General features: G+C 67.7%; 37 protein-coding genes, 2 tRNA genes and 6 pseudogenes. 16 read left to right on the plus strand and 29 right to left on the minus strand.

The window, feature by feature from the left end:
* The 6 genes and pseudogenes from GJ632_RS03950 to GJ632_RS03970 all read right to left on the minus strand — a co-directional run.
* A pseudogene (locus GJ632_RS03950) lies at window positions 1–183 on the minus strand (hypothetical protein); the annotation flags it as partial.
* A gap of 2 nt (window positions 184–185) precedes the next feature.
* Window positions 186–1220, minus strand: coding sequence for a PAS domain-containing sensor histidine kinase (locus tag GJ632_RS03955; RefSeq protein ID WP_343161011.1), 1035 nt, complete (start codon window positions 1218–1220; stop codon window positions 186–188).
* Between the two features lie 51 nt (window positions 1221–1271).
* On the minus strand, window positions 1272–1988 hold the full coding sequence (locus GJ632_RS03960) for a hypothetical protein (protein WP_191452153.1): 717 nt from the start codon (window positions 1986–1988) through the stop codon (window positions 1272–1274).
* Between the two features lie 93 nt (window positions 1989–2081).
* Window positions 2082–2930: a mechanosensitive ion channel domain-containing protein gene (locus tag GJ632_RS03965; RefSeq protein WP_191452172.1), complete on the minus strand. Its 849-nt coding sequence runs from the start codon at window positions 2928–2930 to the stop codon at window positions 2082–2084.
* Window positions 2907–3709, minus strand: a pseudogene (gene dacZ, locus GJ632_RS24590) (diadenylate cyclase DacZ); the annotation flags it as partial. The gene GJ632_RS03965 and the pseudogene dacZ, both read right to left, overlap by 24 nt.
* Window positions 3710–4034: 325 nt before the next feature.
* A tRNA-Leu gene (locus GJ632_RS03970) sits at window positions 4035–4119 on the minus strand.
* Window positions 4120–4219: 100 nt separating this feature from the next.
* Between GJ632_RS03970 and GJ632_RS03975 the strand changes: the two genes are divergently transcribed.
* Window positions 4220–4528, plus strand: a complete 309-nt coding sequence (locus tag GJ632_RS03975; RefSeq protein ID WP_191452154.1) for a transcription initiation factor IIB family protein — start codon at window positions 4220–4222, stop codon at window positions 4526–4528.
* Between the two features lies 1 nt (window position 4529).
* Here GJ632_RS03975 and GJ632_RS03980 read toward each other — a convergent pair whose 3' ends face one another.
* The 6 genes and pseudogenes from GJ632_RS03980 to GJ632_RS04005 all read right to left on the minus strand — a co-directional run bounded on the left by GJ632_RS03980 (window position 4530) and on the right by GJ632_RS04005 (window position 8750).
* A complete protein-coding gene (locus GJ632_RS03980; protein WP_191452155.1) occupies window positions 4530–5036 on the minus strand; it encodes a phosphopantetheine adenylyltransferase in 507 nt (168 codons plus the stop codon).
* 73 nt (window positions 5037–5109) lie between these two features.
* Entirely contained in the window at window positions 5110–5637 is a 528-nt protein-coding gene (locus GJ632_RS03985; RefSeq protein WP_191452173.1) for a winged helix-turn-helix transcriptional regulator, read from the minus strand.
* Window positions 5638–5688: 51 nt separating this feature from the next.
* Complete coding sequence (locus GJ632_RS03990) at window positions 5689–6765, minus strand: glutamate--cysteine ligase (RefSeq protein ID WP_191452156.1); 1077 nt, start codon at window positions 6763–6765, stop codon at window positions 5689–5691.
* Between the two features lie 113 nt (window positions 6766–6878).
* On the minus strand, window positions 6879–7514 hold the full coding sequence (locus tag GJ632_RS03995) for a fibrillarin-like rRNA/tRNA 2'-O-methyltransferase (RefSeq protein WP_089810727.1): 636 nt from the start codon (window positions 7512–7514) through the stop codon (window positions 6879–6881).
* Window positions 7511–8364 (minus strand): annotated as a pseudogene (locus tag GJ632_RS04000) (NOP5/NOP56 family protein). The gene GJ632_RS03995 and the pseudogene GJ632_RS04000 overlap by 4 nt, the downstream one beginning before the upstream one ends.
* A gap of 155 nt (window positions 8365–8519) precedes the next feature.
* Window positions 8520–8750: a hypothetical protein gene (locus tag GJ632_RS04005; protein ID WP_191452157.1), complete on the minus strand. Its 231-nt coding sequence runs from the start codon at window positions 8748–8750 to the stop codon at window positions 8520–8522.
* Window positions 8751–9037: 287 nt separating this feature from the next.
* Here GJ632_RS04005 and GJ632_RS04010 point away from each other — a divergent pair, with 287 nt between their 5' ends.
* From GJ632_RS04010 to corA, 5 genes are all read left to right on the plus strand, one after another.
* Window positions 9038–9496, plus strand: coding sequence for a hypothetical protein (locus GJ632_RS04010; protein WP_343161012.1), 459 nt, complete (start codon window positions 9038–9040; stop codon window positions 9494–9496).
* A 45-nt stretch (window positions 9497–9541) separates the two neighbouring features.
* Complete coding sequence (locus tag GJ632_RS04015; protein WP_191452158.1) at window positions 9542–9979, plus strand: hypothetical protein; 438 nt, start codon at window positions 9542–9544, stop codon at window positions 9977–9979.
* Window positions 9980–10138: 159 nt separating this feature from the next.
* Window positions 10139–10783 carry a DUF6517 family protein gene (locus GJ632_RS04020; protein WP_191452159.1) on the plus strand — a complete coding sequence of 215 codons (645 nt, stop codon included), beginning with the start codon at window positions 10139–10141 and terminating at the stop codon, window positions 10781–10783.
* A gap of 126 nt (window positions 10784–10909) precedes the next feature.
* On the plus strand, window positions 10910–11071 hold the full coding sequence (locus tag GJ632_RS21895; RefSeq protein ID WP_177232708.1) for a hypothetical protein: 162 nt from the start codon (window positions 10910–10912) through the stop codon (window positions 11069–11071).
* On the plus strand, window positions 11068–12066 hold the full coding sequence (gene corA, locus GJ632_RS04025; protein WP_343161013.1) for a magnesium/cobalt transporter CorA: 999 nt from the start codon (window positions 11068–11070) through the stop codon (window positions 12064–12066). The genes GJ632_RS21895 and corA overlap by 4 nt, the downstream gene beginning before the upstream one ends.
* Before the next feature lie 46 nt (window positions 12067–12112).
* Here corA and GJ632_RS04030 read toward each other — a convergent pair whose 3' ends face one another.
* Entirely contained in the window at window positions 12113–13096 is a 984-nt protein-coding gene (locus GJ632_RS04030; RefSeq protein ID WP_191452160.1) for a hypothetical protein, read from the minus strand.
* A 293-nt stretch (window positions 13097–13389) separates the two neighbouring features.
* Here GJ632_RS04030 and GJ632_RS04035 point away from each other — a divergent pair.
* Together GJ632_RS04035 and GJ632_RS04040 are read left to right on the plus strand one after the other, a co-directional pair.
* Window positions 13390–14392 (plus strand): annotated as a pseudogene (locus GJ632_RS04035) (transcription initiation factor IIB family protein).
* Between the two features lie 68 nt (window positions 14393–14460).
* The gene (locus tag GJ632_RS04040; RefSeq protein ID WP_089810760.1) at window positions 14461–14640 is read left to right on the plus strand and encodes a hypothetical protein; all 180 of its coding nucleotides are present in this window, start codon (window positions 14461–14463) and stop codon (window positions 14638–14640) included.
* A 48-nt stretch (window positions 14641–14688) separates the two neighbouring features.
* Here the strand turns inward: GJ632_RS04040 and GJ632_RS04045 are convergent, their stop codons facing one another.
* Window positions 14689–15096 (minus strand): translation initiation factor IF-2 subunit beta, encoded by a 408-nt coding sequence (locus GJ632_RS04045; protein WP_191452161.1) that lies wholly within the window; start codon window positions 15094–15096, stop codon window positions 14689–14691.
* A 286-nt stretch (window positions 15097–15382) separates the two neighbouring features.
* Between GJ632_RS04045 and GJ632_RS04050 the strand changes: the two genes are divergently transcribed.
* Window positions 15383–15619: a UPF0058 family protein gene (locus GJ632_RS04050; RefSeq protein WP_089810763.1), complete on the plus strand. Its 237-nt coding sequence runs from the start codon at window positions 15383–15385 to the stop codon at window positions 15617–15619.
* A gap of 138 nt (window positions 15620–15757) precedes the next feature.
* Here the strand turns inward: GJ632_RS04050 and GJ632_RS04055 are convergent, their stop codons facing one another.
* From GJ632_RS04055 to GJ632_RS04065, 3 genes are all read right to left on the minus strand, one after another.
* Window positions 15758–16177, minus strand: coding sequence for a DUF555 domain-containing protein (locus tag GJ632_RS04055; RefSeq protein WP_089810765.1), 420 nt, complete (start codon window positions 16175–16177; stop codon window positions 15758–15760).
* 107 nt (window positions 16178–16284) lie between these two features.
* The gene (locus GJ632_RS04060; RefSeq protein ID WP_089810767.1) at window positions 16285–17205 is read right to left on the minus strand and encodes a DNA-3-methyladenine glycosylase; all 921 of its coding nucleotides are present in this window, start codon (window positions 17203–17205) and stop codon (window positions 16285–16287) included.
* 68 nt (window positions 17206–17273) lie between these two features.
* Window positions 17274–18230: a mechanosensitive ion channel family protein gene (locus tag GJ632_RS04065; protein WP_394351780.1), complete on the minus strand. Its 957-nt coding sequence runs from the start codon at window positions 18228–18230 to the stop codon at window positions 17274–17276.
* A gap of 79 nt (window positions 18231–18309) precedes the next feature.
* Between GJ632_RS04065 and GJ632_RS04070 the strand changes: the two genes are divergently transcribed.
* Window positions 18310–18870, plus strand: coding sequence for a DJ-1/PfpI family protein (locus GJ632_RS04070; protein ID WP_089810769.1), 561 nt, complete (start codon window positions 18310–18312; stop codon window positions 18868–18870).
* A gap of 9 nt (window positions 18871–18879) precedes the next feature.
* On the opposite strand, the gene GJ632_RS04075 is transcribed toward GJ632_RS04070, so the two are convergent.
* From GJ632_RS04075 to malQ, 3 genes are all read right to left on the minus strand, one after another.
* Window positions 18880–19203: a hypothetical protein gene (locus GJ632_RS04075; protein WP_197427872.1), complete on the minus strand. Its 324-nt coding sequence runs from the start codon at window positions 19201–19203 to the stop codon at window positions 18880–18882.
* Between the two features lie 68 nt (window positions 19204–19271).
* Window positions 19272–20387, minus strand: coding sequence for a CNNM domain-containing protein (locus tag GJ632_RS04080; RefSeq protein WP_191452162.1), 1116 nt, complete (start codon window positions 20385–20387; stop codon window positions 19272–19274).
* A gap of 250 nt (window positions 20388–20637) precedes the next feature.
* On the minus strand, window positions 20638–22128 hold the full coding sequence (gene malQ, locus GJ632_RS04085) for a 4-alpha-glucanotransferase (RefSeq protein ID WP_191452163.1): 1491 nt from the start codon (window positions 22126–22128) through the stop codon (window positions 20638–20640).
* A gap of 128 nt (window positions 22129–22256) precedes the next feature.
* Here malQ and thrS point away from each other — a divergent pair, with 128 nt between their 5' ends.
* Entirely contained in the window at window positions 22257–24182 is a 1926-nt protein-coding gene (thrS, locus tag GJ632_RS04090; protein WP_191452164.1) for a threonine--tRNA ligase, read from the plus strand.
* A gap of 133 nt (window positions 24183–24315) precedes the next feature.
* Here thrS and GJ632_RS04095 read toward each other — a convergent pair whose 3' ends face one another.
* The 5 genes and pseudogenes from GJ632_RS04095 to GJ632_RS04115 all read right to left on the minus strand — a co-directional run bounded on the left by GJ632_RS04095 (window position 24316) and on the right by GJ632_RS04115 (window position 29534).
* Window positions 24316–24681, minus strand: a complete 366-nt coding sequence (locus tag GJ632_RS04095) for a hypothetical protein (RefSeq protein WP_191452165.1) — start codon at window positions 24679–24681, stop codon at window positions 24316–24318.
* Window positions 24682–24975: 294 nt separating this feature from the next.
* Window positions 24976–26459 (minus strand): annotated as a pseudogene (locus GJ632_RS04100) (alpha/beta hydrolase).
* Window positions 26460–26685: 226 nt separating this feature from the next.
* Window positions 26686–27117, minus strand: coding sequence for a hypothetical protein (locus GJ632_RS04105; protein ID WP_231751328.1), 432 nt, complete (start codon window positions 27115–27117; stop codon window positions 26686–26688).
* Window positions 27118–27216: 99 nt separating this feature from the next.
* Window positions 27217–28497 (minus strand): MFS transporter, encoded by a 1281-nt coding sequence (locus GJ632_RS04110; protein WP_343161014.1) that lies wholly within the window; start codon window positions 28495–28497, stop codon window positions 27217–27219.
* Window positions 28498–28574: 77 nt separating this feature from the next.
* Entirely contained in the window at window positions 28575–29534 is a 960-nt protein-coding gene (locus GJ632_RS04115; protein WP_191452177.1) for a DMT family transporter, read from the minus strand.
* Between the two features lie 196 nt (window positions 29535–29730).
* Here GJ632_RS04115 and GJ632_RS04120 point away from each other — a divergent pair, with 196 nt between their 5' ends.
* Both GJ632_RS04120 and GJ632_RS04125 read left to right on the plus strand, forming a co-directional pair.
* Window positions 29731–30216 carry an Lrp/AsnC family transcriptional regulator gene (locus GJ632_RS04120; RefSeq protein ID WP_191452166.1) on the plus strand — a complete coding sequence of 162 codons (486 nt, stop codon included), beginning with the start codon at window positions 29731–29733 and terminating at the stop codon, window positions 30214–30216.
* Between the two features lie 124 nt (window positions 30217–30340).
* Complete coding sequence (locus tag GJ632_RS04125) at window positions 30341–30697, plus strand: hypothetical protein (RefSeq protein ID WP_191452167.1); 357 nt, start codon at window positions 30341–30343, stop codon at window positions 30695–30697.
* A gap of 350 nt (window positions 30698–31047) precedes the next feature.
* On the opposite strand, the gene GJ632_RS04130 is transcribed toward GJ632_RS04125, so the two are convergent.
* Window positions 31048–31121, minus strand: a tRNA-Lys gene (locus GJ632_RS04130).
* 213 nt (window positions 31122–31334) lie between these two features.
* Here GJ632_RS04130 and GJ632_RS04135 point away from each other — a divergent pair.
* Window positions 31335–32788 (plus strand): annotated as a pseudogene (locus tag GJ632_RS04135) (DHH family phosphoesterase).
* 49 nt (window positions 32789–32837) lie between these two features.
* On the opposite strand, the gene GJ632_RS04140 reads toward GJ632_RS04135, so the two are convergent.
* The 3 genes from GJ632_RS04140 to GJ632_RS04150 all read right to left on the minus strand — a co-directional run bounded on the left by GJ632_RS04140 (window position 32838) and on the right by GJ632_RS04150 (window position 35874).
* Window positions 32838–33134, minus strand: a complete 297-nt coding sequence (locus tag GJ632_RS04140; protein ID WP_089810803.1) for a PRC-barrel domain-containing protein — start codon at window positions 33132–33134, stop codon at window positions 32838–32840.
* A 184-nt stretch (window positions 33135–33318) separates the two neighbouring features.
* Entirely contained in the window at window positions 33319–35154 is a 1836-nt protein-coding gene (locus GJ632_RS04145; RefSeq protein ID WP_191452168.1) for an Nramp family divalent metal transporter, read from the minus strand.
* A gap of 93 nt (window positions 35155–35247) precedes the next feature.
* Window positions 35248–35874 carry an HTH domain-containing protein gene (locus tag GJ632_RS04150; protein ID WP_191452169.1) on the minus strand — a complete coding sequence of 209 codons (627 nt, stop codon included), beginning with the start codon at window positions 35872–35874 and terminating at the stop codon, window positions 35248–35250.
* A 351-nt stretch (window positions 35875–36225) separates the two neighbouring features.
* Here GJ632_RS04150 and GJ632_RS04155 point away from each other — a divergent pair, with 351 nt between their 5' ends.
* Window positions 36226–37986 (plus strand): L-lactate permease, encoded by a 1761-nt coding sequence (locus GJ632_RS04155; protein WP_191452170.1) that lies wholly within the window; start codon window positions 36226–36228, stop codon window positions 37984–37986.
* Window positions 37987–38132: 146 nt separating this feature from the next.
* Complete coding sequence (locus GJ632_RS04160) at window positions 38133–41267, plus strand: FAD-binding and (Fe-S)-binding domain-containing protein (protein ID WP_191452171.1); 3135 nt, start codon at window positions 38133–38135, stop codon at window positions 41265–41267.
* Window positions 41268–41395 lie beyond the last annotated feature (128 nt).

A 41395-nucleotide genomic window follows, 5' to 3' on the forward strand; every position in this document is an offset into this window, starting at 1 on the left:
GAGGAGGTAGACGAGGACGAACGGCGAGACGGCGCAGACGACGGCCCAGAACCGCGCGTGGTCGCTCCCTCGGGCCGCCGCGTCGGCGAAGACGGCGTACGCGAGTGCGACGCCGCCGGCGGCGGCCGTGACGGCCGCGAGACCGAACCCGACGAACGCGAGCGGTCCGGGTTGGAGGAACATCCTCAGGGGCGCGTGAGCCGAATCTTGAAGACGGCGCCGCGGGGGTCGTTGTCCTCGACCCAGATGTCGCCGCCGTAGCTATCGAAGACGCTGTCGGCGAAGAAGAGGCTGATGCCCGTCCCGTGGTGCAGTTGGTCGTACTCCTCGCGCCCGAAGATGAGGTCGCGTTGCGACTCGGGGACGCCGGGGCCGTTGTCCGCGACGGCGAGGACGACGCGGTCGTCGCGTACCTCGACGGAGACTTCGACGACCGGGTCGTCGGCGTCGTTGTGCGCGACGGCGTTCTCCAGAACCGCCTCGACGGCGGCCGACAGCAGGTCGTCGGCGCGGACGACGACTTCGGGGAACACCTCGAAGTTGAACTCGGCCTCGGGGAACTCCTGCATCACCTCGACCAGCGTGTTGTTGAGGACGATGTCGAGGCGGACCGGGCGGTTCGACGCGTCGTGGGACCGTTCCAAGAGGTCCCGCAGGTCGCGGGCCCGTTCGGTCTTGTGGACGATTTGGAGTATCTTCTCCTGCGCTCGCTCCAGACTCTCGGCGGCCTCGTCGCTGGACGTCTCCGACTGCGCTCGCTGGACGTGGCCGTACATCACGTTGAGTTCGTTGCGCAGGTCGTGTCGGAGCAGTCGGTTCAGCACCTCCGAGGCGTTCTCGTACTGCTGCTGTTTCGTCGTGTCGACGAAGATGGCGACGGTGCCTTCGACGGTGCCGTCGACGACGATGGGCGCCGCGGAACCGCGGCCGTACACCTTCTCGCCCGACCTCGTCTCCGCGACGAACTTCCCGGACCACGTCTCGCCGCGCGAGAGGTGGTCGACGATGTCCTCGTAGATGCGGTCGTCGCCGGAGATGACCGCCGCCGACTCGCCGACGAGGTCACCGGGGTCGTAGCCCAGAAACTGCAGACCGCTGGCGTTGACGTCGCGGATGACGAAATTCGTGTCGGCGATGAGAACCGGAGCCCCGGTGCTCCGGAACGCCTCGCGGTAGACGTTCCCGCCGAGACGGTGTTCGTCGTCGGAACTCCAATCCACAGCACTACCTCGTACTCGGAGTATTTCATTCTCCGGGTTTGACCGGTCGGATCAGAGACGGGGTATCTTGCCGCGCAACTCGAAGATGTGCTGGTAGTACGCGGCGACGACGCCGCGAATCTCGCCGAAGTCCCGGTCGCGGTCGGTCCGACTCCACTCGTCGTGTAACTCGACGCCCAGAACGAACTGCCGCGCGAGTCGCTCCGCCTCCTCGTCGGAGCATCCCGGAACCATCGCCCGCACCTTCAGGCGGTGGGCCGCCAGCGCCGTCCGTCGCCACCCGGCCTCACGCTGACCGTGTCGCCGCCAGAACTCCGTCTGTCGGCGCGCGTACGTCTCGTCGATGCCCGCGTCCGAGCAGACAGCGGACAACAGGTCGCGAACGTCGTCCCACCGCGGGTCGTCGAGAACGTCGGTCCCGCGCGGTGCCGGGCCGCACGTCAGGACGAGGTCCGACGGCAACTGGGACCGGTCGGCTTCGACCGCCGCCCAGTTCTCTATCTCGTCCTGCAGAAAGAGGGCCTGGACGAACGTCTCGCCGGCGCGTTCGGCGTGCCGCCGGGGGCGGCCCGGAAACTCCGCACAGAACACGGTCGACATCGCCGCCGTCGCGGTTTCGGCCGCGGTCCGCGCGCCGTCGACGTCGCCGCACAGCAGACAGTCCTCTCGGAGGTCCTGGTGGAAGAACGCGTCGAGCAGTCGCTCGCTGACTTCGCGGGCGGTCGGCGAGACGTCTGCGGCGTCTCCGAGCGGGAGGTTTCGGCTCATGGCGATATCGGGGACCGTAGCACGACTATTCATCAGTCTATACGGGTCTCGTATCAAAACAGTTTCGGGGAGTGATGTGTCACCGCGCCAACGTCATCGGAAGCGGACGAGCCCCACCTCGAACACCTTCCGGTTGGGGACGATGTACTCCTCGCCGTCGTCTTCGATGTGCGTGACGAACAGGTCCACCTCCTGGACGATGCCGCCCGTGTCGCCGACGCGAACCTCGTCGCCGATGGCGTACGGTTGCGTCAAGAGGAGGTACGTCCCCGCCGCACCCGACTTGAGCAGGTCCGCGAAGGCGATGCCGCCGAGGAAGACGATTGCGAACAGGTAGGCCGCAAGGAGGACGACCAGCGCCAACGTCGCCACCCCGAGTTGCGAGAGGGCGATGAGGAACGCGAGGAAGAACACGGTGTACTTCGCGGCGGCGGGGATGACGCCGACCTGCGGGAGTTTGACGCCGCGCAGTCGCTCTTGGACCAGCAGTCCGACCTTGTCGCCGACGACGATACCGACGATGAGGATGACCACCGCGAAGAACAGCATCGGCAGGAACTCGACGACCTGACTCCAGAACCGGTCGGCGTAGTTCACGTTGGCGATGGACAACGCGGCGAGGACGGCGACGCCGACGACGAAGTAGCGGACCAGCCAGCCGAGGAGTTCGACCGTCGAGGTGTCGAAGTTCCGCGCCGTCCGCTCGAACGCCGTCCCCTCGATGGCGTCGGGGACGCCGAGTCCGTCCAGAACGCGGCGGGTGAGCGTGCCGAGGACGATGGCGACGACGAAACCGGCGACGAGGACGACCAGTGCGAACCAGACGTCTCTGGGCAGCAGGTCGGTGAGTTCGGCGAAGAACGAATCCGCGGGGTCGCTCTCCGCCTGCAGCAGTGTCGCCGCGGGCGCATCAGTAGTCTCCGGGTCGATCTCCAGAATCATCTTCCACCTTGAACGCGCGGACCAACCCGTCGGACTCGGAGAGGACGATGGTCGTCGAGTTCGTGTCGCGAGTGATAGCCGCACCGGCCATGTGCCGCGCACCGAGTCCCTTCGGAATGTCGACGCCCTCGGCGGCGGGTTCGAGGTATCGGTAGGCGCTGACTATCTTCCCCGAGTCGGAGATGATGAACGCGCCGTCCAGTCGGGAGAACTCCTTGAGCATCACGTTCACGATGGGGTCGCCGACGTGGACGTGGGACTTCTCGAACGGGTTGTACGACAGCGGTCGGGACTTGTTCATCACCTTCCCGGCGTCGCCGACGACGAACAGGGCGCCGACGGGCTTGCCCTTCTGGCCCTTCTTTCCGAGTTCGATGGCCACCTCGAACACGTCGCGGATGACGCTCGGGTCCGCCCGCGAGTTGGCGAACAGGTCGTAGATGCCCGAGCGCATCTCTTCGGTGACGCGGACGCGAATCACGGCGTCGTGGTCACCGCCGAACACGGCGACGTGCAGGCGACGACGTCGTCCTCCTCGACGACGCCGTTCCCCATCGCCCCCTCGATGCCGAAACGGATGCGGTCCCGGACGTGTCGAACTCCAGGGGGAGTTCGATGTACTCCGCCGCGTCCACGGTGTTCTCGGGGGCGACCACCACCACCGGGGTGTCGAGGCTCTCGTCCTCGAACTGTTCGTAGTACGAACTACTCGGCGAGAAGACGAACAGTGCGTCCACGTCCGCCACGACATCATCGAGGAGGTCCGATAGCGCCACCATCAGTCAATGCTCTCCTGCAGTGAGAAAAAGACTTGTGGGACGTTTTCGGGGGGTGATAATGGCTGACGCACGTCGGACAACTGTGGTCGCGTTGGGGCGGGACGGCGGCGAGAGCTGTCAGCGAAGGCGAACGTGAGGGTCGGCTTCGTGTCGGGCGTCGAAGTTTCGGGGGGCGGGGTTCGAGCGACGGCGACGACAGGCGATGCCCGGGACCGGATTCGAACCGGAGCGAGAAATGCTCGCTCACTCCGTTCGCGGCGCGTTCCTTGCAGGGTTCGCATCCGCTCGTACCGATGGCTCTCCTCACTGACGTTCGGAGAAGCCATGCGCGGGACCGGATTCGAACCGGCGGACTCCTACGAGACAGCGTCCTAAGCGCTGCGCCGTTGGCCAGGCTTGGCTACCCGCGCGCACTACAGCGTATCAGGAATCGAGGTAAGAAGCTGTCGTTCGCGGCCGACAGCGACCGAACTGAGCAAGCGTCAAGTGCGTCCGCGCGGTGCTTCAGGTATGTATCGCGCCCGGGACAGAGTGGACAACGAGGAGTGGTTGACGCGCATCGAGGAGGCGGCCGACCGCCTCGAACTCGGGTCCGAAGCCCGGTCGTACGCCGGCGACATGTTCCTCTCGGAGGTGCCCGAGGAGGACCGGTCGAAGCGCGCCGTCGCGGCGGCGAGCCTCTACGCCGGCGCACTCATCGCGGGCGAGGAACGGTCGCAGTCGCGCGTCGCCGACGCCATGGACGTGACGCGACTCAGCATCCAACAGCGCTGGAAGGAGATTCTCGAGACCAACGGGTTCCGGCCGCCGACCTGGTGAGTCAGGCGTCGTCGGCGTCGGGACGGGTCGCCTCGCGACCCTCGCGTTCGGGCGTCCGGTTGCCGTGGCGGTCTATCTCGCCGCGGACGATGCGCGTCGAAGAGATGCGCTGGCCGTCCTCGGCGGGGACGTGGTCGACGACTTCGATGTCCAGCGGCGGCAGGTCGCGTTCCTCGCGTATCTCGTTGATGCGCGCGCCGCCGTCCTTCGTCTCCGGAGAGACGATGAGCACGTCGAAGCCGGGTTCGGTGGCGATGCCGGTCGGTTCGGTCAGCGTCCGAATCTCGAACTCGCGGTCGTGCTCCGCCGCGAACGGCTCCAGTTCCTCGACGAGGTCGCGCTTTCGCTCCTCGAACGGGCGGACGTACCGGTCGACGTGGCGGGTCCGCGGCGCGAGTTCGTCGCTCGTGAGACCGACGGTCACGTCACCGAGTTCGAAGGCCCGCTCGAACAACGCGAGGTGGCCGTCGTGGACCGGGTCGAAGGTCCCGCCCAGCGCGACGTTCATATCCGGGCGTCGGCGGCTCGCAACTTAAAAAGGTCGGCTTCGGGACCGCCCCGCGTCGGGGCGGACGCCCCCGTCACTCCTCCGGTTCGTCCCGGACGGTGATTCGGACCGGTTCCACGTCGCCCGCCTCGTCGTCGCCGAGGAGTCGCCGGTCGAGGTTGAACACGGTGTTCAGTTGCGACTGGACCTGACCGACCGCGCTCCGGACGAGTTCGCTCGGCGCGATAGCCGTGTACTCGTAGGGGTTGTTGCCCGCGCCGGAGTTCTTCCGCTTGCGTCGGTCCACCATCTCCTCGTCGTGGAGTTCGGCGAGTGCCTCCCGGACGGTACTCGGGTAGAGGCCGGTGCCGTCGGCCACCTCGTCGCTGGTGGAGTGGGGGTTCTGTCGGAGGAAGACGAAGATGCGGGCGCGCGTCTCCGTGTCGAGCAGCCACGCCAACAGGTCCACGACGTTGTCGTCGAACTCCGAGACGGCGCGGTCGGCCTCCGCTTCGAGTCGGTCGCGCGTCGACGCGCCGTCCGCGTCGTCCGCGGGGTCCGTCACCGGCGCGTCGGCGGACCCGCTCTCTCCGGGGTCGTCTGTGGGGTCGTCCGTAGACATATGTTCTATCACACAGGTCAAAACGGGACGGTGAAAAACCTTTCCGAACGCTCAGTCGAGGCAGAGCGCTTCGCAGAGGGCGTCGAGTCCCTCCTCCTCGTGAATCCGCCGCTGTCGCTCGGTGCCGCTCTCGGCGTCGAACAGGCTTCGGAGTCCGTCCACGCCGAGTCGGTCGCACTCGTCCGCGACGAACCGCTCGAGCGTGACCGTCGATTCGCCGTCCGTGCCGACGAAACTCGCGTCGTGACCGTGCCGCGTGGCGCGCCACTTGTTCTCGTCGAGGAGTTCCCGGCGAATCTCCGTCCCCGTCTCGCCGTCCTCGTACCGGGCGGCCAAGTCGAGGACGAGTGCGTGGACGTACTCCACGAACGCCACCGTCACCGCGGGGTCGACCTGCGCGTCGGGCGTCCGGACCTCGACGGTGCCGTGACCCGTGTGAGGGCGCACGTCGTACCAGAGTTCGCCGCGGTCCTCGATGGAGCCGTGTTCGACCATCCGACGCTCGAACGTCCGGTACGCCTCGAAGTCCTCGAACCGAGAGGGCATGCCGGTGTTCGGCAGGTTCTCGAAAATCTTCGCGCGGGCCGAAGAGAGACCGGTGTCGAAGCCGTTCCAGAACGGCGAGTTCGCCGACAGCGCCAACAGCGGCGGGAGGTACCAGCGTATCTCGTTGGCTATCCACGTCGCCTTGTCCGGGTCGTCGACGCCGACGTGGACGTGCAACCCGGCCGTCGTGTTGCGGTGTTGCGGGTACTGGATGCGGTCGAGTTGCGACTTGTAGCGCGGCTTCGTGGCGTGGTCGAGTTCGCGCCACTTCGCGGCCGGGTGGAGGCCCGCGGCGGCGACGCGGTAGCCGTGGTCTGCCGCGTGGTCGACGAGTGCCTCGCGGACGGCCCGGACGAGTTCGTCCACGTCCGTGGGGTCGTCGATGAGCGGCGTCTGCGTCTCGACGGTGAACTTGAACAGTTCGTGGTCGATGCGGTCACCGAGAAGCCCCCCGGGCGGGTCGTCGTAGACGAGTTCGGAGATGCCCGAGGCCGGGTAGCCGTCGCTGTCCACGATGTAGAACTCCTCCTCGACGCCGAGGGTACCCATTCGGTCGAAGGCGTCGGCCGACCCTAGTTCCATCGCAGGGTCGTTCGCGGCGGTCGATTAAATAGGTCGTGGACCCCGGCGACCCGTGCAGCAACCGCGAAATCGGCGGACAGGACGCCTGCCGCGGCGACTCTCCGATGCAGCGCTCACTTCGGACGGGCCACGACGCCGAGGTGGTCGTCGTGGAACCGGTCGAGTCGCGTCGTCTCCAGCACCTCGTACGAATCGCGCAACTCCGCGAGGACGTCCTCGAACACGTCGTCGGGGTCGGCGGTCACGTCTTCGCTCCGCGCCTTTACCACCGCGAGGAGTCGGCCGTCGTCCCGGAGGAACCGCCGGTTCCGGTTGGCGACGGTCGCCTGCCCCCGCGTCGCCACGTCCTGCACGATGCAGTCGAGGTCCGCCTCGACGACGTGCGCGTACGTCTCGGGCTTTCGCGCGTCCTTGAGGAGGGGAAACAGGTTCTCCCGGTCCTCGGCGACGCCGAGAAGGTCGCGGACCGGCCGCGCCGCGAACTCGACGGCGTACGTCGGCCCCGCGAAGTCGGCGACGTGCGAGACGGTCGTTCCCGACGCCGCACCGAGGTACAGCACCGTCTCCCCCCCGACGAGACCGGTGTCCATCCCGTACTCGAACATCGCGCCGAGTTTCGACCGCCCGGCGTCCCACGCGCGCCATCCCTCGGCGTCCCGCGGTTCGCCGTACACCGTCTCGCCGCGCGTCGAGAGTCGCTCCCGACCGTCGAACGGCCGTCGCTCGACGCCGTCGGGCAGGTCGGTCATTCGCCCACCTCCCGCGCTCGAATCGTCTCCATCCGCTCTCTGAGTTCCTCGTGAACCTCCGGCTTGTACTCCCCGGAGTAGTGGTCGATGCGCGCCGCGATGGCGAGTTTCCCCGCGACGCGCGCGCCGCCGACCCGCGGTGGTCGGGGTGGGTGCCGCGGACGTAGTCGTGGACGTAGATGACGCCGTGTTTCGGCGACGACGCCCGACCCTCCAGATGCGCGAACAGGGCGTCCTCGGCTCCCAGCACCTGAACGGTGCCGGACGGCATCTTCGCCAACCGCTCCAACCCGCCCGCGAGGGCGACGAGGCGGGCCGCGAGGACCGGGCCGGCCATCTCCGCGAGATTCGGGGCCACGGCGGGCGCGCGCGCCTCGACGAACGCTCGCAGGTCGTCGCGTTCGTCCGCGAGGTCAGCGACGCGGCGGGCGTACGAGACGACGCGCTCCTCGACGGGCGTCTGCGGCTCTCTGTCCGCTACCTCGCGCGCGCCGTCGACGCCGGCGCCCGCGTCGTCGTACAAAGTTCCGGCCCACTCGGCGAGGCGTTCGGCCAGTTCGTTCGCGGTGCGTTCGGCGTCGTCCATCGCGCGGACGGCGTGCACGAGTTGCCTGTCGTCGGCCCGTTCGCGTTCGCGGACCGCCTCGGTCGCGGCCCGGAGCGTCGCCTCGCGGAGGCAGTCGTAGTACGCCGCCTCGGAGTCCGCGTACCCCGATTCGACGGCGAGTGCGGGCCAATTCCGCGGTTCCTCACTCTCGCCGTCGGCGACGGCCTCGCTCGCGCCCTCGACGTCGTCCGGCTCGATTCCCTCGAACCAGCCCGTCCCTTCCGGGGCGGTTCCGTCGTTCATACGTTCACGCTCGCCTTCGACCGGTATATCCGTCCCGGTACGGCGAGTCGAGGCCGTCCCGACGACGGAGTGCGACTGGAGACTGGAAGTCCGCGTCGTCGACTGAGTGGCCGAACGCGAACGGTTGGTCGCGGTCCGGCGGAGCGCGGTCCGGCCTATCGTCCGGTTCCTGAGGTACTGTGTCGCTCGTGGTACTCGCGGAGTCCCCGCCGCGCCGCGCGTCGAGACTCGAACCCGAATCCGACGGCCCGACAGCCCGTTCGCGGGCAGACCCAGCCGTACGTGTCAGTCGCGTCGTCCGCGAACACCTCGGTGTCGCCCCCACAGCGGGGACAGTCGAACCCCCACAGGAACGTATAGTCGACGTCGCGGCGTCTGCCTGGCATCGTCACGCTCGTCTCCCGGGCTCCCGGAACGGAAAGCGTCGTAGCTATGCGGATAGCGCGTCGGGAAACGCGGCGCTAGATAGCGAAGTGCGCGGAGCCGCGACGGTCCGTCTTGCGGTAACGTTTAACATGGCGGCACCCCAACAGTGCGTCGTCAACGATGAGTGAGCGGACACCTTTCGTCTGTCGCGACTGTGGCAACCGGGTCTCGGCGGGGTCGTTCCGGTCGACGTGCCCGGAGTGCGATGGGGAACTCGGCCCGCAACACGGTCCGACGCGCGTGACCAGTGACTGACGACGGGCGCTCCGAGGCGGGCGACCCGCATCGGTCCGAGGCGCGCCGGATACGGTCGCTCGCCGTGACGACCGACGACGTGCTCACCGCGCTCGAAGCCAACGAGCGACGCGACCGGAGCGCCGTCCTGCGGGTGACGCCGCCGTTCGCGGGGCGGATGCGTGCTCGTCTCCACCTCGACGGCGCAGAGGGCGAGTACGACGGCGACGTGCGACCGATTCACGTCCCGCCGGAACGACTGCTGCGCGAGACGCCGGGGTTTCCGACCGTGGACGAGACGGGCGACGAACTCCGAGCGTCCGAGGAACCGTACACGCCGGAGCGACACCGCGAGCGTCACGCGGAGGCCGTCGCGGCGTGGCGCGAGGCCGTTCGCGACGCCCTCGCCGACCGAGTGACGCTGTCGACGCCGGAGGGACCGCACGACGTGACGGTGAACTACCTGGGGTGAGGACGCCGCGACGGGCTTTTACTCCGGGCGGCGGACGGGACTGACATGAGCGGTCAGCACGGCGACGGTTATCGTCGCGGCCGACAGGTCGAAGAGCAACGGGAGCCGAGAGTTGGGAGCGTCTACCGCCGCCTCCTGCTCATCATCTGGGGACTCGGCGCGGTCATCCTCCTCGTCGTCCCCGCGTTCGGCGTCGGCTGGACGGGAATCTTCGCCGTCGTCCTCGTGATGCACGCCTTCTTCGCGGGCCTCATCTTCCTCGACATCCGGTCGCTGCGGCAACAGGGCGTCGAGTGGGGATACTCCCGCCACCTGTGGTTCTCGTCGGCGCTCGTCTTCCCGTTCGTCACGCTCGTCTACTGCTGGTACGTCGCGCGCGTCGTCCGCCGGGAGAACGAACGGCGCGGCTACACCGACGACGAGGCGGCAGAGGCCGACTCCGACTCCGACGACGAGACGAGAGAGGAGACGGCCGACCGGTAGCGCGTCGCAAGGCGTCGAGGTGCGCGTGACGGTGCAAAGGTGCGCGTGACGGTGCAAAGGTGCGCGTGACGGCGACGAGCGCGGGACGTGACGGACGTCTGACGCGCTGAACGGCCAGCCCACGGGTTTATTCGTGTGGCCGAAATAGCCATCGTCGCTATGAGCACCCGTCGTATCGTCGCCGTGACCCTCGCGGTGGCGGTACTCACGACGACGACAGGCTGTATCGGCTTTCTGACCGGCGAGGAATCGCTCACGTTCGCCGCCGAACCCGCCGCCGTGGACGAGTCCGCGGCGCAGAGCGCGGGGTACGCGACGGACGGGCCCCGCGTCGTCGAGGTGAACGAGACGTTCACCGTCGCCGGGGAGGAACGCCGCGTCGTCGCGAAGAACCAGGTGAACACGTACGAGAAGACGCTGGACCTCGGTATCTTCGAGGCGAAACTGGGCGTGTTCACCGTCATCTCCTCGCCCGCCGTCGAGATAGCGGGCCGGACGCTGAACCCCATCGGCGACTACTCGAACCGCGAACTCGTCGGGTTGGTGCAGAGCCGATACCAGGGCCTCAGCGACGTCGACGAGGTGAGTTCGCAGACCATCACCGTGCAGGGACAGGAGACGCAGGTGACGAAGTACGCCGCGGTGGCGAACGTCGAGGGACAGGAGGTGGACGTCTACGTCCACGTCACGAAGTACCGCGACGGTGAGGACTTCATCGTCGCCGTCGGCGTCTACCCGCAGCAACTCGGCGGCGAGGAGGGCAACGTGCTGTCGATGATGCGCGCCATCGAACACCCGGTCTGAGCGGTCACCGGCCCGGGCGGGCACGACCGAACGGCTCTGACCGCCATCCGTCCGCCCGCCATCCGTCCACCCGCAATCCGTCCGACGCCCGAACAACGCTTTTCTCCCCCGCGCGGACGTACGCGCATGAACCGCGAACGGACCGCCGGGGGCGTCCTCACGGCGCTCTCGCTACTCGGGTACGGCGCCGGCGTCGTCGCGCCATATCCGGGTCGGTCGGCGTCCATCGTCGGCCTCATGGTCGGCGTGACGCTGGTGGCCATCGGAACGGGTGGGGACCGAGCGTGATCGCAGCGCACGTGTACGACGCGGGCGGCGTCGAGACGGTGACTGTCGACTCCGAGTCCGACCTCGAAGCGGCCCGGAACGCCGACGGGACGACGTGGGTCCGCGTCGCCGCCGCGACGGCCGAGGAGATGGACGCCATCTCGCGCGTCTTCTCGATTCACGCGCTCGAACTCGAGGACATCCGGAACGACGTGCGACCCAAGACCGAGGAGTTCCCCGACCACACGTTCGTCCTCGTGAAGACGGCGTCGCTCCGGCGCGGTGAGACGACGTTCGACGAGGAGGTGGAGACGCGACCGGTGGGCCTGTTCGTCGGCGAGGACTGGGTGCTCACGCTGACCGTAGAGGAGACGACGGTGCCCGCCGTCGAACGGGTCTGGCGGTCCGTCGAGAACCGCGAGGGGCGCGTCCTCGCCAACGGTCCGGACTTCGCGGCGTACCGCGTCCTCGACCGCATCGTGGACGGCTACTTCGGACTGCTCGACGAGATAGAGACCACCATCGAGGAGATAGAGGACGGCGTACTCGAAGGGCCCGACCCGTCCGTGCTGGACGGTCTCAACGCGGTCCGCCGGGACCTGCTCTCGTTCCGGAAGGTGGCGTGGCCGACCCGGGAGGCCCTCTCGGTCCTCGCACGCGGCGACGCGGCGCACGTTCGCGATCCGACAGAGAAGTACTTCCGCGACGTGTACGACCAGTTGGTGGAGATAGTCGACCTGACGGAGACGTACCGGGACCTGGCGCGCGGGGCGCGGGACATCTACCTGAACACCCTCTCGCAGTCCACGAACGAGGTGATGCGCCAACTCACCGTCGTCGCGACCATCTTCATCCCGCTCACGTTCGTCGTCGGTGTCTACGGGATGAACTTCGCCGGCGGGGCGTGGAACCTCCCCGAACTGTCGTGGCCGTACGCGTACCCGGCGGTGATGGTGGGGATGACGCTCGTCACGCTCGTCCTCGTCGTCCACTTCCAGCGGGAGAGCTGGCTGTAGCGGCGGCCCGCGGGGCCGGTGGCGAGACCCGCAGTCGCGCGGACGGCTACTCGACGTACCCGAGCGCACGCAGTCGCTGTTCGGTCTCCTCCTCGGTCAGCGTCTCGCTCTCGACGGGCGGGTCGGAGACGACGTCGCGGCGGGGCCCGGTCTGGACGACCTGCCACGGGACGATTCGGAGCGGTTCGGTGAGCAGACCGGTCGTATGACCGAACTCCCGCGGGCCGAAGGGGACGAGTCGCTCGCCGAGCATCTCGCCGTGGTCCGCGGAGACGACGACTTTGCCGTCCACCGCCGAGACGAGGCGTTCGACGCTCTCGAGGCCCACCTGCAGGCTCTCGCGGTAGGACTGCAGCATCGTCTCGTGGGCCACCGTGCCGTCCTGCACGAGGTCCCAGATGGACCGCCCCGCGTTCACCTTGCTCTGGCCGTCGTGGACGTGGTAGCGGTCCCACCCGCGGAGTCCGACCCGTTCGCGGATGCGGTCCGCCGTCGGACCCAGGTGGGGCGTGTGCGGTTGCATGTAGTGGACGACGAGTCGCTTGTCGGGGAACTCCGCGGCGGCCTCGACGGCCGACTCGGTCAGCGTGTCCGGGAGGACCGTCCCTCGCGACTCGTCCCACTCGTCGAGAAGCGGCAGGATGGCGTGGAACGAGTCGGGTTGGAGCGTCGGGACGTACGGGTTCGAGGAGACGTAGACGGTGTCGTGGAACGTCTGGTCGCGGAAGTTCTCTCGGAGGAACTCCGGCGTCCCCGACCCGCGGGAGAGTCGGGTCTCCACGTCGCCGGAGAACGGCGTCTCCTCCCGGTAGAAGTCCGCGCGGCAGGCGTCGAGGAGGACGAGCACGTCCCAGTCTTCGGCCATCACGTCGAACGGGTCGCCGTGGGTCGCGCGGAATCGGACGTTGTTCAGGACCCGGGCCGCGGACCGTCGGACGTTGCCGAGTTCCTCCGCGAGCAGAGTGGGGTCTCTGACGAGTCGCCGCAGGTTCGTCGTGTTGTACCGGTCCGGAAGGACGCCAGAGAGCACACTGTCCCGGTCCGAAACAGAAGCATAAATATGTACTCACTTTCCGCCGGCGACGCCCTGTCGTGGCGGCCGGAAGTCCGAAAGCCATAAGTCCAATTTGGTACCGAGTGGCACGTCACGCCGAACCGCCGGTTTTTGACGATTATTCGGTTCCGTACGGCGGTTTTCTGGGGTCCAAATTGGGAAAAGGTTTAAATACTCTCGATGATTACTATGGGTAAGGACTCAGCCCATCCGGAGTCTCTCTCACTTCTCCGCTCTTTACCCGGTTGGCGAGGGGTCCGCATCCCACCATGAGCGACACAAAAATCAGAGAGTACGTGAGTACCGACCGGCGGCGGACGGACGCCACCGAGACGGCGGCGGAGAGCGAGGACGAGAGCGAAACGGAGTCGGAGATACAGACGTGTCCGGAGTGCGGCGGCACGCTGGTGACCGACGAGGCCCACGGCGAGACGGTCTGCGCCGACTGCGGTCTCGTCGTCGAGACGGACGCCGTCGACCGCGGTCCGGAGTGGCGCGCGTTCGACTCGGCCGAGCGCGACTCGAAGTCCCGCGCGCGCGCCGACGACCCGGATGATGCACGACAAGGGGCTGTCGACCAACATCGGCTGGCAGAACAAGGACGCCTACGGCAAGGCGCTCTCTTCGAGCCAGCGCGAGCAGATGCAGCGGCTCCGCACGTGGAACGAGCGCTTCCGCACCCGGAACTCCAAGGAGCGCAACCTGAAGCAGGCGCTCGGCGAAATCGACCGGATGGCGTCGGCGCTCGGCCTGCCGGAGAACGTCCGCGAGACGGCCTCGGTCATCTACCGCCGCGCGCTGGACGACGACCTGCTCCCCGGCCGCTCCATCGAGGGCGTCGCCACCGCGGCGCTGTACGCCGCGGCGCGGCAGGCCGGCACGCCCCGGTCGCTCGACGAACTGGAGACCGTCTCCCGCGTCGACAAGATGGAGCTGACCCGGACGTACCGCTACGTCGTCCGCGAACTGAAGCTCCAGATCGAGCCCGCCGACCCCGAGCAGTACGTCCCGCGGTTCGCCTCGGAACTCGACATCTCCGACGAGGCCGAACGACAGGCGCGCGAACTGCTCCGGAACGCGAAGGAGGCCGGCATCCACTCGGGCAAATCGCCCGTCGGCCTCGCGGCGGCCGCCGTCTACGCGGCCGCGCTGCTCACCAACGAGAAGGTGACGCAGAGCGAGGTGAGCGAGGTGGCCAACATCTCGGAAGTGACCATCCGCAACCGGTACAAGGAGCTGCTCGAAGTGGACGATGCGGGCCTGTTCGCCTGAACGCGGCGCGGGTGGCGAATTTCTCTTTGCGGAAACCTTTATTCGTACACCGGGAGTCAGTTGGAGGCATGGTCGAAGCGTTTGTCCGGCTGCTGTGTCCCGAGTGTGGAAAGGACTGGGAAGCGAGTCCGTCGAATCTCCCCGACCTGAAGCAGAATCAGACGTGCTCCGCGTGCGGCGCGACCCGCCGCCTCGCCGAGTTCATGCGGACGGAACGCGACCTCGAGACGGTAAAGCAGTTCGAGTAGCGGACGGCGCGACGCGCCGGCCACGCGGCGTCTTCCCGCGGTCCCCCTCTACAGGTCCGGAATCGCCGAGAGCGCACCGCACGCGTCGCACTTCAGCACCGTCGCGCCGCGTTCGGTGACCAGGCGCGTGTCCGGCGAGTCGCACTCGCTACAGAGGACGTAGTCGTCGACGTACGCGTCGAGAGCCTCCTGGACGCGTCGCTGATTGAAGTCGCCGGTGAGTCGGAGACGACCCTTCTCGTCTATCTGCGCGCTCGTGCCGAGTTCGGACTGCAGTGCCTTCATGAGGTGAGAGGGTTCGCGCGCGAGGCGGTCGCACGTCTCGTCGAAGTTCTCGTACACCGTCGCGTTGCCCTCTGGACGGACCTGCGGTTCGGGGACCTGGAACCGACTGCCGCCGCCGGCGACGTCCGGTGACTCCTCCAGTGCCTTCTCGAGTTGGTCCTCGTAGTCCATACGTGCCCGAACGGTATCCGTGGGCTAAAACGTTCGTGGGTTTCGGCTCGTCTCCCTGCCGTCGCCGCCGTCGTCCCGAGACGCGCCCGAGCGTCTCCCACCACGGCTGTCAAGCGAATGACTAATGTGGCCCGGGCGCGGTTAGTTCGCGTGTAACAGATATTTCATAACAATCTAAAGTACGAGAAACTGGCCCAAAATCGCGTATTCCGGCGATTTCGACGGAGGCATGCTAACGAGGGTCAAGATAGTAATATAATCCTCCAGTCTCAACTCAGGTTTGCTCATGAAGAAGCAGGAACTCATCCACCTGCACGGCCTGCTCGCGGAAGTACACACACAGATCGAGGAGTGGGACGACGACGAAGTTCCACTCACAGCTTACAACGAACTCGGCGTCCGACCGACGTCGATTCACAAGTCGAAGACCGACCACAAAGCTGCTGTTTTCAAACTCGTGAAGGGAATAACGTCGTCCCTCGACGAGGCCGAGCAAGAAGCCGTCGCACCGCACGCAGACTAAATCGAGAGCCGAACTGCGACTCCTCGACACCCGAACTCCCGAGCGGCAGCGCTCTGCAGTCGTGGCGGATACGGAGCGCGTTAGGTGGCTTCTAACCGGCGCGCGCGAGAAGGGAGTCGACGAGGCGGCCGCGCGCGGTCACCCCTCGTCGACGAGGTCGTCGAACTCCGGGATGAGGTCGTCGTCGGACGCCGCGTCCCGTTCCTCCTCTTCCTCCTCGTCGGACGGGAGCACCTCGACTCGCAACACCTTCAGGGGGACGTTCTCCAGTCGCTGGCCGATTTCCTTGCGCGCGATGCGGGCGGCGTGCTCCTCCTGTTCGACGTTGAACACGGTCATCTCCAGTTCGAGCGCCACCAACGCCTCGTCGGCGGCGACGAACGCGGGCGGGAGGTCCTCGCCCGACGGGGACGTGCGCGAGCCCATGCTAATCTCGACGTAGTTGAGGTCCGGGTTCAGCATCTCACCCGTCTTGGCGATGGCGATGCGAATCGCCTCGTCTGCCGTCTCGACGTCGTAGACGGGAACTGCGGCCTCGACGACGACTCTGCAGTCCATGACAGTATACCGTTACGTCGGACGCCGCAAGAAGGTTAGCCCGAAGGTTTAGGACGGCCAGCGGTCCCCGACGCCGTCGGTCGGACGCCCGGCGACGGCCGGACGGGTCACTCGCCGCCCGCGCGGAGGTAGTAGAACACGTACGTCTGCGCGTACCCGGCGTAGTCGCCGCCGAGGCGGTCCCGGATGGCGCGCGACGTCTCGGCGTAGGTCCCGGCGTCGCACTCGGGGTAGTGGTCGGCGATGGCCGTCTGAATCCACGTGTCCAGCGGGACGGCCTCGAGGAACCCCAGCGAGAACAGCAACACGCAGTCGGCCACCTTGTCACCGACGCCGACGAACCGCTTCAGCGACTCGCGCGCCTCCTCGTACGGCAGTTCGAGGGCCTCCGTCGGGTGCGCCTCGCCGTCGGCGACCATCTCGGCCGTCCGCCGGACGTACGGCGCGCGGTAGCCCAGACTCTGGTCGCGCAGTTCCGACTCGGTCCGCGCCGCCAACTGGTCGGGCGTCGGGAACGCCCGGTACGTCTCGCCCGCGACGGTCACCGCGTCGCCGTACTCCCGCGCGAGGCGCATCTGCATCCCGTGGATGCGCGAGACGCGCATCTGCGCCGAACAGATGAACGAGACGAGGCAGGCGAACGGCGGGTCGCGGACGAGGCGCATCCCCTCGTAGGCGTCGTACGCGCGTTCGAGCAGTGGGTCGTCCGGCGTCGCGTCGAGTATCGCCGTCAGGTCGTCGTCCAGTCGGAGCAGGTGCGTGAGAATCGGCACCGCGTCGGCCGTCGCCTCCCACTCCAACCGACCGTCGGTCTGTCGGACGCGGACGACGACCCGGTCGTCGGAGACGCCCGCGATGGGGGGGACGACCGTCTCGTACCACGCGTCGCCGCCGTGGACGTCCATCGACTCGTACATCCGGCCGTCCGCGCGGTCCCAGAGGTACGACTGCCCGCTCTCCAACGTGGCCTGCAGGTCGAACGGCCCGTCGAGGTCCGCCAGCGGAATCGCCCCGGATTCGAACTCCATCGTCCACGTTCAGGCGGGCGACGAGTATCGGGGTTTCGAAGCCGTCCGAGCGACTGTCGGGGCGACCGTCACCGGTTCCGACCGAGGGGGAACTGCACTCGGTCGGGTTCCTCGTTGAACCGTGCGACGATCTCCTCGTACAGCGCGTTCTGGTTCCGAGTTATCTGCCTGGGGTGTGAGAGAAAGCGGAGTCGGAGCGTCAGCCACGACTCCTCCTGCACGACGTTGACCGTCGGCTCGGCGTTCACGTCGAGGTCGACGGGCGTCTCCGCCAGTTCGTTGCGGTAGCGGTCGACGGCGGCGTTCATCTCGTCGCCCAGCAGGTCGTCGGCCGTCTCGACCATCACCGACCGCGCGAACGCGAGGTCCGTCTCGTAGGCGACCTGAACGCTCACCTCCGCCCAGACGTGCGCGAACAAGGCGGAGTAGTTCATCACCTGCGTGGAAAGCACCTGCGCGTTCGGGACCGTGACGACCCGACCGGACGGTTGCCCCGTGGAGACGAGCGGTCCGTTCACCTCCCACAGCGTCGTCGCCAGAAATCCCACGTCCACGACGTCGCCGCGCGTCTCGTCTATCTCGACTCGGTCGCCGACGGAGAACGGGCGTTTGAGCATGACGTAGAACCAGCCGACGAACGACAGCAACGGCTGTTGGAGCGCGAACGTGACGGCGAATCCGACGATACCGAGCGAGAAGAGGAGTCCGACCCACTGGTCGGTGGCGACGCCGAGGACGGCCACGACGCCGACCAGTCCGAAGGTGAGTCGGAGGACGTTCCGCACGTCGTGCGCCCGCCGCTTGCTGTCGAGTCGGGCGGCGACGGCCCGTTCGACGACGAGGTACGCCCCGGCGACGACGAGTGCAGTGGCGACGACGGTCAGTCCCCGAGAGACGACGTACGTGAGGGCGAACTCGCCGACCGTCGCGTCGCCGAACGCCGAGAGCGTGGAGACGACGCTGGCGGCGACGAGCAACGCGAGGGCGAGTCCGAGCGAGAGGTAGCCGACGCGACGACGGAGCACAGCGCACCGTCTCGGTGCGGCGGCGAAAAGCTACCGGAGCGGCGGTGGGGTTCTTCTCCTCGCCCGCCGAAGCGAGCGCATGCGCACCGCGTTCGTCGCCTTCGACGACATGACCGCGCTCGACTTCGTCGGGGCGTTCGACCCGCTGACCCGGCTGGACACGATGGACCTCGCCCCGTTCCCGTTCGAGTGGGACGTCTGCGCCCGCGCGGAGACGGTGACGGCGACGGCGAACCTCCGGTTCGAGGCCGACAGCGTCGGGGAGTCGCTCGCCGACTACGACCTGGTCGTCGTCCCCGGCGGCGCGGGCACGCGGGAGTTGCAGACGGACGACCACTTCCTCGCGTGGCTTCGGACCGCCGACGCGGACCTCATCGCGTCCGTCTGTACCGGGTCGCTGCTCCTCGGCGCGGCGGGATTCCTCGACGGGAAGACGGCGACGACGCACCCCGCGGCGACCGACGAACTCGCCGCGTACTGCGAGGTGAGCGACGAACGCGTCGCGGACGAGGGTGACGTCGTGACCGCCCGCGGCGTCACCTCGGCGCTGGACCTCGGTCTCCACCTCGTGGAGCGACTGACCGACGCCGAGACGCGAGCCACGGTCGCAGAACAGATGGACTACCCGGAGCGGGTCTGAAGACGCCGTTCAGGCCGACTCGGCGAACGACTCGACCGAGGCGTAGTTGACGGCGACGAACGACGCGAACAGCAGGAAGGCGACGACGGCGAACGACAGCGAGAGCGTGCGTCGCGCGGACGACGAGAGCTCCAGTCGGTCGCCGACCCACGCCGTGGCGAACAGCCCCGAGAGCGCCAGCGCGGCCCCGATAGCCGCTATCCACGCGCCGCCGAGGAGCGACAGGGGAACGAGCAACAGGCCGTAGCCGAAGACGCCGACGCCGACGAGGACGGTGGCGACGGCGAAGACGCCGACGGAACGCTCGACGGAGGATACCGCGGAGGAATTCACGGGGAGGGAACGGCGGGCGGGAAGATAGCCGTTGTGTGAGCGGTGTTACGCCGGTGCTCGCGGGGGCGTTAGCCGGACGTCGGACTTCCTCGTCCGGTTCCGGTTTCGGGGCCGGTTCCGGTCGACTGCCGTCCGTCGCCGAGGGGGTCTTCCAGTTCGCCCATCACGGTCTCCAGCGCGTCCGTGGCGGTGAGGAGACCCACGGTATCGCCGTCTTCGAACACCAGCGCGAGTTCCTGTCGTTCGGCCTGGAACCGGTCGATGGCGTCGCTCACGGTCGTGTCCGCCGAGACGGTCATCGGCGGAGCCGCGATGTCGGCGAAGGTGACGTCGCCCGCTTTCAACTCCTCGATGCGGTCGATGACGCTCGGAACGTAGACGACGCCCTCGACCGTCTCTCGGTCCGCGCCCACGAGCGGATACCGGGTGTGCGGCGTCTCCGACACCCGCCGGAGGTTCTCCTCGGCCGAGGCGTCCGTCGAGAGGAAGACCACGTCGTCCACGGGAACCATCACGTCCCGAACCTCCCTCGTCCCGGCCTCCAGCGCGCCCAGAATCTCGTCGTGGCGCTCCTCGGAGAGTTCGCCTCGGTCCAGCAGAGAACTCATCCGGTTGCGCAGTTGGGCCCGCGTCTCGATGGCGTCCTCCTCGGCTTCCAGCCACGCGCCGGTCATCTCGATGCCGAACAGTTTGAGGGTCCACTTCGCCACGGAGTCGCCGAACGAGATGAGCGGCGAGATGACGACGTAGAACCAGTAGAGCGGCGTCGCGCCGTACCGGCACACCATGCGCGAGCGCTCGACGCCGAGGTACGTCGGCGCCTGTTCGCCGTGCGTCAGGTGGACGAGGTTGATGATGGCGTACGCGATTATCGCCCCCGCACCGACGGTGGCGAGCGGCGTCCCTCCGAACAGCGGTTCGAAGAGCGCCGCCAGCGCGGGTTCGGCGACGATACCGACCGCGATACTCGACGCCGTGATTCCGACCTGACAGGTCGTGAGATACAGTTCGAGGTCCTGCGTCATCTCCCACGCGCGCTCCAGTTTCGGGTTCCCGTCGATGAACTCGTCTTCGGTGAACTGACGCGCACGCGTCAGTGCGAACTCGATGGCGACGAAGAACCCGTTCGCGAGGATGAGTAGAACGCCCGCGACGAGACGGATTCCTATCTCGACTCCGTTCATAGTAGTGAGTGCTCTCCGATTCCCGCTCCACGCCTTAGAACGTGGTGGCTGTCCGCGAGTATATACCAGTCTCTCGAATCGTCCCGCCCGGATTCGACAGGTACCGAACCGACAGCGAACGGCGGGTGAGGTTGACTGCACGCCGCCGACGAGGACCTGATTCGAAGCACACACCGGCGTCCGTACTCCCGCTTCGAGGAGTGACGTCGGCGGGCCGGCGGTCACGGCCGGTACGCCGGGGGCCGCACGCTCAGTTCCGGATGTGCTCGTCGGTCAGACTCGCCAGTCTCGCGGCGACGCTCTCGTCGAACCCGTCTCGCGTCACGCGCCAGCCCCAGTTGCCGTCGGTGGTCCCGGGGGTGTTGAACCGCGTCTCCGCGCCGAGTCCCAGCACGTCCTGCATCGTGGTGAACGCGATGACGGCGTTCGACCGCCAGACGGCGTCGATGACGGACCAGTGAATCTCGGAGCCGTCGGCGCCGATGTTGTAGTGCAGGCAGTCTCGCTGTTGGTCCGGCAGGTCGTCGTAGTAGCCGACGAACGTGTTCGTGTCGTGCGTCGAGGTGTAGCCGACGCTGTTCTCGGGGTAGTGCATCGGCTGGTACATATCTCCCTGCTGGCACCAGTTGGCGTACTGCGGGACGCGCATGCCGGGGAACTGGAACCGGTCGCGGAGGTCCACCAGCGACTGGTCGAGGAACCCGAGGTCCTCGACGACGAACGGCAGGTCGCCGAAGCGTTCCTCGACGGCCTCGAAGAAGTCCGCGCCGGGGGCGTCGCGCCACTCGCCCGCCGCGGGGGAGTGGGCGTTCGCGGGGATGGCCCAGTACTCGTCGAACCCTTTGAAGTGGTCGATGCGGGTGACGTCGACGAGTTCGAACAGGCGGTCCAGTCGGTCCATCCACCAGTCGTAGTCGTTCTCGCGCAGGTAGTCCCAGTCGTACAGGGGGTTCCCCCAGCGTTGCCCGTCGTCGTTGGGGTTCGGCGGGACGCCCGCGACGGCGGCGGGTTCGTTCTCCTCGGTCAGGTCGAACGCCTCGGGAGTGGCCCACACGTCGGCGCTGTCGAGGGCGACGTAGATGGGCAGGTCGCCGACGAGTTCGACGCCGCGGTCGTTGGCGTACGCCTTCAGGTCGCGCCACTGCCGGTCGAAGACGAACTGGACGAACTCGCGGTAGGCTATCTCGTCGGCGAGTTCCTCGCGGTGTCGCTTGAGGGTGTCGGGGTCGTGCGTCCGAATCTCCTGCGGCCACTCGATCCACGCGCCGTCGTAGCGGGTGCGAAGCGCCATGAACAGGGCGTAGCCGTCGAGCCACGACGACTCGCGTTCGCGGAACGCCTCGAACGACTCGCGTTCGGCCGCGTCGGCCTCGGACTGGAATCGCTCGTGGGCGGTGCGGAGTCGCTCGCGCTTGTACTCGGCCACGCGGTCGTACTCGACGGCGTGCGGCGAGAAGTCGGGCACCGGTTCGAGGTCCTCGTCCGTGAGGTAGCCGTCCTCGCGGAGGGCGTCGAGGTCGACGAGCAGGGGATTGCCCGCGAACGCGGAGTACGACTGGTACGGCGAGTGGCCGTGAATCGACGCCGTGGGGCCGAGGGGACAGAACTGCCAGAGCGACTGGTCCGCGGACGCGAGCCAATCGACGAAGTCGCGGGCGCCGTTGCCGAGGTCACCGATACCGTGCGGCCCGGGGAGCGACGTGACGTGCGCGAAGACGCCTGATTGTCGGTCGAATCTCATGGCTGTCTCCACCGCCGCCGGAAAGATAAGCGTGTGGCACTCGGGTGCGCGGACTCCCGTCGAACCGCCGTGCGACCCACTCGCGCCCTTCAAAAACACTTATTCGTGCGCTCCGATTCCGAACGCACATGAGTGAAATCGTTGTGACGCTCCCCGACGGGTCGGAGTTGTCCGTCGAGGAGGGTGCGACGGTCGAGGACGTCGCCTACGAAATCGGACCGGGACTCGGTTCCGACACCGTCGCGGGCGTCGTGGACGGTGAACTCGTGGACAAGGCCGCTCCGGTCCACGACGGCGCGCAGGTGGTCATCGTCACGGACCAGAGCGACGAGTACCTCCGCGTCCTCCGCCACACCGCCGCACACGTCTTCGCCCAGGCACTCCAGCGTCTGTATCCGGAAGCGAAACTCGCCATCGGCCCGCCGACGGACGAGGGGTTCTACTACGACGTGACGAACGTCGACCTCGACGCCGACGACCTGGCGGAGATAGAGGCGGAGATGGAGGCCATCGTCGAGGAGGACCTCCCGGTGGAGCGAGAACTCCGCTCGCGCGAGGAGGTCCTCGAACAGTACGAGGACAACCCGTACAAACTCGACATCCTGAACGAGGAGGCCGCCGACGAGGAGGAACTCTCCTTCTACGTGCAGGGGGAGTTCTCCGACCTCTGCAAGGGACCGCACGTCGAGTCGACGGGCGACGTCGGCGCGGTGAAACTGCTCAACATCTCCTCGGCGTACTGGCGCGGCGACGAGGACAACGAGACGCTGACGCGCGTCTACGGCACGGCGTTCGAGTCCGAGAAGGACCTGACGGAGTACATGGAACTGCGCGCGGAGGCCGAGGAACGCGACCACCGCAAACTCGGACAGGAGATGGACCTGTTCTCCATCCCCGAGGTGACGGGGCCGGGACTCCCCCTCTATCACCCGAACGGCAAGCGCATCCTCTCGGAACTGTCCGGCTTCGCGGAGTCGCTGAACCTCGACGCCGACTACGAACCCGTCGAGACGCCGCACCTGTTCCGCACGGAACTGTGGAAGCAGTCCGGCCACTACGACAACTACGTGGACGACATGTTCCTCCTCGACGTGAACGACGAGGAATATGGACTAAAACCGATGAACTGTCCGGGCCACGCGACCATCTTCGACCAGCACTCGTGGTCGTACCGTGACCTGCCGGTCCGCTACTACGAGGACGGGAAGGTGTACCGGAAGGAACAGCGCGGCGAACTGTCCGGCCTCTCGCGCGTCTGGTCGTTCACCATCGACGACGGCCACCTGTTCTGCCGCCCCGAGCAGATAGAGCAGGAGATTCGGCAGGTGATGGACTCCATCTACGAGGTGCTGGAGACGTTCGGCTTGGAGGCGCACGTCGCCCTCGCGACGCGCCCCGAGAAGTCCGTCGGGAGCGACGAGATATGGGAGCAGTCGGAGACGCAGCTCCGGTCGGTCCTCGACAATCAGAACATCGACTACGACCTCGAACCGGGCGACGGCGCGTTCTACGGGCCGAAGATAGACTTCGCGTTCGAGGACGCCCTCGGGCGCAAGTGGGACGGTCCGACGGTGCAGGTGGACTTCAACATGCCCGAGCGGTTCGACCTGACGTACACGGGCGAGGACAACGAGGAACACCGCCCGGTGATGATTCACCGCGCCCTCTACGGCAGTTACGAGCGGTTCTTCATGGTCCTCATCGAGCACTTCGACGGCAAGTTCCCGCTCTGGTTGGCGCCCGAACAGGTGCGCATCCTGCCCATCTCCGACGACCAACTCGGCTACGCCCACCGCGTGAAGAACGAACTCGGGGACTTCCGCGTCTCCGTCGAGGACCGGTCGTGGACGCTCGGCCGGAAGATTCGGGAGGCGCAGGAGGACAACGTGCCGTACATGCTCGTCGTCGGCGAGAACGAGGCGGAGTCCGGCACCGTCTCGGTCCGCGACCGACAGGAACGCGAGGAGAAGGGCGTCGACATCGAGCAGTTCCGCGACCACGTCGCCGCCGAGTACGAGGAGAAGCGCCTCGAACCCGACTTCCTCGCGGACTGAGGTCGGGGGCGTTCGGCGCTGTGTAGGCGTGTACGCTCGGGTGCGAGGAACACGGCAGTCGGAAACGGAGCGCTCAGCGAGAGTCCATATCTCGGGGCACGACGGGCGTTTCGTAGACGCCGGTTCGTGTCGATTAAAAACTGGGTTTGCCGGAACCGCCGCCTCTGCCCACGTACGTTGCGGTCAAGACGGTGACGTTGTTGATGGGGAACGCTGAGACCACGGTATCGCCTCCTATCCAGCCGAGTGAGTGCTGAGCCGGCGGGGGGTACACGTCGTTGCCCTTCCCGTCCAACGAGTACGGCGCTGAGGGGAGCGGGTCATTTCCCTTGCCATCGAGTGAGTACAGCGACGGAGGGAACGGATCGTCGCCCTTCCCGTCCATGGGTTCGGCCGCTGCTGTTCCGACGGTGCCGGCGACCCCGGCAGTCAAAACGACCGCGGCGAGGAGTGCTCTGATAGCAGTGCGTCCAGCCGTGATGTGGGTGAGTGCCTTCATCACAGATGGATCAAGGAGGGGGTATTCGATGACGATAGACGCTTACTACTGAAGCGGACTCTCGAAAGAGGACTCTAGATAGCTAGAGCGTGCAGAGTCCGTCTCGTACATTTTTCCCACTTCCGTGGCTGTGGCCGCCGGAACAGTCGGCCGCACGAGGTTCGAGACGTGCGCCCTGCACGCAGCACGGCTTGGGAAACCCATCACCCACCAGCCATTTCGACAGGGCCGGCCGTTTCGCTTTTCGGCCAACCTCACTTCGACGTCAGTTCCGCTCTCGTGTCGATGTCGCACCTACGTCGTCGTCTCCGCCGCCGCGTCGGCGTCCTCGTCGCCGTCGTCCGCCGCCGCCCGTTCGGCCCGCCGGTTGGCCGCGGCGAGGCGGTCCAGTTCCGCGGTCAGCAGTCGCTGGAACTCGTCGTCGCGGGCCAGACGCGCGGCCGTCCCGACGTGGCCGCGGTCCCACCTGACGAGGTTCCGGCGGGGTACGTCCCACCGGCGGAGGAGGCTCTCGAACGACGCCGCGGGGGCGACGTCGTCGCGCGCGCCGTAGCAGGCGAGGATGCGTTCGGGCGACAGCGACGGCTTCGCGGGCGGGTTCAACAGCGGCGCGAACTCGTTCAGGTCGTCGCCAGTCCACCCGGCGGCCGTGAGGGCGTCGTCCTCGCCGAGCAACGAGACGAGACGCGACCCCGTGAGGAGTTGCGTGACCGACCCCGCGGCGGCGACGGGGGCCGCGAGGTCCGGGCGCATGGACTCGGGCCAGTGACCGCACCGCCCGGCGACGTGGAGGGCGACGATGCCGCCGAGGCTCAGTCCGCCGACGGCGACGGCGGGCGCACCCTGCTCCGCGCCCACTCGACCAGCACGCCCGCCTCCTGCGCCGCGGCGCCGTAGAGTTCGAAGTGACCGACCGGCCCGCGGGCGAGGTAGGGTTCGCCCGCGTACGACCCGAGGGGTTCGCGGCGGCCGTGCCACGGCGCGTCCGGGAGGACGGACCCGGTAGCCCCGCCGGGCGAGGCGGCGGCCGACGGCCTCCTCCTCGGGCCAGTAGCCCAGTCTGTCGCCGAGCGAACCGAGGCCGGAGAAGAAGACCACCGTCGAGAGTTCGTCGACGGCGTCCTCGGGTTCGTACACCCGCGCCTCGGCGGTGTCGCCGACGTGGAGCGACGGCGTCGCGAACCGGAGGCGGTACTCCACCGTGCCCGGACCGAACACGGTCTTCGACCGGGAGACGCGCGGGAGCGACTCCGTCACCGTGGAGTCGGCGAACCCGTACAGCCGTTCGGGTTCCGCGAGTTCGTGCGCCCAGCGTTCGCGGGCGTCGTCCGGGGGCGGCACGTCGAACGCGACGGGCGGGACGAGGTGGTCGTCGACGAGGAAGCCGAACGCGTCGTCCGGCCGGGCGTGGCGGCGTCGGCGCGGCGGCGTTCGCGTTCGAGAGCGACGCGTTCGTCCGGCGTCGAGTCGTCGTCACCCCAGAACGCCGCCTCCCAGCGCTCCGCGACGTCCTCGTGGCGCTCGCGAATCTCGGCGAACTCGGCGAGTGCCGCCTCGACTCGGTCGTGCAGGTGCGGGGCGGGCGGGGCGTCGGCCTCGCGGAGGAACGCCGCCGGTCCGGCGCCGAGCGACACGTCCGCCGCGGCGCGGGCGCGACGGACGGCGAACTGTCTCGGGAGACGGCGGAGCGAGAGCGTCTCGAACGGTGCCGTCTCGAACAGGCCGCCGACGGGCGACGCGAGGAGTCGGTGGACGCGCGGTGTGTCGAGTCTGTCCATGGTCCCCGTACGGAGCGAGAACCCATCACTCTATAGTCACGTTCGCGACCGGTCGCTGAACCGAACGGTCGAGGGGGCGGCGGGGAGCGACGACGGCAGAACGGTCAGAGGCCGAAGTCGCTCGTGTCCTCGTAGTGCGCGCCGTGGGAGGACTCGCGTTCGTATATCGGTTCGCGCCGGACGACGGCGGTGCCGCCGGACGGGAGTCCCGCCGCCCACACGTCCTCTAGGAACCAGACCGGTTCGAGGTCCTCGGGAGTGAGGCCGGCCGCGCGTCGAGGTGGTCGAACGCGGCGCTCCGGGTGGTGAACAGGCGTTCGGCGCGGCGCCGCCGGAAGTCGGGCGCGACGTAGCACTGCCACGTCGTCCCGGTGACGACGACGGGGTCGTCGACCCTGTCGTCGGGGTCCAGGTCGCCCCAGCGGTGTCGTAACCAGACGCGCGCGCCGGACTCCGTCTCGCGACACAGTTCCACCTCGCCGAGGACGATGAGGTCCTGGATGGCGCGGGGGATGTTGAGGTCTGGAAACAGGCCGCCGTAGGCGTGTTCGAACTCTTCGGCAACTTGGGAGAGCGACACCACTCCCTCGGGGAGCGAACGGAGCGTCTTCCGGACTCGCTCGTAGGCTTCCTCGGGTGGTGCGTCCTCGCGGAACATCGACCGAAACGAGGAGACGCGCGTGATAAATATCGACCGGTCGGTTATCCCCGGTGATACTCAGAGACGGGACGCCGGTCCGGTCGCCGCGGCGCGGACTCACCACTCGGTGAGTGCGCTCGGACCGAAGTCGTAGGTGAGGATGGCGAGGAAGGAGAACACGCCCGTGATGGCCGACGCGCCGCCGACGTAGAACACCCACGACATCCCCACCTCGGTCATCAGCCACCCGCCGAGGAGGGGCGCGACGACGCTCCCCGGCCGCCAGAGGAGTTCGCGGATGCCGAACGAGGAGGCGACGCCGCCGTCGTCGGTGCCCTCGTCCGCGAACAGCGCCATGCTCGCCGGTTCGCGGAAACTGTCGGCGACGCCGAGCAGTCCCGAGAGGCCGACGAGCGGGAGGAACGCGGCCGAGAGCGGGCCGAGGACGGGGTACGTCTCGGGGAGGCCGAGTGCGGCCCCGATGGCGGGCGAGAACGGCACCGCGAGGGCGACGAGCCCGTACGCGCCGCCGCCGACGAAGACGAACAGCGCGCGGCCGTACTCGTCGGAGAGTCCGCCCGTCTTCGGTTGGAACAGCATGTTGGTGAACTTCTCGGCGACGACGGTGAGCGAGACGGCCAGACTCGTGTAGGCCAGACCGCCGCCGGCAGCGGAGAGGCCCGCGTAGATGGGCACCCACGTGCGGACCAGCGTCACGGCGACGGCGTACTGGGTGCGGAAACTGGCGATGGTGAGGATGCGGCGGTTCAGCGCGAGGTCCGAGAACGGGAAGCCGGCGATGCGCGTGTGGTCCGGTTCGAGGAGGACCCACAGCGTGACGGTGGCGACGGCCATGAGGACGACGATGACGGCGAAGACGGGCGTGAAGCCGGCGGCGTCGTACAGCGCGCCCGCCGAGAGACTGCCGAGGATGGAGGCGGCGAACCGGGCCGCGTTCGCCTTGCCGATGTTGTTCGCTCGCGTCCCCACGTCGGACAGTTCGCCGACCAGCGCCAGCGACATCAGGCCCGCCCCGGTGACGGCGACGCCCTGGAGGGCGCGCGCGCCGACGAAGGCGAGGCTGGAGTCGACCAGCGGAAACAGCGCGTACGAGAGCGTGCCGAGGGCGAGGACGGCGACGAGAATCTTCCCCTTGTCGAACCGGTCGCCGGCCCACGCGAGGGGGACGACGGCGACTGTCTGCGCGAGCGTGAAGCCCGTAGTGTACATCCCGATGACGAACCCGGCACCGAGCGTGAAGAGCCCGAACACCGAGACGCCCGTGGGGTCGAGCGTCTCGATGTAGTCGGGGAGGAGCGTCACGAGCGTGATGAAGCCGAAGCCGCCGGCGAAGCGCGTGAGGTAGAGCGCGTAGAACTGGAGCCTGTCCCGGTTCACGGCGGTACTGCGGAGGAGTGACGAAAAGCGGTTTCGGTTCGAAGGGCGCTGCGCGCGAACGGAGTGCCGCGAGCGTCTCAGTCGGCGTCGTAGCCGTGGCCCGTCGCCGGCGCGGACGTCTCGCCGAGGACGCGGGCGCGAATCGTGTCGCGCTTGACGAGGGCGAACCCGGCGAAGATGGCGAGGAAGCCGACGAGCGTCGTCGTGCTCACGAGGTGGCCGAGGAGCGCCCACCCGGCGACGACGGCGACGACGGGTTCGAGGTAGCCGACGAGGTTTATCTCCGTCGCGCCGACGCGTTCGTGCAGGGCGAAGTAGATGAGGAAGCCGACGACGCCGGAGACGAGCGTCAGGTAGGTGAGCGAGACGACGGCCGTCGTCGTCCACTCGATGGCGGCGGGGGATTCGCCGCGGGCGAGCGACCCCGCGAAGAGGACGGCAGCGCCGACGAGCATCGCCCACGCCTGCATCGACTCGGCGGGAAGCGTCGTCCGGAGCGGTTCCGTGAGGACGGCCCCGACGGCGAAACTCGCCGCGCTGAGGAGGACGAGGACGATGCCGAGGAGGTTCGTCGAGAGGAGGTTCGCGGGGTTCGGGTCGGCGACGACGACGACGCCGACGACGCCCAGGAGGAAGCCGCCGGCGGCGACGTTGTCGAGCGACTGGCCGAGAATCGAGGCGGCTGCGACGGCGGTCAGCACCGGGGCGAGACTGACGACGACGGCGGCGACGGCGCCGGAGACGTGCATCTCGCCGAGGTACAACAGCGCGTGGTAGGCGGCGATGATGAACACGCCGACGACGACGACGCTCAGCCACTCGGGTCTGTCTCTGGGGTACCAGCGGTCGGTGGTGACGACGGCGTACCCGAGGATGAGGGCGCCGGCGATGGCGTAGCGGATGCCCGCGAACAGGACGGGCGGGAAGTGTTCGAGTCCGGCCTCGATGGCGACGAACGACGTTCCCCAGAACGCGGCGAGCGCGAGGAACAGGAGGGCGTTCCAGTTGGACGTATCGGAGCGAATTCGGAGCGACATGGTCGTAGTCGTCATCAGAGATGGCCCTTCTTAAACTTGACTACAATAGTTTCTCGTAACTTCGATTTAGATTCAAGATAGATTCCGTTTTGTGCACGATAGACCAGTATGGACGCGAATCGGTTGAAGATACGCTGTAACATGTCGCGAGCGGAACTTACAACCGCCGCGACGTGGATGCACAGACACCGCGGCCATGGACGAACGAGACATCCGCCTTCTGAAGGCCATATCCGACCTCGAGACGGGCAGCCCCGAACGACTGCACGAGGAGACGGGAATCCCCGTCTCGACCATCCACTATCGGTTGAACAACCTCCGCGAGGCGGGCGTCATCAAGAACGACCTGTACGACATCGACCTGGAGAAGGTCGGACTCGGCGTCACCGTCATCGTGGAGTTGCTCACCGACTACAGCGGACCCCACCAGGACTTCGAGGAGAAGATTCTCGACGTGGAGGGCGTCACGCAGGCGTACTTCACGATGGGCGAGACGGACTTCGTCGTCGTCGCCCACCTCTCGGGGCGGGAGATGGTCGAACGACTCATCACGGACTTCGAGACGATAGACGAGGTGGAGCGGACGAACTCGACGTTCGTCGTCTCCTCGCTTCGGGACAGCGCACGCGTCCTCCAGAACTACGAGTTGGAGACGCTCCTGGACGAACTCCTCGCCGAGTGAGCGCGCCGGCACCCTTTCTCGGGACGAGATAGTTCTTCACTAGTTCGAAATGGTTGCAGAAACCGATAATAAATTCTTTTTCTGCAAACGAGAGTTTAAGATGGAGTAGTGGGTGATAACACTCATGCGTCCCCCCGCCACCAACCCAACCCAGACCGAGACGACCGTAGTCCGCATCGAGTGGCCGATGAACGACCACGGGGCGATGACGGTCCGCGTCGAGGGGTCGAACGAGGTACGCCAACTGGTCGAGTTCGCGGACGGGAACGTCGAAGAGACGATGGCGAAACTCCCGGCCGGTGCGAGCCTCCCCGTGCGGATGGAGTCGCTCAGCACGCGGGGGAACGCCTGGCGCGTCACCGGACTCGTCGGGCGGACCCCGCAGTCGACAACCGACACCTCAGGGCGCGACGACCCGACGCACCGCGGCCACCGTTCCGACAAAGAGTACGGCGAGGCCAAGGAACGCGCCGAGGTGTGAGGGAACCGTCAAGGGGCCGGCCGTCAGCGTCGTCGCGCCGGCGACGAGTCGCTCTCCCACGCCGAGTCGGACGCCGAAGACGGCGGCCGTCCCGAGGACGAGGAGCGAGAGCACGATTCCGGTTCGGTCCGTGGGCATCGGTCGAGATATTCTCTCGAGACTGATAAACACGCGCAGCGGAGTGTAACTGAACGGCCGCGCGGCGTTCGCGACCGATGAGGAACGCTCCTCGTAGGTAGAATGGAGTATTCTCCGAACTGATAGCCTCACGCGCACGGTTTCACCGGAAACCCGGTGTGGTGGCGAGCGGCACAGCTCGCACGGTACGTGTCGTTTCGGTCCGCAGGAAGCGGGCCGGGAGGGAGTTGAACCCCCGACCGTCTGATTAAGAGTCAGACGCTCTCCCTGACTGAGCTACCGGCCCGTACGATTTCTCGTTTCCGCGGGGTAAGTAAAGACCTTTCGTTTAAGCGCGTTGGTGACAGACCGGCACACGGGAGTCGACTCCGCGGGACGCCGTCCCGGTGAAGGAGAGCCGGGTCCGCGCGTCCGCGGCGGTGGGGCCGCGACGAGTCGGTTCGGCGGACTCTCGGAAACGAGTGCTGTTAAGTGTCGTCCGACCAGACGTGAGGACGATATGAGCGCTGGGGTCACGATATCCTCGATGTCCACCTACGCGATTCTCGGTTGCGGGAGCGTGGGCCACGCGGTGGCCGAGGAACTCACAGAGGAGGGGAAAGACGTCCTCATCCTCGACAAAGACGAGAGCCGGGTCGAAGCCCTCCGCGACCAGGACCTGAACGCGCAGACGACGGACATCTCGGACCCCGAAGTCGCCGAGGCCGTCGCCGATCGGGACGTGGTCCTCATCCTCGCCTCGGACGTCGAGGCGAACAAGGCGGCCGTCTCGGCCATCCGCGACCGCAACACCGACCAGTTCGTGGTCGTGCGCGCCTCCGACCCCGTCTCCGAGGACGAACTCGCCGAACTCGGCGCGGACGTGGTCATCAACCCCTCGGAGGTCATCGCCGACTCCGCGCTTCGCTCGCTGGAGTCCGGCGAGTTGGAGTACAGGCGCGCCAACTGGCCGACCTCCTGGAGTCGACGGAGGGGAAGCTGGCCATCCTGACGCACGACAACCCGGACCCCGACTCCATCGCGAGTGCGGCCGCCCTGCAGGCCATCGCCGCCGAGTACGACGTGGAGTCCGACATCCTCTACGACGGCGAGATGGGTCACCAGGAGAACCGCGCGTTCGTGAACCTCCTCGGTATCGACCTCACGCCCCTGTCCGAAGCGCCCGACCTCTCGGAGTACGGCGCGGTGGCCCTCGTAGACCACATGAAGTCGGGGGAACCCGACATCGGCACCGAGGTGGACATCTTCATCGACCACTTCGAACCGGACGAGGGTATCGATCCGATGTTCATCGACGTGCGGCCGAACGTCTCCTCGACGTCGACCATCCTCACGAAGTACATCCAGGAGTTCAACATCAGTCCCAGCGAAGCCGTCGCGACGGCGTTGCTGTACGGCATCCGCGCGGAGACGCTGGACTTCAAGCGCGAGACGACGCCGGCGGACCTGACCGCCGCGGCGTACCTCTACCCGTTCGCCGACCACGACACCCTCGAACAGGTGGAGTCGCCGTCGATGTCGCCGGAGACGCTGGACGTCCTCGCCGAGGCCATCCAGAACCGCGACGTGCAGGGGAGCCACCTCGTCTCGAACGCCGGATTCATCCGCGACAGGGACGCCCTCGGACAGGCGGCCCAGCACCTCCTCAACCTCGAAGGCGTGACGACGACGGCCGTGTTCGGCATCGTCGACAACAACATCTACCTCTCGGCTCGGTCGAAGGACATCCGCATGAACATCGGCAACGTCCTGCAGGACGCGTTCGAGGGCATCGGCGAGGCGGGCGGCCACTCGACGCAGGGCGACGTGGAGATTCCGCTCGGCATCTTCACCGGCATCGAGACGTCCGACGACAACCGCGACACCCTCCTGCAACTCACCGAGGAAGCCGTGCGCCGAAAACTGTTCGAGGCGATGGGCGTCGAGAGCACGGAGAGCGGAAACGGCGGCTGAAATCGGGAAGCGAACGCAGAATCGGCGAGACGATGCGCGTCGGCGAACCTCAGGCGACGAGCGACGACTCTTCTTCTTCGTCGGGTTGCTTCAGACGTTCGATCACGTCGTTGATGAGGATGACGTCGCCGACGGCGCGGACCCAGCGGTAGGGGATGAGGACGCCTTTCCCCGGTTCGATTCGGTTGCGAAACAGTTCGTCGTTGAGTCGTCCGAGCGCGAGTCCGGTGACCGACTGCCGGTCGAGGTCGAGGCGAATGTCGTCGACCTCCCCCACGAACACACCGTTGTTCGAGTAGACCTCGCGCCCGACGAGCGTCGTCAACTCTTCGGGAGTCCCGTCCATGTGCAGTCTCTTGAAGGCATCCGCCTTAATTGTTCGTAGCCGCGGGCCCGCAGACCGTCCAGCGGCCGAGAAAACGGCTGACGAGCGTCAGACAACACGTTCCTCAGGAAGACGTTCTCCGCAGGAGTGAGGTCGGTCCGGCGGCACCGTACGGCGGTCGAGGCGGCGACCCGTCCCCCCGGGCTCAGGGGAACCAGCCCGCCGCCAACTCGGCGTCGTCGACGGTGCCGGCCGCGCGGCGTTTCGCGCCCGCCGACCGGGCGACGGCGTACGACTGGACGACGAAATAGACGGCCCAGAGGACGTAGCCGCCGGCACCGCTGCCGACGACGAGGGGCACCGTCTGGAACGACCCCAGCCCGAACTCGACCAGCGTCTCGCCGACGAGCAGGACGCTGAAGTAGCCGTAGAACCCCGACGCCCACCACATCGCCCCCACCCGCCCCCATCCGGGCTGGAGGTGTTCGGGGAGGCGCGTCGTGTTCATCACGAGGACCAGCGCCGTGTAGGGCCACATCATCACGCCCGACATCGCCGCGCCGACGACGAGGAAGAAGAACGGTTCGCGCCCCTCGAACGGCGACGTGAACAGGAGGATGATGGCGATGCCCCAGAGGCAGAAGCCGGTCAGGACGCGCCAGAACAGCGTCTCCAGGTCCCAGCCGGCCTCTCGCCCGTACACCTCGTAGATGGCGTCGACGCTGTTCCGGACGAACGACTCGACGATGGCGTACTCGGTGGTGAAGAGGGCGACGAACAGGACGAGGAAGACGAGTATCCGCCCGGCGGGGCCGAGGAGGGGGACCACGTCGCCCAGCCACATCTGGAGGGCGTCGGCGGTGGTGCCGGGGGCGTAGCGGATTGCGACGCTCATCAGCGCCGGCGCGACCAGGAACAGGCCGAAGACGAAGGTGAGCAGGTGTTCGAGTTGGACGACGCGCCACCACCCGCGCCAGCGCTTGAGGTTCGTCGTCGTCGGCCGGAAGGTGAAGCCGTCGCGTTCGATGGGTTCGGGGTCGTCGCCGCGGAACGGGTTCTTCACGCGCCCCTGGTAGTTCCCCATGCCGTACCCCTTCTCGCGCGCCCAGAGGCTCTGCGAGAGGTTGAGGTAGCCGCCCGCGCCGGCGAACGCCAGTCCGCCGAGGAAGACGGCTATCTCCATCTCCGGCGGGAGGCTCCCGACGGTCGACGCCGCCGCCGGCAGGTCCGCGAGTTCGACCCACGACCCCGAGACGGCGACGAGGAGGACGGCGGCGACGATGGAGACGAACAGCAGGCCTATCTGGAACACCTCGACGGCGTTGTACATCACCGACGACACCTGATACGAGAGCCAGATGACGACCATCAGTCCGACGGCGATGAGTTTCCACGCCGCGATGGACGCGCCGAGGAGCGTGACGGACCCGGTCAGTCCGAGCGCCGCCGTCCCGACGCGCGCCGCACTCGCGGCCCACCCCGGCCACCCGAGGCTGACGAGTCCGCCGGCGAGGAACAGCCACGGCCAGTGGTCTGCGATGCGCGCGAAGGCGCGAAAGACGCTCTCGCCGGTGGCGAGCGTCCACCGCTGGAGTTCGGTGTTGATGACGAACTGGGTGAGGACGCCGACGACGAACGCCCAGAACAGCGTCCAGCCGTACTGAGAGGTCAGGACGGGCCAAAACAGCGTCTCACCGCTCCCGAGAGACGCGCCGAGCATGATGGCCGAGGGGCCGACGATGTGGCCGACGCGGGGGACGCGCGGCAGGTCCGTCAGGCGGAACGCGCCGCCGTCGCCCCTGTCGGGGTAGTCGTCCGTCTCGCCCGCCCGCTTCAACTCCTCGTAGCGCAACGGGAGGAACCACGTCCCCCGGTACTGCCTGCCCTCCACCTCCGAGGCGTACACCTCGTCGCCGCGGGCCGGGTGGTCCGACGGTCGCTCCCGCCCCTCGCCCCCGCCGTCGTCGCCTGCACCGGGCGCTGACGACCCGTCCGCCGGTGAAGGCGGGCGGTTCTCGTCGTCGGAGGAATCGGAGGACATCGCTGTGACGGGAGTGAGTCTCGCCGGGTCTGTGATAAATTCGGTGGGTCGCTGATAGCAGGTAGCACGCGGGCCGAGGGAGTCGGGCGTCGGTCAGCCCCCGAGGAAGTGCCAGATGTGCCCCCGTTCCTCCGGCGGGTCGACTCCGGGCAGTTGCTTCAGCGCGGGTTGGATGGCGTTCCACCACCCCTCCGCCGACTCGAACCCCGCGGGGTAGTCGTGGTAGACGTCGCGCAGGAAGTCGGCCTTCTTCGCCTCCGGGTGGTCGGCGAGGTACTCGTACGCCGCGGACAACGCCTCGCGGCGGGCGTCGAGCATCGGTCCACTCCCCGGCAGGTCTGCGTCCGCGATGGCGTTCGAGACGGCGGGGCGACGGTCGGGGACCGAATCGGGGTCCTCCGACACCGCTACGGCGTCCTCCTCGGCCGTCTCGGACGCCGTCGTCGACGACTCCGACGCCCCTCCCGTCATCGGCACCCACCAGACGCGGGAGCGCGCCCCGACCTTCCGGGTGGCGAGGTCACCGCGCGCTTCGAGTTCGTTCAGTTTGTTGTGCGCCGTCCGACGCGAACAGTCCAGCGCCTCCATCACGTCCGAGGCGGTGAGCGGTCGCGCGCGGTCCTCGCGCGCTTCGAAGACGGCGAGCACGCGGTCCAGCGGAATGCGGTCCACGTACTGACCGTGCTCGTTCCGGGGGCGCGCGCGAGCCTCCTCGTCCATGGTTCGACCTCTACACACGACAGAATAAGCCTTTGCACACGTGAGCATCGCCACGACACACGTGTGGACAGCCACGATACACGAATGTAGAGGACGGCGCGCCGGTCCGCGGCCGCCGGAGGCGAGACCGCCCGAGAGCCGCCGAATCCGCCTTTTTGACGCTCCGTACGGTCTTTAACCCACCGTGAAACCACCTACACACGAGTGAACTGGCCGCGTCACCGGTTGGGCAGTTTTCGTAATTAACGATAGATATATATCACAATAACTGGGTTCGATATGCCACGATGCACCGCATCAGGCACGAATCTGGAATCGAATCGCTCGGCGAGACGCGAGAGGGGGTAACTCATGGCTAGCACGATGGAGATCCTCGTCTCGTTGCTCCCGCTTCTGACGATAGCCGTCCTCATGGTCGGCTTCTACTGGCCTGCGACGCGGGCCATGCCGGTGGCGTGGCTGGTCGCCATCGCCGCGGGCGTCGTCGGGTGGGGGATGAACGGGACCTGGATCGCCGCCGCGACGATAAACGGCTTCATCACCGCGGCGAACATCCTCTACATCGTCTTCGGGGCGATACTCCTCCTGTACACGCTCAAGCAGACGGGCGCGTTCGACGCCATCAACGCCGGCTTCGCCTCGGTGAGCGAGGACCGCCGGGTGCAGGTGGTCTTGCTCGTCTTCCTGATGGGGTCGTTCATCGAGGGCGCCGCCGGCTTCGGGACGCCCGCGGCCATCGTCGGTCCGCTGCTCGTCGGCCTGGGCTTCCCGCCCCTCGCAGCGGTGGTCATCGCCCTGACGGGCAACCTGATGGCCATCACGTTCGGCGCCGTCGGGACGCCGCTCATCATCGGGATGATAGACATCTTCGAGAGCGTCGACACCATCACCGCCGACGTCGTCGCCAACGGTCCCTACGCCAGCATCGCCGCGTGGGTGGCGGACATCGCGGTGTGGGCCGCGGGGTACCACGTCATCGTCGGCATCGGCCTGCCGTTCATCGGCGTGGCGATGATGACGCGGTTCTTCGGCGAGGAGCGGTCCATCAAGCCCGCTCTCGAAGTCCTGCCGCTCACGCTGTTCGCGTGGGCCGCGTTCTCGGTGCCGTACTTCCTGACCGCCTGGTTCCTCGGACCCGAGTTCCCCGGCCTCCTCGGGGCGATGGTCGGACTGGTCGTGGTGGTCGGCGCGCTACAGGCGGGCTTCTTCCACCCCGACGAGGAGTGGGACTTCGGCCCGGAGGCGGCGTGGCCGGACCACTGGGTCGGCGACATCGAACCCGGCGAGACCACGTCCGACGACGGGGCCATCGCCGCCGACGGCGGGGCGGTGCAGTCGAGCGTCCCCACCGCGTCGATGCCGCTGTGGAAGGCGTGGACGCCGTACGTGCTCGTCGCGGCGTTGCTCGTCGTGACGCGCGCCTTCGACCCCGTGAACGCGTTCGTCACGATGGACGTGTTCACCATCACCTGGTCGGGGCTCCCCTTCACCGGGGACAGCATCCTCGGAACGGGACTCACGAACGACTTCGCCCTGCTGTACCTGCCGGGCGCGGTGTTCGTCGCCGTCCACCTGCTGACGATTCCGCTCCACGGCATGGACGGCGGCGAGGTCAAGGCGGCGTGGACGGAGACGATAGAGAAAGTCGCGCCGGCCGTCATCGCGTTGCTGTTCGCCGTCGCGACGGTGCAGATAATGCTCCAGTCGGGGGCCGCGACGGGCACCGACAGCATGCTCATCGTCCTCTCGGAGGGGATGGCGAACGTCGCGGGCGGCGTCTATCCGTTCTTCGCGGCCTACGTCGGCGCGTTCGGCGCGTTCCTCGCGGGGTCGAACACGGTGTCTGACATCCTGTTCGGCACGTTCCAGTACGGCGTCGCCGAACAGATCGGCACGCCGCGAACGATAATGCTCGGGGCGCAGGCCGTCGGCGGCGCCATCGGCAACCTCATCGCCGTCCACAACGTCGTGGCCGCCCTCGCGGTCGTCGGCCTCGTCGGCGAGGAGGGGCGGGTCATCCGCCTCGAACTCATCCCGCTGGTCTACTACGGGACGGCGACGGGCCTCCTGGCACTCCTGTTCAGTTACGTGCTGTTCCCGGGGACGTTCTGAGCCGGCGACCCGCCGGACGCCGTCGCGTCCGCCGACGGCCCGTCGAACGACGACCGCCGCACCGCACGCCGACCGAACCAGACGAACTACCCGCTACGGGTGTCTTTATTTGACTCACACCACTCGACTTAGAGGACAACTCACACATGGCATCGAACTCTCGTGAACACACCGCCGACCCCGCCGTCGACGGCGACGCGAACTACGACTACGCCAGCGACGACGTGGCGCGTCCGGCACTGGTCTCGGACCTCGAATCGCTCGTCGACGGCGACGTGCGGTTCGACACGTACTCGCGTCAACTGTACGCGACGGACGCCTCGGCGTACGAACAGACGCCGCTCGGCGTCGTCATGCCGGAGTCGACGGACGACGTCGTCGCGGTGATGGAGTACTGCGCGGAGCGAGAGATTCCGGTCCTCCCCCGCGGCGGCGGGACGAGTCTCGCCGGGCAGGCGGTCAACGAGGCCGTCGTACTCGACCTGATGAAGCACATGGACGGCCTCCGCGACGTGGACCCGGAGGCCGAGACGGCGACGGCGCAGGCGGGCGTCCGACTGGGCGACCTGAACGCCGAACTCGAACCGCACGGGCTGAAGTTCGCGCCCGACCCGGCGTGGGGCGACAAGTCGGCGCTCGGCGGCGCCATCGGCAACAACTCCACCGGCGCGCACTCGCTGAAGTACGGCAAGACCGACTACTACCTCGAGTCGGTCGAAGTCGTCCTCGCCGACGGGTCGGTGGCGACGTTCGGCGAGATGGCGGTTGAGACGCTCCGTGAGACGGGCGACCCCGAGGGGTCGCTGGAGGAGCGAATCTACGCCGAAGTCGCGCGCGTCCTCGACGAGGAGGCCGACGAGATAGCCGAGCGCTACCCCGACCTGAAGCGCAACGTCTCGGGCTACAACCTCGACATGCTGGTGGACGAGATGCGCGGCGAACGCCGCCTGCCCGACGACTCGGGCGTCGACCCCGACAGCGAACCGGGGACGGTGAACCTCGCGCGACTCCTCGCCGGGTCGGAGGGGACGCTCGGCATCGTCACCGAGGCGACGGTGTCGCTGGAACCCGTCCCGAACACGGCCGCCGTCGCCCTCCTCACGTACGACGACGTGCTGGACGCGATGGAGGACGTGGAGCCCATCCTCGAACACGGCCCGGCCGCGGTCGAGGTGATGGACGACGTGTTGCTCGACTTGGCCCGGCAGACGCCGGAGTTCGAGGAGGTGGTCGGGATGCTCCCCGACGGGACGGACTCGGTCCTCCTCGTGGAGTTCTACGCCGACGACGACGACCACGGCCGCCAGCAGGTGGCCGACCTCATCGCCGACCGCGTCCCGGGCGGCGACAGCGAGGCCGACCCCACGGACGGGGCGTCGGCGACGACGGAGAAACCGCACACCGCCGTCGCCGCGATGGAGGCGTACGACGCCGACACGCGCGCGAAGTTCTGGAAGATGCGCAAGTCCGGGCTACCCATCCTCCTCTCGCGGACGACCGACGACAAGCACATCGCCTACATCGAGGACACGGCCATCCCGGCGGCGAACCTCCCGGAGTTCGTCGCGGACTTCCAGGACATCCTGGAGGACGAGGGCACGTTCGCCTCCTACTACGCTCACGCCGGTCCGGGCGTCCTGCACATCCGCCCGCTGGTGAACACGAAGACGGTGGAGGGGCTGGAGACGTACGAGGCCATCGCCGACCGAGCGACGGACCTCGTGGTGAAGTACGGCGGTAGCGTCTCGGGCGAACACGGCGACGGCCGCGCCCGAACCCAGTGGAACCGAAAGCTGTACGGCGACGACCTGTGGGCGACGTTCCGCGACCTGAAGACGGCGTTCGACCCCGACTGGCTCCTGAACCCGGGGAACGTCTGCGGCTATCAGGACGACGAGGAACGCCCCGAGGACGCCGGCGGGGCGACGGCGCACGACATGACCGAGCACCTGCGGTTCTCGCCCGACTACGACTTCGACGCCGGGTTCGACCCCGCGCTGAACTGGGAGAACGAGAACGGCTTCCAGGGGATGGTCGAACTCTGTCACGGCTGTGCGGGCTGTCGCGGCCCGCAGGAGACGACGGGCGGCGTGATGTGCCCGACGTTCCGCGCCGAGGAGGAGGAGATGCTCTCGACGCGCGGGCGGTCGAACATGCTCCGGCAGGCGATGAGCGGCGACCTGGAGCCCGAAGCGCAGTTCGAAGACGAGTTCGTCGAGGAGGTGATGGACCTCTGCATCGGCTGTAAGGGCTGTCTGAAGGACTGTCCCAGCGGGGTCGACATGGCGAAGATGAAGGCGGAGGTGACCCACGAGTACCACCAGCGGAACGGGTCGAGCCTCCGCGACAGGCTGTTCGCCAACATCGACTCGCTGTCGAAACTCGGGAGCGCGTTCGCCCCGCTCTCGAACCTCGCCTCGAAGGTGCCCGGCGCGCGCCTCGCCATGGAGAAGACGCTGGGCATCGCCGCCGACCGGGAGTTGCCCGAGTTCCACCGCGAGTCGTTCGTCGACTGGTTCGAGTCGCGCGGCCGGGCGGGCATCCCGGAGGCGCAGGCGGAGTCGAAGGTGCTGCTGTTCCCCGACACGTACACGAACTACAACCACCCCGAGGCGGGGAAGGCCGCCGTCCGCGCCCTCGAAGCCGCGGGCGTCCACGTCCGCATCCCCGACGGCGTCACCGGGTCGGGCCGACCGCCGCACTCGAAGGGGTTCGTCGACCGCGCCCGCGAACAGGCGGCCCAGAACGTCGAAGCACTCGCCCCTCTCGCCGCCGAGGACTGGGACGTGGTCGTCGTCGAACCGTCCGACGCGGTGATGTTCCAGCACGACTACCTGGACCTCCTGTCCGGCGAGGACGTGGAGACGGTGGCGGCGAACACGTACGGCGTGATGGAGTACTTCGACACGTTCCGACTGCTCGAACGCGACGTGGTGGAGACCGGCGGACCGTCGCTGTCGCTGACGTACCACGGCCACTGCCACCAGAAGTCCACGAAGAAGGACCACCACGCCGTCGGCGTCCTGCGCCGGGCGGGCTACCGCGTCGAGCCACTCGACTCCACGTGCTGCGGGATGGCGGGGTCGTTCGGCTACGAGGCCGAACACTACTCGATGTCGAAGGCCATCGCCCAGAACCTCTACGACCAGGTGGACGCCGCCGGCGGCGACACGGTGGTCGCCCCCGGCGCGTCCTGCCGGTCGCAACTCGCCGAGAGAGAGGGCGAGACGGAGGGCGAACCGCCGCACCCCGTCGAGATGCTCGCCGACGCCATCGCCTGAGCGAACGGTCGAGACCGACCGCGACCGCTCTCGTCGCTCCGGTTCGCCCTCACGCCTCGGCGCGGGCGGACACCGACTCGACCACGTCGCCGAGGACGTCGAGGGCCGCCGCGACGTGGTCGGGGTCG

Source organism: Halogeometricum sp. CBA1124 (assembly GCF_009741955.1).
GTDB classification, from domain to species: domain Archaea; phylum Halobacteriota; class Halobacteria; order Halobacteriales; family Haloferacaceae; genus Halogeometricum; species Halogeometricum rufum.

Excerpts from the sequence above, each read along its gene's own strand:
- GJ632_RS03960 (WP_191452153.1), bottom strand. The coding sequence starts at position 1,988 with ATGAGCCGAAACCTCCCGCTCGGAGACGCCGCAGACGTCTCGCCGACC.
- GJ632_RS03965 (WP_191452172.1), bottom strand. The coding sequence starts at position 2,930 with ATGATTCTGGAGATCGACCCGGAGACTACTGATGCGCCCGCGGCGACA.
- GJ632_RS03975 (WP_191452154.1), top strand. The coding sequence starts at position 4,220 with ATGTATCGCGCCCGGGACAGAGTGGACAACGAGGAGTGGTTGACGCGC.
- GJ632_RS03980 (WP_191452155.1), bottom strand. The coding sequence starts at position 5,036 with ATGAACGTCGCGCTGGGCGGGACCTTCGACCCGGTCCACGACGGCCAC.
- GJ632_RS03985 (WP_191452173.1), bottom strand. The coding sequence starts at position 5,637 with ATGTCTACGGACGACCCCACAGACGACCCCGGAGAGAGCGGGTCCGCC.
- GJ632_RS03990 (WP_191452156.1), bottom strand. The coding sequence starts at position 6,765 with ATGGAACTAGGGTCGGCCGACGCCTTCGACCGAATGGGTACCCTCGGC.
- GJ632_RS03995 (WP_089810727.1), bottom strand. The coding sequence starts at position 7,514 with ATGACCGACCTGCCCGACGGCGTCGAGCGACGGCCGTTCGACGGTCGG.
- GJ632_RS04005 (WP_191452157.1), bottom strand. The coding sequence starts at position 8,750 with ATGCCAGGCAGACGCCGCGACGTCGACTATACGTTCCTGTGGGGGTTC.
- GJ632_RS04015 (WP_191452158.1), top strand. The coding sequence starts at position 9,542 with ATGAGCGGTCAGCACGGCGACGGTTATCGTCGCGGCCGACAGGTCGAA.
- GJ632_RS04020 (WP_191452159.1), top strand. The coding sequence starts at position 10,139 with ATGAGCACCCGTCGTATCGTCGCCGTGACCCTCGCGGTGGCGGTACTC.
- GJ632_RS21895 (WP_177232708.1), top strand. The coding sequence starts at position 10,910 with ATGAACCGCGAACGGACCGCCGGGGGCGTCCTCACGGCGCTCTCGCTA.
- GJ632_RS04040 (WP_089810760.1), top strand. The coding sequence starts at position 14,461 with ATGGTCGAAGCGTTTGTCCGGCTGCTGTGTCCCGAGTGTGGAAAGGAC.
- GJ632_RS04045 (WP_191452161.1), bottom strand. The coding sequence starts at position 15,096 with ATGGACTACGAGGACCAACTCGAGAAGGCACTGGAGGAGTCACCGGAC.
- GJ632_RS04050 (WP_089810763.1), top strand. The coding sequence starts at position 15,383 with ATGAAGAAGCAGGAACTCATCCACCTGCACGGCCTGCTCGCGGAAGTA.
- GJ632_RS04055 (WP_089810765.1), bottom strand. The coding sequence starts at position 16,177 with ATGGACTGCAGAGTCGTCGTCGAGGCCGCAGTTCCCGTCTACGACGTC.
- GJ632_RS04060 (WP_089810767.1), bottom strand. The coding sequence starts at position 17,205 with ATGGAGTTCGAATCCGGGGCGATTCCGCTGGCGGACCTCGACGGGCCG.
- GJ632_RS04070 (WP_089810769.1), top strand. The coding sequence starts at position 18,310 with ATGCGCACCGCGTTCGTCGCCTTCGACGACATGACCGCGCTCGACTTC.
- GJ632_RS04080 (WP_191452162.1), bottom strand. The coding sequence starts at position 20,387 with ATGAACGGAGTCGAGATAGGAATCCGTCTCGTCGCGGGCGTTCTACTC.
- malQ (WP_191452163.1), bottom strand. The coding sequence starts at position 22,128 with ATGAGATTCGACCGACAATCAGGCGTCTTCGCGCACGTCACGTCGCTC.
- thrS (WP_191452164.1), top strand. The coding sequence starts at position 22,257 with ATGAGTGAAATCGTTGTGACGCTCCCCGACGGGTCGGAGTTGTCCGTC.
- GJ632_RS04095 (WP_191452165.1), bottom strand. The coding sequence starts at position 24,681 with ATGAAGGCACTCACCCACATCACGGCTGGACGCACTGCTATCAGAGCA.
- GJ632_RS04105 (WP_231751328.1), bottom strand. The coding sequence starts at position 27,117 with ATGTTCCGCGAGGACGCACCACCCGAGGAAGCCTACGAGCGAGTCCGG.
- GJ632_RS04115 (WP_191452177.1), bottom strand. The coding sequence starts at position 29,534 with ATGTCGCTCCGAATTCGCTCCGATACGTCCAACTGGAACGCCCTCCTG.
- GJ632_RS04120 (WP_191452166.1), top strand. The coding sequence starts at position 29,731 with ATGGACGAACGAGACATCCGCCTTCTGAAGGCCATATCCGACCTCGAG.
- GJ632_RS04125 (WP_191452167.1), top strand. The coding sequence starts at position 30,341 with ATGCGTCCCCCCGCCACCAACCCAACCCAGACCGAGACGACCGTAGTC.
- GJ632_RS04140 (WP_089810803.1), bottom strand. The coding sequence starts at position 33,134 with ATGGACGGGACTCCCGAAGAGTTGACGACGCTCGTCGGGCGCGAGGTC.
- GJ632_RS04145 (WP_191452168.1), bottom strand. The coding sequence starts at position 35,154 with ATGTCCTCCGATTCCTCCGACGACGAGAACCGCCCGCCTTCACCGGCG.
- GJ632_RS04150 (WP_191452169.1), bottom strand. The coding sequence starts at position 35,874 with ATGGACGAGGAGGCTCGCGCGCGCCCCCGGAACGAGCACGGTCAGTAC.
- GJ632_RS04155 (WP_191452170.1), top strand. The coding sequence starts at position 36,226 with ATGGCTAGCACGATGGAGATCCTCGTCTCGTTGCTCCCGCTTCTGACG.
- GJ632_RS04160 (WP_191452171.1), top strand. The coding sequence starts at position 38,133 with ATGGCATCGAACTCTCGTGAACACACCGCCGACCCCGCCGTCGACGGC.